This window comes from Pseudoduganella sp. jia 9 (assembly GCF_055502615.1).
Genome location: NZ_JBUPWE010000006.1, coordinates 109310 through 166980 on the forward strand (window position 1 = coordinate 109310; position 57671 = coordinate 166980).

Annotated in this window: 50 protein-coding genes, 1 other RNA gene and 1 pseudogene (2 of these 52 running past the window's edge); 45 read left to right on the forward strand and 7 right to left on the reverse strand. The window is 64.2% G+C overall.

Going from position 1 to position 57671, the window contains the following annotated elements; translation table 11 throughout:
- The 21 genes from ACY34H_RS08650 to ACY34H_RS08750 all read left to right on the forward strand — a co-directional run.
- Positions 1–489: the final stretch of a terminase large subunit gene (locus tag ACY34H_RS08650; protein WP_464977088.1), read on the forward strand. 1176 nt of this gene lie to the left of the window's left edge; only the last 489 of its 1665 coding nucleotides appear in the window; its start codon lies off the left edge, out of view; its stop codon occupies positions 487–489.
- Complete coding sequence (locus tag ACY34H_RS08655; RefSeq protein WP_464977089.1) at positions 486–1721, forward strand: phage portal protein; 1236 nt, start codon at positions 486–488, stop codon at positions 1719–1721. The genes ACY34H_RS08650 and ACY34H_RS08655 overlap by 4 nt, the downstream gene beginning before the upstream one ends.
- Positions 1722–1728: 7 nt before the next feature.
- Positions 1729–2406, forward strand: a complete 678-nt coding sequence (locus ACY34H_RS08660; protein WP_464977090.1) for an HK97 family phage prohead protease — start codon at positions 1729–1731, stop codon at positions 2404–2406.
- A gap of 62 nt (positions 2407–2468) precedes the next feature.
- The gene (locus ACY34H_RS08665) at positions 2469–3779 is read left to right on the forward strand and encodes a phage major capsid protein (protein WP_464977091.1); all 1311 of its coding nucleotides are present in this window, start codon (positions 2469–2471) and stop codon (positions 3777–3779) included.
- A 39-nt stretch (positions 3780–3818) separates the two neighbouring features.
- The gene (locus tag ACY34H_RS08670) at positions 3819–4346 is read left to right on the forward strand and encodes a hypothetical protein (RefSeq protein WP_464977092.1); all 528 of its coding nucleotides are present in this window, start codon (positions 3819–3821) and stop codon (positions 4344–4346) included.
- Complete coding sequence (locus tag ACY34H_RS08675; RefSeq protein ID WP_464977093.1) at positions 4346–6046, forward strand: SGNH/GDSL hydrolase family protein; 1701 nt, start codon at positions 4346–4348, stop codon at positions 6044–6046. Before ACY34H_RS08670 ends, ACY34H_RS08675 begins: the two co-directional genes overlap by 1 nt.
- Positions 6047–6056: 10 nt before the next feature.
- Positions 6057–6617 carry a head-tail connector protein gene (locus ACY34H_RS08680; protein WP_464977094.1) on the forward strand — a complete coding sequence of 187 codons (561 nt, stop codon included), beginning with the start codon at positions 6057–6059 and terminating at the stop codon, positions 6615–6617.
- Positions 6614–6973, forward strand: a complete 360-nt coding sequence (locus tag ACY34H_RS08685; protein ID WP_464977095.1) for a phage head completion protein — start codon at positions 6614–6616, stop codon at positions 6971–6973. The genes ACY34H_RS08680 and ACY34H_RS08685 overlap by 4 nt, the downstream gene beginning before the upstream one ends.
- Positions 6970–7536: an HK97-gp10 family putative phage morphogenesis protein gene (locus tag ACY34H_RS08690; RefSeq protein WP_464977096.1), complete on the forward strand. Its 567-nt coding sequence runs from the start codon at positions 6970–6972 to the stop codon at positions 7534–7536. The genes ACY34H_RS08685 and ACY34H_RS08690 overlap by 4 nt, the downstream gene beginning before the upstream one ends.
- The gene (locus tag ACY34H_RS08695) at positions 7529–7939 is read left to right on the forward strand and encodes a hypothetical protein (protein ID WP_464977097.1); all 411 of its coding nucleotides are present in this window, start codon (positions 7529–7531) and stop codon (positions 7937–7939) included. Before ACY34H_RS08690 ends, ACY34H_RS08695 begins: the two co-directional genes overlap by 8 nt.
- A 66-nt stretch (positions 7940–8005) precedes the next feature.
- Entirely contained in the window at positions 8006–8470 is a 465-nt protein-coding gene (locus ACY34H_RS08700) for a hypothetical protein (protein ID WP_464977098.1), read from the forward strand.
- 74 nt (positions 8471–8544) lie between these two features.
- On the forward strand, positions 8545–8973 hold the full coding sequence (locus tag ACY34H_RS08705) for a hypothetical protein (protein WP_464977099.1): 429 nt from the start codon (positions 8545–8547) through the stop codon (positions 8971–8973).
- 35 nt (positions 8974–9008) lie between these two features.
- On the forward strand, positions 9009–9380 hold the full coding sequence (locus tag ACY34H_RS08710; RefSeq protein WP_464977100.1) for a phage tail assembly chaperone: 372 nt from the start codon (positions 9009–9011) through the stop codon (positions 9378–9380).
- Between the two features lie 22 nt (positions 9381–9402).
- Positions 9403–14886, forward strand: a complete 5484-nt coding sequence (locus ACY34H_RS08715; protein WP_464977101.1) for a tape measure protein — start codon at positions 9403–9405, stop codon at positions 14884–14886.
- Positions 14887–15798 (forward strand): hypothetical protein, encoded by a 912-nt coding sequence (locus tag ACY34H_RS08720; RefSeq protein ID WP_464977102.1) that lies wholly within the window; start codon positions 14887–14889, stop codon positions 15796–15798.
- On the forward strand, positions 15798–17750 hold the full coding sequence (locus tag ACY34H_RS08725; protein ID WP_464977103.1) for a hypothetical protein: 1953 nt from the start codon (positions 15798–15800) through the stop codon (positions 17748–17750). Before ACY34H_RS08720 ends, ACY34H_RS08725 begins: the two co-directional genes overlap by 1 nt.
- 9 nt (positions 17751–17759) lie before the next feature.
- On the forward strand, positions 17760–18014 hold the full coding sequence (locus tag ACY34H_RS08730) for a hypothetical protein (protein WP_464977104.1): 255 nt from the start codon (positions 17760–17762) through the stop codon (positions 18012–18014).
- Positions 18015–18062: 48 nt separating this feature from the next.
- Entirely contained in the window at positions 18063–18488 is a 426-nt protein-coding gene (locus tag ACY34H_RS08735; RefSeq protein WP_464977105.1) for a hypothetical protein, read from the forward strand.
- A complete protein-coding gene (locus ACY34H_RS08740; protein ID WP_464977106.1) occupies positions 18485–19021 on the forward strand; it encodes a glycoside hydrolase family 19 protein in 537 nt (178 codons plus the stop codon). The genes ACY34H_RS08735 and ACY34H_RS08740 overlap by 4 nt, the downstream gene beginning before the upstream one ends.
- Complete coding sequence (locus ACY34H_RS08745; protein ID WP_464977107.1) at positions 19018–19521, forward strand: hypothetical protein; 504 nt, start codon at positions 19018–19020, stop codon at positions 19519–19521. The genes ACY34H_RS08740 and ACY34H_RS08745 overlap by 4 nt, the downstream gene beginning before the upstream one ends.
- A gap of 99 nt (positions 19522–19620) precedes the next feature.
- The gene (locus ACY34H_RS08750; RefSeq protein WP_464977108.1) at positions 19621–19965 is read left to right on the forward strand and encodes a hypothetical protein; all 345 of its coding nucleotides are present in this window, start codon (positions 19621–19623) and stop codon (positions 19963–19965) included.
- 206 nt (positions 19966–20171) lie between these two features.
- Here the strand turns inward: ACY34H_RS08750 and ACY34H_RS08755 are convergent, their stop codons facing one another.
- From ACY34H_RS08755 to ompA, 6 genes are all read right to left on the reverse strand, one after another.
- The gene (locus tag ACY34H_RS08755; protein WP_464977109.1) at positions 20172–21428 is read right to left on the reverse strand and encodes a hypothetical protein; all 1257 of its coding nucleotides are present in this window, start codon (positions 21426–21428) and stop codon (positions 20172–20174) included.
- 276 nt (positions 21429–21704) lie between these two features.
- Positions 21705–22065, reverse strand: a transfer-messenger RNA (tmRNA) gene (gene ssrA / locus ACY34H_RS08760).
- A gap of 92 nt (positions 22066–22157) precedes the next feature.
- Positions 22158–23018: a hypothetical protein gene (locus ACY34H_RS08765; protein WP_464977110.1), complete on the reverse strand. Its 861-nt coding sequence runs from the start codon at positions 23016–23018 to the stop codon at positions 22158–22160.
- A 209-nt stretch (positions 23019–23227) separates the two neighbouring features.
- Complete coding sequence (locus ACY34H_RS08770; protein WP_464977111.1) at positions 23228–23917, reverse strand: HAD family hydrolase; 690 nt, start codon at positions 23915–23917, stop codon at positions 23228–23230.
- Positions 23918–23957: 40 nt separating this feature from the next.
- Positions 23958–24659, reverse strand: a complete 702-nt coding sequence (gene ubiG, locus ACY34H_RS08775; RefSeq protein ID WP_464977112.1) for a bifunctional 2-polyprenyl-6-hydroxyphenol methylase/3-demethylubiquinol 3-O-methyltransferase UbiG — start codon at positions 24657–24659, stop codon at positions 23958–23960.
- 190 nt (positions 24660–24849) lie between these two features.
- A complete protein-coding gene (gene ompA / locus ACY34H_RS08780) occupies positions 24850–25566 on the reverse strand; it encodes an outer membrane protein OmpA (protein ID WP_464977113.1) in 717 nt (238 codons plus the stop codon).
- 485 nt (positions 25567–26051) lie between these two features.
- On the opposite strand from ompA, the gene gyrA reads away from it, so the two are divergent.
- The 15 genes from gyrA (at position 26052) to ACY34H_RS08855 (ending at position 42220) form a co-directional block, all read left to right on the forward strand.
- On the forward strand, positions 26052–28754 hold the full coding sequence (gene gyrA, locus ACY34H_RS08785; RefSeq protein ID WP_464977114.1) for a DNA gyrase subunit A: 2703 nt from the start codon (positions 26052–26054) through the stop codon (positions 28752–28754).
- Positions 28755–28832: 78 nt separating this feature from the next.
- The gene (locus ACY34H_RS08790; protein ID WP_464977115.1) at positions 28833–29414 is read left to right on the forward strand and encodes a DUF2059 domain-containing protein; all 582 of its coding nucleotides are present in this window, start codon (positions 28833–28835) and stop codon (positions 29412–29414) included.
- A 10-nt stretch (positions 29415–29424) separates the two neighbouring features.
- Positions 29425–30510 (forward strand): 3-phosphoserine/phosphohydroxythreonine transaminase, encoded by a 1086-nt coding sequence (gene serC / locus ACY34H_RS08795; RefSeq protein ID WP_464977116.1) that lies wholly within the window; start codon positions 29425–29427, stop codon positions 30508–30510.
- 65 nt (positions 30511–30575) lie between these two features.
- A complete protein-coding gene (gene pheA / locus ACY34H_RS08800) occupies positions 30576–31649 on the forward strand; it encodes a prephenate dehydratase (protein ID WP_464977117.1) in 1074 nt (357 codons plus the stop codon).
- Between the two features lie 27 nt (positions 31650–31676).
- On the forward strand, positions 31677–32798 hold the full coding sequence (gene hisC / locus ACY34H_RS08805; protein ID WP_464977118.1) for a histidinol-phosphate transaminase: 1122 nt from the start codon (positions 31677–31679) through the stop codon (positions 32796–32798).
- Positions 32788–33699 carry a prephenate dehydrogenase gene (locus tag ACY34H_RS08810; RefSeq protein WP_464977119.1) on the forward strand — a complete coding sequence of 304 codons (912 nt, stop codon included), beginning with the start codon at positions 32788–32790 and terminating at the stop codon, positions 33697–33699. The genes hisC and ACY34H_RS08810 overlap by 11 nt, the downstream gene beginning before the upstream one ends.
- A gap of 13 nt (positions 33700–33712) precedes the next feature.
- Entirely contained in the window at positions 33713–35065 is a 1353-nt protein-coding gene (aroA, locus tag ACY34H_RS08815; RefSeq protein ID WP_464977120.1) for a 3-phosphoshikimate 1-carboxyvinyltransferase, read from the forward strand.
- Between the two features lie 85 nt (positions 35066–35150).
- A complete protein-coding gene (cmk, locus tag ACY34H_RS08820) occupies positions 35151–35819 on the forward strand; it encodes a (d)CMP kinase (protein WP_464977121.1) in 669 nt (222 codons plus the stop codon).
- Positions 35820–35931: 112 nt separating this feature from the next.
- Positions 35932–37608: a 30S ribosomal protein S1 gene (rpsA, locus tag ACY34H_RS08825; RefSeq protein ID WP_137316570.1), complete on the forward strand. Its 1677-nt coding sequence runs from the start codon at positions 35932–35934 to the stop codon at positions 37606–37608.
- A 30-nt stretch (positions 37609–37638) separates the two neighbouring features.
- Positions 37639–37944 carry an integration host factor subunit beta gene (locus ACY34H_RS08830; protein ID WP_130185742.1) on the forward strand — a complete coding sequence of 102 codons (306 nt, stop codon included), beginning with the start codon at positions 37639–37641 and terminating at the stop codon, positions 37942–37944.
- A 110-nt stretch (positions 37945–38054) separates the two neighbouring features.
- The gene (locus ACY34H_RS08835; protein ID WP_464977122.1) at positions 38055–38354 is read left to right on the forward strand and encodes a lipopolysaccharide assembly protein LapA domain-containing protein; all 300 of its coding nucleotides are present in this window, start codon (positions 38055–38057) and stop codon (positions 38352–38354) included.
- A gap of 41 nt (positions 38355–38395) precedes the next feature.
- Complete coding sequence (gene lapB, locus ACY34H_RS08840; protein ID WP_464977123.1) at positions 38396–39571, forward strand: lipopolysaccharide assembly protein LapB; 1176 nt, start codon at positions 38396–38398, stop codon at positions 39569–39571.
- Between the two features lie 89 nt (positions 39572–39660).
- A complete protein-coding gene (gene rfaE1, locus ACY34H_RS08845) occupies positions 39661–40602 on the forward strand; it encodes a D-glycero-beta-D-manno-heptose-7-phosphate kinase (protein WP_464977124.1) in 942 nt (313 codons plus the stop codon).
- A gap of 182 nt (positions 40603–40784) precedes the next feature.
- On the forward strand, positions 40785–41090 hold the full coding sequence (locus ACY34H_RS08850) for a ComEA family DNA-binding protein (RefSeq protein WP_464977125.1): 306 nt from the start codon (positions 40785–40787) through the stop codon (positions 41088–41090).
- Positions 41091–41242: 152 nt separating this feature from the next.
- Positions 41243–42220 (forward strand): questin oxidase family protein, encoded by a 978-nt coding sequence (locus ACY34H_RS08855; protein WP_464977126.1) that lies wholly within the window; start codon positions 41243–41245, stop codon positions 42218–42220.
- Between the two features lies 1 nt (position 42221).
- On the opposite strand, the gene ACY34H_RS08860 is transcribed toward ACY34H_RS08855, so the two are convergent.
- A complete protein-coding gene (locus ACY34H_RS08860) occupies positions 42222–43979 on the reverse strand; it encodes an FAD-dependent oxidoreductase (RefSeq protein WP_464977282.1) in 1758 nt (585 codons plus the stop codon).
- A 276-nt stretch (positions 43980–44255) separates the two neighbouring features.
- Here ACY34H_RS08860 and ACY34H_RS08865 point away from each other — a divergent pair, with 276 nt between their 5' ends.
- From ACY34H_RS08865 to ACY34H_RS08905, 9 genes and pseudogenes are all read left to right on the forward strand, one after another.
- Positions 44256–45296, forward strand: a complete 1041-nt coding sequence (locus ACY34H_RS08865; RefSeq protein ID WP_464977127.1) for a LacI family DNA-binding transcriptional regulator — start codon at positions 44256–44258, stop codon at positions 45294–45296.
- Between the two features lie 2 nt (positions 45297–45298).
- Positions 45299–48157, forward strand: a complete 2859-nt coding sequence (locus ACY34H_RS08870) for a TonB-dependent receptor (protein ID WP_464977128.1) — start codon at positions 45299–45301, stop codon at positions 48155–48157.
- A 9-nt stretch (positions 48158–48166) separates the two neighbouring features.
- Positions 48167–49576, forward strand: coding sequence for a glucoamylase family protein (locus ACY34H_RS08875; RefSeq protein WP_464977129.1), 1410 nt, complete (start codon positions 48167–48169; stop codon positions 49574–49576).
- Between the two features lie 161 nt (positions 49577–49737).
- Positions 49738–50901: pseudogene (locus tag ACY34H_RS08880) on the forward strand (extracellular solute-binding protein).
- A complete protein-coding gene (locus ACY34H_RS08885) occupies positions 50898–51773 on the forward strand; it encodes a carbohydrate ABC transporter permease (protein WP_464977130.1) in 876 nt (291 codons plus the stop codon). Before ACY34H_RS08880 ends, ACY34H_RS08885 begins: the two are co-directional and overlap by 4 nt.
- Positions 51770–52579 carry a carbohydrate ABC transporter permease gene (locus ACY34H_RS08890; RefSeq protein ID WP_464977131.1) on the forward strand — a complete coding sequence of 270 codons (810 nt, stop codon included), beginning with the start codon at positions 51770–51772 and terminating at the stop codon, positions 52577–52579. Before ACY34H_RS08885 ends, ACY34H_RS08890 begins: the two co-directional genes overlap by 4 nt.
- 35 nt (positions 52580–52614) lie before the next feature.
- The gene (locus ACY34H_RS08895) at positions 52615–55794 is read left to right on the forward strand and encodes a discoidin domain-containing protein (protein WP_464977132.1); all 3180 of its coding nucleotides are present in this window, start codon (positions 52615–52617) and stop codon (positions 55792–55794) included.
- Between the two features lie 44 nt (positions 55795–55838).
- A complete protein-coding gene (locus tag ACY34H_RS08900; protein WP_464977133.1) occupies positions 55839–56018 on the forward strand; it encodes a hypothetical protein in 180 nt (59 codons plus the stop codon).
- A 7-nt stretch (positions 56019–56025) separates the two neighbouring features.
- Positions 56026–57671, forward strand: partial view of a GH36-type glycosyl hydrolase domain-containing protein gene (locus tag ACY34H_RS08905; protein WP_464977134.1) — the beginning only. It continues 2380 nt past the right edge of the window; the window shows 1646 of its 4026 coding nt (coding positions 1–1646); its start codon is at positions 56026–56028; its stop codon lies off the right edge, out of view.

Below are 57671 nucleotides of genomic sequence, written 5' to 3' on the forward strand. Positions count from 1 at the left end.
GATGACGCGGCGCCGTACGAGGCTTGGCGCACGGCAGGCTGGCTGACAGCGACCGAGGGCAACGTGACGGACTACGGTCCAGTGAAGGAAACCATCCTGCGGTCGCTGCAGGATTACGACGTCGCCGAGATCGGCTTCGATCGGTGGAACGCGCTACAGCTGGCGAACGAGCTGCTCGACCAGGGCGTGCCGCTGGTCGAGGTGCCGCAGAACACGGCCGGCATGTACCCGGGCAGCAAGGCGCTCGAGCAGCTGGTTTACGGTAAGGCTTTCCAGCATGGCGGCAACCCGGTGCTGCGCTGGTGCGCGGCGAACACGGCGCTGCTGTTCGATTCGAACGGCAACTTCCGGCCGGACAAAAAGAAGTCGAACGCCAACGGGCGGATCGACTGCCTGGTGGCGACCGTGATGGCTCTCAGCCGCGCAGTGTCCACCGACGAGCTGCAGGGCAGTCTCGATGACTTCCTCAATGGAGTGATCAGTACATGAAGCTTTTTTCATCCATGCGCAGCTGGTTCGGCGGCGTGCTCGGCGAAAGCCCGGGCGTGCAGGACAGCCGGCCTGGCAGCGCACTGGTCAGCGGCACACGCGGCGTCACCGTCGACGGCGCATTGCAGATCAGCACTGTCTGGGCGTGCGTCGACAGGCGCGCCGCGGCGGTGGCAAGCATGCCGTGCTTCGTGTATCGGCAGCAGCCGAACGGCGAGAAGACGCTGGCGCGCACCGATCGGCTGTACCAGCTGCTGCATACGCAGCCGAACAACCGCATGACGCCGTTCGAGTTCTGGCGCGCGATGATGCTGAACTACGATCTGCGCGGGAATGCATATGCGCGGATCGATCGCGATGCCAACGGGGAGGCGCTGGCGTTGTGGCCCATGCCGGCCGACCAGGTCGAGCAGAAGATCCTCGACGACGGCTCCGTCGTGTACGCATACCGGATCGGCAACAACGTCGCTGTGCTGGCAGCGGTGAACGTACTGCACCTGAAGAACCTTGGCAACGGCACCATCGGCCTGTCGAAGCTCGAGTTCATGCGCGCTACGATGGACGAACAGGCGAAAGCCCAGCACGACGCGACAAAGATCTTCGGTGCCGGCGGCCGGCCTTCCGGCATCCTGATGGTCGACAAGGTGTTGAACGATACGCAGCGCGCCAAGGCGAAGGCTACGTTCCATGACATGGCCATGACGGCTCTGGAGAATAAGCTGTATCTGCTGGAAGCGGACATGAAATTCCAGCAGCTGACGATGACGCCGGCGGAGCAGCAACTGCTGGAGACGCGTCATTACGGCGTGGAAGAGATTTGCCGCTGGTTCGACGTGCCGCCAGTGCTGGTGCACCACGCGAACGTCACCAGCTGGGGCAGCGGTATCGCGGAGATCCGCGAGGGCTGGTGCATCTTCTCGATCGGTCCGCTAATGGTCAACATCGCGCAGGCCATTTGCCGCTGCGTGCTGTCACCGCGGCAGCGCGCCACAATGACCGTGGAATTCTCGCTCGACGCACTGCTGCGGGCCAGCCCGACGGCCCGGGCGGATATCTACGCCAAGCAGGTGCAAAACGGACTGAAGACGCGGGCCGAAGTCCGACAGCTGGAGGGCGATCCCTTCATCCCTGGCACGGACGTACTTACCGCACAATCGAACCTCGTGCCGCTGCACATGCTCGGCCGGATGAAGCCTGCCTCCGGCGGCGACGGCTCCAACATCGCACAGTAAGGAAATCATGCACCGCATTCTCAAGACTTTGAAACTGGACGACGTGTCGCTCAAGTTCGACGGCGACACCGGCGTGTTCTCCGGCTATGCCTCCGTGTTCGGTGGCGTGGACTCGTACGGCGACACGATCATCAAGGGCGCCTTCGAGGCCACGCTGCGCAACGGCAAGCCGAAGATGTTCTTTAACCACGACTGGGGCAGCCTGCCGATCGGGAAGTGGACGAAGGCCAAGGAAGACGACAAGGGCCTGTTCGTGGAAGGCGAGCTGACGCCGGGCCTGGGCCGCGCGATGGATGTGCGCGCCGCGATGAAGCACGGCACGCTGGATGGCCTGTCGATCGGCGGCTGGGTCAAGAAGGGCGACTACGAGGAGGTCGAACAAGGCCGCATCATCCGCAAGTGGAGCAACCTGGTCGAGGTATCGCCGGTTGTGTTCCCTGCTGATAGCGCGGCGCGCGTCGACCTTGCCAGCGTGAAGCACATGGATCTGGACGCGCTCCTGCCGGAGTGCGAGACAGAACGGGATCTGGAACGGCTGCTGCGGGATGCAGGGCTGGGCCGGCGCGAGAGCATGGCACTGCTCTCCAAGGCGAAGGCGATCTTCATCGGGCGAGATGCTCCGAAAGACGTCGACGCCAAGACAACGGCCGAGATCGTCGAGCGCCTGCAGCGTCTCGCGAAATAAAGCAGCAACACTTCACCAACGGCCGCCGCAAGGCGGCTTTTTCTTTTCCGGAAAGGTAGCAAATGAAACGACTCTTCAATATCCCGACCCGCGGCTGGGCTCTCCTGGCGCTCGCGATGGTCGCCGGCATCGCGCAGGCCTTCGGCTTTGACGTGAACCCTGGCGCCGCTGCCGGCCTAGCCGGCGCGGTGCTGGTCACCGGCGAGATCGATGGCGCTGCCATCATGAAGGCGCTTGACGGCGTTGAGGCGAAGATGTCCACCATCGCCGATAAGGCGACGGAAGACATTAAGAATATCGGCAAGGTCACGACCGATACGAAAGCCGCAATCGATGCGCTCGGTACCGAACAGCGCGTGCTGGCCGATCGCCTGCTGCAGATCGAGCAGAAGGGCACGCAGCAGCAGGACGCGCCGCCGGTCGACGAGACGCTTGGCGCGCAGTTCATCAAGAGCGCGACCTTCGACAACTTCCTGAAGGCAGACGGCCGCATCAAGGTCCGTGTCGAGCTGAAAAACACGGTGACCAATGCCATCGCGAACACGTTCTCGGAGCGGCGTCCGGACATCGTCCAGGGCGCCTTCCGCGTGTTCACGCTGGAAGACTTGATGACCGTCATACCGACCTCGGCACCGGCGATCGAGTGGACGCGCGAGAACGTGTTCACGAACGCCGCGGCCGAAGTGGCTGAGGGTGCCCCGCGGCCGCAAAGCTCGCTCACCTTTACGCCGGGCACCATGCCGGTCAGCACGGTCGGTCACATCATCAAGATCAGTCGCCAGCTGGCGATGGACAACGCCGCAATGGCCGCGTACATCAATCTGCGGATGGAGTACGGCGTCAACCTGAAGTTCGAGAACCAGCTGGTGATCGGCAACGGCGTCAATCCAAATATTAAGGGCCTGGCCCACGCCGACAACTACGTCGCGCACGGCTACACGGCGGCCAGCCTGGCGGGCCTGCAGCTGGCGAACAACCGCTTCGACGTGATCGGCAAGACGATCGGCGACTGCGCCGCAACGGACATGCCGGCCGACGTGATCATCCTGAACACGGTCGACTGGTGGACGATGCGCCTGGCGAAAGATGGCAACGGTAACTACATCCTGGGCCACCCGGGCGCGAATGTCGTGCCGATGCTGTTCGGCCTGCCGGTAGTGGCCAGCAACGCGATGCCGGTCGGGAAGTTCTGGACTGGTCCGCTGCGCGTTGCCGCAACGCTGTGGCGACGCGAAGGCGTGGCGATCGATTTGTCCGATAGCGACGGCGACAACTTCTCCAACGGTCTGGTCACCGTGCGCGCTGAGCGCCGCGGCGCGCTGACCGTCGAGAAGCCGTACGCCTGCCGCTACGGCGACCTGGTGCCAGCCTAACCCTGATGCCGGGCCAGCGCGGCCCGGCAAGGAGATCTCATGGAAGTACAGATTGAAATTCTGGTGCAGGCGATCACGGCGCAGTGCGGAACGCTAAACCCGGGCGATGTGCTGCGCACGGATGCCAAGTTCGCGGCTCACCTCGTTGACGACTGCCGCGCGGCGCGTTACATGCCGGCGCCTGTATCGGCGGTGGTGGAAGTGCTGCAAGCGCCGCAGCAAGCCGAGGTTTTGTTCGATGTGCAGACGTCTGAACAAGGCGATTCTTACGCACATCTCGGAACCCTGATCGCTGCAGTGCCAGGTGCGGTGCAGGATATCGACGGCGCGTCGAGTGCCGATGATGGCGCCGCAAGCAACGCTGTGCAGACGTCTGCACAAACCGATGCAGCAACGGAGCAGGCTGCACCACGCCAGGTGCGCGGCCGGCGAAAGACTGCGGATGCCGAAGCCGCGCAGCCCGATGCGGCAGCTGTCGGGGATGCAGGCGTGCAGACGTCTGCACAGGCCGAGGGCAATGTGGACGGCGATAAGGCCGCAGCAGATCTGGCCAGCACGGAGGGCTGATGACACAGAACCCAATCGTGGAAATCGATCAGTGGTCTGTTGCGGTAACGGATGGGCCGGGCGGAGAAGGCATTGCCATCGACTCCGTAATCGACACGGGTGGCATCAATCTGGCGAATTCGCACCAGTTCATTGTCGTGGAATACAAGGTGAACAGCGGCGCCTGGCAGCGTCTGGACGGCGGCTGCTGTACGACGCTGCCCTGCGACCTGGCCATCGACATAGTGAAGTTGCGCCGTACGACGTGGGAGGGCGGTGCGGTCAATGTTGTCGTTACTGCGCATGCCCCCGACGAACTGGCGGCGCTCCCATTCGGGCTCGACATGCTGGGGAGCGTCGTCCTCCTGGGCGACTCGTCGACGAAAAACGGTCACAGGGAAGTGTGGCTCAATGGCGTGCTGACGCCCCGTTCGATCACGAATCGCGCCATCGTGGATACTGCCAATGCGATGAGCGGGTTGAAAATGAACATCGTGCACCGCGCCGGTAAGGGCGGCGATCGCCTCGATCAGATGTTCGCACGCTATGGTTCTGATGTGGCGCCCCACAAGCCCACGCTGCTGGTTGTCATGGGCGGTCCAAATGACCTGGACCAATTCCGCTCCGCAAAACAGGCGTTCGCGTGGCTGATGCGGATTTATAAGCGCGCTCGCAAGGCCCGTTGTGCGGTGCTTTATTTGGGTTCGACTGGCCGTGCCCGCGGCAACACAAATACCACGCCATCGCCGGTTGACGGCAAGGTGTACAAGCAAAGCCACGAATACGCAGCTTTATACAATCTGGCGCGTAAGGCTGCACAGAAGTTTGACGCATTCCGATTCTTCGACCTGTCGAAGGGAACCCGGGATTACGCCAGGTCGATTTCGGCCACTGATGCTTCTATGGGCAAAACGCGTGCCGGGGCATTCGCGCCACTTACCGATGGCACAGTGGATCCATCGCACGTTGGTCCGTTTGGGACCATCCTCAGCGCAGTACCGTTGGCGCGGTATCTCGTTGAGCTATTCGGCCATGCCCCGCCAGACCGGTCGACGCTGAACGGCTATGGGGGATATGGTGATCAGTCGGCAGTCGGTATTGGCAACACGCTGATGATGGGCGCGACGAACCTCTACATCGCCGCGCCGAACACGGGTTTCGGCCCATCCGACATTGTCATCAAAACCGGCAGTGGGACGATCGAGGCGATTTGCGACACCGTAGAACGCATTGACGACGGACCTGGGCGCGCGTTGGAATTGAAGATCTCGGGCGCTACTGCAACGACCGACTACATCGAGATCGCCGGGAGTAAAGCTTACACGGGCGACGTCGACATCGATGCGTGGATGCAGGGCGGCCTGAACGTCATCGCCGCAGCAGCGGGTGGCATTCATAACTTCTTCGGCGATCTGGAATTCCGTGGCGCAGGAAGTGTCATCCTGCATACGATCTCGTTTGGCGAGTCGTATACCGGCGACAGGGTTCCAGCGAACGAGGGCTTTTCCGGTTCCGTGAACGGAACTGCTTTCGGTCTGTCTGGTCCGTTCAACTTCGGCTCGCCGCGTTCGCCGCGTTGCCCCATTCCAGCAGGGACAGTGTCGCTGTTGTATCGGGGCCGAATTCAAACGACGCCAGGCGCACAGCTGACCGTGCACGTCACCGAGTTCGGACCGCACGTCGATCTCGAAACGGCGGAAGTCGACAAGTACCTATCGTAAGGGGAGGGCCATGGCATTCATTCGAACAGCTGGCCCGGTGGCATTACCGGTCGTCCTCCGTGAAGCTGCTGGCAACCTGGGCATCGAAGACGAGGAGTCCGACGTCCATATCGAGCGCTGGCTCAAGGGCATCGTGCGAACCCTGGAGCTGCGCATCGGTCAATGCCTGATGCGACAGACCTGGACCGGCACGCTGCCGGCGTTCGCGCCCGCAATCAAGCTGCCGCATCCGGTGCTGCAGGTGGTCGCGATCGACTACGTCGATCAGGCCGGCGTGGAGCAATCGCTGCCGCTGTCCGCGGTGCGCGTGGTGGTGCAGGACGAATACACCACGCTGCTCAAGCCCTCGCGCGGCCAGGCCTGGCCAGCCACGCTGCAGGACGACGAAGCGGTATCCATCACCGTCGAGTGCGGCTATGGCGACAGCCCGGCTGATACGCCGGACGACCTGAAGCTGTACATCCTGGCCAAGCTGGTCGAGCAGTACGATCCGGCCGCCGGCGGCGAGAAGGAAACCGTGCAGACCAGCTATCTGGAAAACATGCTGGATCACTACAGGAGGTATGAATGACTATTCCGCTGGCAAAGCGGCTGCGGCACCGCGTCCGCTTCGAGCGGTTCGGCCCGCCTGCAGGCGACCCCACTGATCCGCGATATGACCCCGGCGCGCAGGAATGGGTACCGGTATTCGAGGTCAAGGCAGAAGTGCTCGACGTGGTGCCCAGCCGGTCGGAGGCCGTCAAGAGCGGCGTCAGGTTGGCGAAAGACAGCGCGCGGATCCGCCTGCGCTATCGGAAGGACATCACGGCGGAGATGCGCATCGTCGAGTTGTACGGGGCGCGTCGCACGTTGTCGATCGCCGGCGGACCTGCCGTCGTCGAGGCCGGTCGTGTGATCGAGGTGCTGGTGGAGGGATTTTCTTCATGAGCGACGATGTCCACATAAAAGGCGGCAGGGAGCTGATGGCTGTTCTGCAGTCGCTGCCAGGCAAGATCGAGCGCAACATCATGCGCACGGCCCTGCGCGAAGGAGCAAAGGTGCTCAAGGCTGAAGCGCAGGCCGGCGTGCCGGTCAAGCATGGAGCCCTGCGCAGAAGCGTGCGAGTAAGAGTGCGGACGAAGAAGCAGACCATCATCGCAAGGGTGATCGCGGGCGATGAGAAGGCTTGGTACTGGCGCTTCGTCGAGTACGGCACCGGGCCGCACTGGATCTCGGTGCGCGAAGGCGAACGGCCGTGGCGCAATACGCGCCGCGGGCCAAAGGCATTCAGTGTCGGCACGCTGAACAGGATGGCTCGGAACGGTAGCCTCAAGATCGGCGAGAACTTCGTCGGCAACTCTGTCTCGCACCCTGGTGCGAGAGCGCGGCCGTTCATGCGGCCCGCGCTCGATACGAAGGCGCGTGCCGCCGTCGCTGCAGCGGTGGCGACGGTTAAAAGCCGGCTGACCAACGCAGGCATCAACCTGCCCCCGGAGGCGCTCGATGAATGACGCCATCGTCATCAAGGCGCTCCTGCTTGCCGATGCTGCGTTCATTGCAGCGGTTCCTCCGGAGAAGATCTTCTTCGGCGAGATTTCGCAGGCGACCGTGCTGCCTGCCGTCGCACTGTCGAGCGTATCGACGGACGAGCCGCTGCGGCCGGTGCTGGACGAGGGCGAGAAGGTCTTCAAGGTCTCCCGCGTTCAGGTCCGGGTCGCGGCCAAGAGCTACGCGGACCAGTGCAGGATCATCGCCCTGGTCGGGGCAGCCGTCCGCGGTGGGCGCCGCCACGTGGCCGGGATCCTGGTGGCCAATATCGAGCGCGCGGGCATTGGCCCTGACGATGGCGACAGCGACGCCAGGATATTCGAACAAACCCGTGATTTCCGAATCAGCTACTTCGACACTCCCTGATCGAGGTTGGCTTGACCCACGCCCGCATAGCAACCGCATGCGGGCTTTTTTTTTGAAAGGTACTACATGAGTGGCGAGAACGTTACGACCGTCGCCGGCACCGAGCTGTGGGCTTGCACAGCCGCGCCGGCGACGCATACCAAGGCCGGTTTCGAGGCCTTGACCTGGACGAAGGTCGGTGAAGTTACCGACGTGGCGACCGTGCTTGGCCGTGAGTACAACACGTCCACCCACGCGCCTGTCGATAGCGCCCAGCAGATTGAAAAGAAGGCCAGCTACAAACTGGGCTCCTCGGAATTCAAGATGGGTTGGGACGACGAGGACGAAGGGCAGCAAATTTGCTACGCCGCCAGCCTGGGCTATTCGGCGCTGTCGTTCAAGTTGGTCAAGCAAAACCGCGCGGTGCGCTACTTCACCGCCCAGGTGTCGAAGTTCACTGAAGACCAGGGCACTGTCGACAACAACGTCGTCGGCAGCATGACGCTGCTGCGCCAGACCGACACGATCCGCGACGAATCCACGATCGTCTAACCGAAGCTTCATCCGCTGTATCCAATGCCGGCATCCGCCGGCTGAATTCATTCTCAAAATAGAAAGCAAAGACCATGTCCAATATCCGTAAATTCGCTGTTGTTGCAACCTCGATCCTGCACCTGCGCGATGCCAACGACCAGCTGATGTTCGCCGACAACGACCAGGGCGAGCCAGACAAGAATCGCCCGATGACCGTCGAACTGTACGGCCCGGGTTCCAAACAGTACAAGCGTGCCCAAGCCAACAACACGAACCGCGCGCTGGACCGCTTGAAGAAGAAGGGCAAGACCGATACCTCCGCGGACGACCAGGCACGCGAAACGGCCGAATTCCTGACCGCATGCACCAAGTGCTTCGCCAACGTGACGCTCGACGCCCTGCAGGGTGACGCGCTGGCGGCGGCCATCTACTCCGATCCGGAAATCGGCTTCATCGCCGAGCAGGTGAACAAGCACATCTCGGACTGGGCAAATTTTACGAAGGCATCGCCGGCGAACTGATCCTGTTCATCCGGCAGGATGCATGGCTGCGTGCCGTGCCTGAGTACAAGGATGGGAAAGAAGTGAGGCGCTCGGGATCGCGCCTCGCGAAGTACACAAAAGACGGGGTGACCCCAGAGCGGCCGGATCCCGGTCCGGCCGCTCACCTGCTCGATTGCTTTTGGGATATCGGCCCGACGCTGGCCGCTGGCGACCGGGATGTCGCGATCACGCAAAGCGAGATCCGCGCCTGGCAGGACAACATGGGTGTGGAGCTGGCGCCCTGGGAAGTGTCCCTTGTTCGGCGCCTGTCCCAGGAGTTCCTCATGCAGGTTCAGGCATCCACCGAGCCGAACTGCAAACCTCCCTACGGCCAGCTGTACAGAGCGCCCAACATCGATAAGAAAATCGACGCTGCTCTTGACTGAGCGGCGCAGAACTGGACGAAACATGATCGCAGGGAACATCGAAATCCAACTGATGGCCAATGTCGCGCGTCTGCAGCGCGACATGAACCAGGCCCGCAACACGGTCGAGACCACGATGACCACCATTGCCAATGCCGCCTCACGTGCGCAGGCGGCATTGGGCGGCATTGCGTCCGGTCTCGGTATTTCCCAGCTGATTGGGATGGTCGACCAGTACGGCAAATTCACCGCCCAGCTGCGTCTGGCCACCTTGTCGGCACGCGAATACGCAGCCGCATACGGCGACGTGAAGCGGATCGCTACCGATGCGCAGCAGGGGCTCCAGGAAACAGGGATGCTCTACGCGAGGATCGCAAACGGAACGCGGGAGCTGGGCCTGGCGCAAAAGCAGGTCTCCGCAATCACGGAGACCGTCAACCTGTCGTTGAAGGTCTCCGGCGCGACCGCTGACGAAGCGGCGTCTGCGCAACTGCAACTGTCTCAGGCCTTCGCCGCCGGCGCGCTGCGCGGTGAGGAATTCAACGCCGTCAACGAGGCGGCACCGCGGCTGATGCAGGCCCTTGCCGATGGTATCGGCGTGCCTGTTGGCGCCCTGAAGAAGATGGCGGAAGAGGGCGAGATCACGTCGGCGATCATGGCCGACGTGCTGCCGAACGCGCTGGCCAAGCTGCGTGAAGAAGCAAAGGAAGTACAAAGCATTTCGGGCGCCTTCACGGTCCTGAAGAACAACGTGATGGAATACGTCGGTATCCAGGCGAACGCCAGCGGTTCGGTGTCGGTGCTGACGCAGGCGATCGGCGGCCTGGCCAACAACCTCGAAACGATCGCCAATGCTGGCCTGCTGGTGGCCGCTGTATTCGGTGGCAAGCTGGTCGCGAGCATCATCGAGTCGACCAGGCAGAAGATCCAGGACATCGCCGCCAGCCGTGCTCAAGCGCTGGCGAACGAGGAAACGGCAGCCTCGGCGCTGCGCCGAGCGCAAGCAGAACGCCAGGCGGCGCTGATCGCCCAGAGCCGTGCACGTGAAACGCTCGCGGCAGTGCAGGCCGAAGTGGCCGCGGACCGGCAGCGCGTGGCCTCGGCTGCTGTAGCTGCGGAACAGGAGATTGCTGCTCGCCAGGCGCAGTACGTCGCGACGGCAGGTATCGTCCGGCAAGAGATCGCGCTCGAGCAAACGCGCCTGGCTGCGCAGATCAACGGCATTGGCCGGGCTCAGCGCGTGGCCGAGATGGCGCGTCTCGCCGGCGAGCTGGCAGCGATCGAGCGTGCCATCGCGACGCAGTCGAGCGCGTTGGCGGCACAGCGGATCGCCAATGAGCAGGCGGTGGCCAACGCCGCTGCAGTAGGAACAGCCAGGATCACCGCCGCGCGTGCTGCGGAAACCGCGGCTACGGGCGTGGCCGCTGCGGCCACGTTACAGGCCCGGGCTGCCAACGCCGCACTGACTGTAGCGATGGGCGCTACGACCGTGGCGTCGCGCGTCTTGGGCGGAGCGCTCACCCTGCTAGGCGGCCCAATCGGCGCGATCACCCTGGCTGTTACCTTGGGCATCACGGCATGGACGCTGTGGGGCAACCAGGTCGACGACGAAAGCAAGAAGGCGACTGCGGCGGTGGAAGAATCGACCGTCGAGATGATCGCCCGGCTGGACAAGCAGATCGAGAAGCTCCGTGAACGCAATCGGCTGCAAAGCGAAGAGCCGCGGGTGAAAGGGCTCGATCAGATCAGCGAAGCGGACATGGCCGGCCTGGCACGCGCCAAAACGGCGCTCGATGCGGTGCAGCGCGGCACCGGGCAGTGGGCCAACGTGTCGTCGATGGAGCGACAGCTTGCTGCTGTCGATCTGGCTCACCAGTACGAAACAGCGTTGCTGCGGGTGCGCCAAGCCCAGGATGAGGCCGCTGCAGCAGCCAACCGGACACGTGACACGCGCATCGCCGACTGGTATGCGCAAAACGGCACGAGCGCGCAAAAGCTTGCTGCCGAGCTGGATACTCTGCGCAAGCAGTTCGGCACCATTCCGCCTGAAATGGAAAAGCTGGTCCGAGCGAAGTATGCGGACAAGAGCGGTGCGGCCGCAACGAAGCAGCAGGCCGAGGCTTACGCATCGCTGGTCGACGCGATCCAGGAGCGGATTACCGAAACTGATCGCGAAGCCACCGGCTTGGCCAAGCTGACCGAAAGCCAGAAGCTGGCCATGTCGCTCGATACTGAGCTGGGCAATGGCAAACTGAAGCTGTCGGCATCCGAAGAAGCATATTACCGGGCGCTGATCGAGGTGCTGGGTGCCAGCGAGGAAACGGCGCGCGTGAATGCGGAAGTCGTGGAATCAAACAAGCGCGCAGTCAAAGGCGCCGATGACATGGCCAAGTTCCAGAAGGCGCTTGCCGATGAAACGCAAAAGGCCATCGACAAGGCAGTCGCCGAGGCCGACGAGCATGAGCGGCTTGCCGCGACGTTTGGCATGTCGAAGGCTGCGATCGAGCAGCTGGAGATCGCCAGGCTCGAGGAGCAGCTTGCGCAGCGCTCGTCGACCGGCATGACGCTGGACGAGATCGAGACGCTGGAGAAGCTGATCGCCGCTAGAAAGCGTGCGGCCGCAGCGATCGCCAACGTTGAAGACCTGGAGAAGCAACGGGATCTGTGGAAGTCCATCGAGGACACGGCGCACCAGACGTTCGTGTCAATCCTGGACGGTGGCAAGGATGCTGCGACGCGTCTGAAAGACACGCTGAAAAACGTGTTCTTCGACTGGCTGTACCAGCAGACGCTGAAGAAGTGGATCGTGCAGATCACGCCGACGGCAGCTGGCGGCAAGGGTACCTCGATCATGGATCTGTTCAGCAGCGCCGGAAGCTGGTTCAGCGGCGCCGGTAGCGCGTTCAGCAGCGGCAGTACGGCAGCGGGCGGCGGCTTCATGGGCAGCGCACAGGGGCTGGTGAGCGCTGGAAAGTATCTCTACCAGGGATTCTCGACCGGCTTCTCGTCGCTATTCGGTGGTGGCGCAGCGGCTGGTGCCGGCGGCGCAGCGGGTGGTGGCGGGCTCATGGCTGGCATCAGCAATATCCCGGTGATCGGCTGGATCCTGGCCGGCATGGGCGCAAACGATAAATTCTTCAAGGAGGGCTGGAATATCGATGGCCAGACCTCCGACATCTCGAAGATGTTTGTGCAGGCGATCCCGAAGGCGTTTGCGGCGAGCGGTGGTTTATTGAGTGGCGGCGCCGGCATGCTTGGCGCAGGCCTGATGAGTGTCGGTGCCGTCGCTACGGTCGGTATCAATGCGGCCAATAGCGCGCTGAAGAAAATCGGCCTCAACGACCGCATGGCATCGCTGCTGTCCGGTTCATCCCTGTGGACGCGGGCATTCGGGCTCCAGAAGCCTACTGTGACCGGCCAGGGGCTGAGCGGCACGTTTGACGGGACCGGCGCGCATGCGCTGAACTACGCGAACGTAATGCAGAAAGGCGGCTGGTTCCGATCGGACAAGACGTACCAGGTTGGCGAACAGGCCGATGCCGCATTCGTGCAGGGCCTGACGGATGCATACGCGGCCATGAAGCAGACCGCTGGCGATCTGGCCGGCGTGCTGGGCGTGTCGACGGCTGGTCTGTCCGACTTCTACAAAGCGTTCGATATCGCGTTTGATCCAGCAGCCGACCAGGCCGCCCGTGAAAAGCAGGTGCAGGACATGCTCGCAGGCCTGGCCGACGATTTGGCGACTTACCTGGTGCCGAACATTGCAACGTTCGCGCAATCGGGAGAGACAGCCGCGGTGACGCTTGAGCGCCTGGCGACCGAGTTTGCAAATACAAACGCGATCATGCAAGCCATCGGCGTCGACGGGAAGACTGCGTTCGGCACGGTCGGCCTGGCGTCGATCGAAGCGCGTGAGCGGCTACTGTCGCTTGCAGGCGGGGTCGATGCGCTGGCGTCGCAGACCGACTACTTCGCGCAAAACTTCCTGACCGAGGCTGAACGTATGGCTCCGGTGCAAAAGCAGGTAGCAGAGCAACTGGCAACGCTCGGCTATGCGCACATCACGAACGCTGAGCAGTACAAGGCGGTCGTGCTGGGATTGGCCTCGTCGGGTGCGCTGGCCACGGCTGAAGGTGCAAAAACGTATGCCGCGCTGCTGCAGCTCGCGCCTGCATTCAAGACGGTCACCGATTACGCCAGCTCGCTTACCGGAGCGCTGGCCGGCGAATCGTCGGCTGTCGCAGCGGATCGCCGCCGGCTGGAAATTCAGCTGATGCAGTTGGCTGGTGACGCGGCTGGCGCACTGGCTGCCCAGCGTGCCGACGAGCTGGCCGCGGCAGATGCCTCGCTGCGGCCGATCATGCAAATGATCTACGCGCGACAGGACGAGGCGGCCGCCGCGGAGGATGCTGCAGCCGCCCTGGAGAAGAACCGGGATGTATTGCGCGGCTTCGTCGACGACGCGCTGGATGCCGTAACGAAGGCTGTTGCGGCCCAGCGTAAGGAGGTGCAGGCGCAGTACGACGCGGCCATGGCTGCGCTGCAAACGCGCATCGATGGCGTTACCTCTTCGATCGCAACGCTGACCGAGCTTTCCGGTGTACTGAAGTCGGGCCTGAACGGCATGACGTTGCAAGGTGCGGAAGTGGCGACCCGCGCTGCGGCACAGGCTCAGATCGAGGCTGTGCTGGCGATCGCCCGCGCCGGCGGTGCGCTGCCGACGGCAGACGGTATTCGTGAGGCGGTCAGTGCCGCGTCAGCAACCAGCACAGACGGCTTTGCCACGTTCCTCGAATACCAGCGTGATTTCGTGCGCACGTCGTCGGCGCTGGCCGAGCTGTCTGGTCTGGCGGATGTCCAGCTGACCGACGCACAGAAGCAGCTCGCTGCTTTGAACGCGGAAAAGGCGCTGCTGCAGGACTGGTTCAACCAGGAGATGGAGCGGCTGGACCTGGTGCTGGAGAAGGCGCAGGAGCAGGTCGACAAGCTGGACGGCATCAACACCAGCGTGCTCTCCGTTGCCCAGGCGGTGGGCCTGCTGGCTGCATCGATCGCCGGCATGAACACTGGCGCCACGCCGAGCAACCCGGGCGGGACCGGCCTCACGCTCACGGATCTTTACCAACAGGTGCTTGGGCGTGATCCGGATGCAGCCGGCTCGGCCTACTGGTCCTCGATCTTCGGCGCATCGATCGACCAGGACGAGATCAGGAACTTCATCAACGGTGCCCAAGGCGAGCTTGCTGGACGCATGCCGGGCTTTGCTGCCGGTGGCGATCACGCAGGCGGCTGGCGCATCGTCGGCGAGAACGGCCCTGAGGCCGAATACACGCCGCCGTCGCGCATCCATTCGAACGGTGCCACGACGTCGATGTTTGACGGCATGGAGAAGCGCATCGAGTCGCTGGAAAGGACGATGGCCACTGGCTTGTCGCGCCTGATCGGCGAAACGAAGCGCGGCGCGGACGCGATGGAGGATGTCAGCGACAAGGGCATCAAGACCCGATCCGAAACGGAGGTTTCATAAATGACGCTGCGCGTAATCAAGCCGGCATGGAAGGACAACGATCTGGTGGCGGTGGCCGCCATGATCGTTGCCAGCAACGTTACTGAGACAGTGCCGCTATGGAATCCGTCGGAGGCGTGCACCATCGGTATGCGGCGGCGCCGCGACACCACGCACCGCATCTACGAAGCGCTGCAGGCAAATACCGGCAAGGACCCGTTACTCAACCTTGCCGGCAACACACCGATCTGGGCTGACGTCCAGGCAGCGAACGGCTTTGCCATGCTCGATGCTGTGAATAACACGAAAACCGAACAGGCCGGGTCGATCGACATGACGTTGGCGCCCGGGCCGTTCAATTCGTTGTACCTGGGCGGCCTCGAGGCATCGCGCGTGCGCGTGATTCAGACGCTGGGTTCGACTGAGACCTACAACAAAACTTTCGAACTTGTGCGGCCGGTGTACAGCTGGACGCAATGGGACAGCGAGCCGATCTATCGCGAGACGGATCTGATCCTATTTGATCTGCCGCGTCGTTCTGGCGCGCGCCTGCGCGTGATCATCGAACAGCCCACTGGCACTGCCAGGTGCGGAACGCTGGTCACGGGAATGATGCGCGAGCTGGGCAACACGCAGTGGGGGGCTGGGTTTCGGGTCAAGTCCAATTCGTCGTTTAACGAAGACAAGTTCGGAAACGTGCCACTCATCAAACGGCCTGCAGCGCGGCGCATCAATGCGACCGTGGAGGCGCCACTGGCCCTGTTCGATGAAATCAACCGCCTGATGATGGAATACGACGGAACCAATCTGCTTTGGTCGTTCTCCAGCGAATTCAAGAGCCTTAACGCCTTTGGCTTCTACGAGGATTTCGATAACACCCTCGCGACGCCAGCCGGCGCTTTTTACAATCTTCGAGTATTGGGACTGATGTAATGCCATTACCGCAAACGAACATCACCGCGTTCACGACCATGGATCCGCCGACGCGGGACGATCCTGACGATTTTGACGGCCGCGCAGAATATTCATGGAACTGCCTCAAGGTGTCGCAAATGCAGTTCAACACGCTGGCCACGCAGGTGAACAACATGGCCACGGCAGCGAACACGAGCGCCGCGAATGCGGCCGCGAGCGCCACTGCTGCAGGCACAGCCAAGACTGGCGCCGAGACCGCAAAAACCGGTGCTGAAACGGCGCGCGGTCAGGCGCAAGGACATGCGACGTCCGCCTACGAAAATGCGGTCATCGCTCTCAACGCCGCTGCGGCCCTGACCGCAACCAGTTCGACGGGCCAGACGATCGGCGCCGGCAGCAAAACGTTCATGACACAGGCGGGCAAACAGTTCGCTGGCCAGCGCCTGCGCATCATGAACCCGCTGAACAACGCGCAATGGATGTACGGGAACGTGACCAGCTACATCGGCACGTCGCTCGTTGTCGCCATCGATGACGTGAACCCGGCGACCGCCGGCGCAGTCGTAGCGAACTGGCTGATCGGCCTCGGTGGCGAGAAGGGCGCTAAGGGAGATCCGGGCGGTCTGACCGGCGGTAATCTTACCGGGCCGCTGAATGAACGGCGAACGGCTGACGTGCCGGTGGCTTCAACGTTAGACCCTTGGAGCTCGGCTGGCAATATGGTGCCGATCACAGGTAGCGGAATCGTCAACAATTTCACGACTGCGCCGCAGGCGGGTGCAAAGCGCACTTTGCTCATGGCGCAGATTGGCCAATCCATCACATTCGAGAACAACGCGAACGTGATCGTTTTCGGCGGCACGCAAACGGCCCGCGCCAACGATGAGGTGGACGTGGCCGCAATCAGCCCCAATTACTTCCGTGTAGAGGTTCGCAAAGCCGACGGCACGCCAGTAGCGCACGACCGCGGCGAGCTGCACAACCTCCGCCAGTTCGGCTCATCCGGGGTGTTCACGGCCACGAAAACTGGCTGGCACAAGATCACTGTTACTGGCAGTTCCGGCAGCGGAGGTGTGGCGTCAGCGCTCGTGGGGGGCGTGGCCGCGGCATCCGGCGCCGGCGCGGGCGGATTCGTCAGTGGCATGCGCTATCTGACGGCGGGCGTCAATTATGCAGTGGCCGTATTCTCCGGTGGTGCCGCTGTAACCGCACAGGGAACTGCTGTTGCAGGCAACCCGGGCGGTAACAACTCTTTCAGTGGCCCCGGCATCGTCACGATGACGGCGAACGGAGGCGAGGGCGGCAAGGCGTCAATCACTCCCGGTGCATCTGTCACTGGTGGCACAGGCGGCGCGGCCAGCGGTGCCTCTACTGACTTGACGGTGACTGGCGGCAGCGGCGGCTCAGCAACAGTTGGGAATGCTAGCAGCGCAGCCGCCTCGGGCGGTGGCGCGGTTGGCATCCGCGGGGGATCCTACTACGGGGGCGGTGCCATCGGCTCCGGGAGCTACGCTGCCGGTGGCGGGGCGGGCGTTGGCGGAAACGGCGGCGCGGCGTCGAATATCGCCGCGGCCGGAGGCGGGTCAGCGGGCTCGGCGAGCACGGCGACTCCCGGCATCAACTTCATTGGAGCCCCGGGCGGTGCGCAGTCATACCAGACACCTAACGAGCTTGCGAATGCGACGGGTGGCGGTGGCAGTGGAAACGCAGGGGGGAACACCCTTCCGACTGCACCCAACGGCGGCGGGTCAGGAGGCGCCATTGGTAATGGTTTTGGCTTGTCTGCTGCCCCCGCCGGCCATTTTGCCGGAGCGGGTGGTACTGCATTGATAGGGGGGTCCTCTGGCGTCGGCGGTCCTGGCGGAACCTACGGGGGCGCTGCAGGCGGTACTGCCCTCGTATCGTCGGGAGGAGCGGCGCAAGTTAATGGGGCGCCCGGATCCGCCGGGGCTGTCTGGATCGAATTCTAAGGGGTGAACATGCGCGAAATTGTATTCGGCGATTTTGAGAATGGCTTCGACAACACGGTCGACAAGCATATCGACATTTTGGATGACGACGGGATTCCGTATGAGCCGCCAATGATCGGGACAGAGTGGGTGGCCGAGCTGTTCTACGCCGGCCACTGGCAGGTCAATCCTGCCTGGCTGGAAGCATGGTTGGAGGCGCAGGAGCCGGCCGAGCCGGAGCCCGAGGAACTGCCGGCCGAGCCAACGCCACCTGAGCAGCAATAACTGCTCTCCATTACGTTCTGCAGCAAAATAACAATGAAAGTAAATACTATGTCCATCGAAACCGCAGGTAGTGCCGCGGCCATCAAATTTTTCGGCGCCGCCGTCATTGCGTCAGCGCTGGGAGCAGCGCTCGGCTTCATCTTCATGTGGCCGCGCACGATCCGTGAGGGCGTCACGCGGTTCGCGTGTTCGATAACCTGCTCGTTCGCTTTCGGCCCGTTTGTGGCCATGGGGGCGCATTCGTTCTGGCCTGGCCTCTTCGAGTCTGCTCGTGTGCTGGGGCGCCAGTATGCGGGCAGTGAGCTGGCCGGTTTGCTTTGGGCAGGGGCGCCGTTCCTCGTGCTGGCCGCACTTGTGGCCTGGTGGGTCTTGGGCGCCCTCGTGCTGTGGCTTGAGCGTCGGCGCGGCAAAGACTTTGGCGAGCTGGCCCACGATGTTGCCGATGTGATCCGCGACGTGCGAGGTGCCCTGTGAAACTTACGCTCGATCAGCTGCTGACGATCATGCCGCTGGCCGGCCGCGAACGCGCTGCAGCGTTCCTGGTACCGCTGAACCGTTGGATGCCGGAATACGGCATTACCACGCCGGCGCGCGTCGCATCGTTCCAGGCGCAGGTTGCGCACGAAACGGCCCAGTTGCGCTACCTGCGCGAGCTGTGGGGGCCGACCGCGCAGCAGAAGCGCTACGAAGGCCGTAAGGACTTGGGCAACACGCAACCAGGTGACGGCCGGCGGTTCCTCGGCCGCGGCCTCATCCAGACGACCGGCCGGGCGAACTATGCCGAGTGTGGCAAGGCGCTCGGCGTCGACCTGCTGGCTCACCCCGAGCTGCTTGAGACGCCCGAGTATGCGGTCCGGTCGGCGTGCATGTTCTGGCTGTCGCATGGACTCAACACGCTGGCTGATGCCGGCGACCAGGTCGCGGTAACGCGGCGCGTGAACGGCGGCACGAACGGCCTGGCCGAGCGGCTGGCGTTCTTCACAGTTGCATCGAAGGTGCTGTCGTGAGCGCACTGGCTTTGCCGTGGTGGGCGCGCTGGCTGCTCTTCGCAGGTGCCGGCGGAGCGATGTTCGTCCTGGGCATGTTGCATGGCGAGCGGCTAGCTGGCCAGGCGCACATCGATTACGTCACCGCGCAGTCTGCTCGCACCGTGGCGATCGTGAAGGCGCAGCAAAAGGTGGTCGTTCAGACCGAAATCAAATACCGCGACCGGATCAAGACGGTCTACGTGAAGGGAGAAGAAATTGAGAAGCTGGTGCCTGTCTATGTCACGCGCGCTGATGATGATCGTTACGGTGTCAATGCTGGCTTCGTGCGCAGCTACAACGCAGCCTGGGCAGGTAAGCCTGCCGGACCTTCCGTCGAGTCTGACCGGGACGCCGCCGGCATTCCGCTATCTGAAGTCGCAGCGGTCGACGCCCACAACGCCACAGCCTGCCACGCCTGGCGCGAGCTTGCCGTCGGCCTCCGCGAGCACTATGAAAACCTGAAGGCCGTGACGAAATAACGCTGTGCAGACGTCTGTACAAGAAGCCGGGGCGTGTGCGCTATACTGTGTTTATATACAGTAATTTGCAGGCCAGCTATGCGCGTAAGGATGATACGGATGAGAGAGAAGGGCGTGGAGTTGCCGCGCCGTGTGCTGCACGACCGCTATGCCGTCAAGCACTGGGGATGCCTTACGATTGAGGATGTCGCTGTCCCGGCACTTCGGCGCCAGGTGAAGATTGCGCGCTTGGTTCTGGACACGGGCGACCGGGTGCTCGAGCTGCTCGACTCGCAGATCAGCTGGGTCAACGAGCAAAATTTCGAGCTGAAGGGTTTTGAATTGCGCGACGTCGACGGCGAGCTTGTCCATTACGCGCAGGGGTGGCTTTGCACGGTTGAGCTGGACAACGATGATGCCGGGGCGTCTGGCAAGCGTGAGGCAAAGCGGGCCGCGCGGCACTAGGTAGAGACGAAAAAAAACGGCCGCCGCGGCGACCGTTCATTGGAAAATTTCCGAAACCGTTGGAACTTCCATATCGTGGAATAAGCGAGCTTTGATAAGTGCTTGTTTCACATTGAATTCTTGGGGTGGCTGATGGGGCTCGAACCCACGACAACAGGAATCACAATCCTGGCTGCTACTTCTTTTGAAAGCACCAACCGAAGGACCTAGTCCGCTGGTCGATTCCATCGGATATAAAAGAGCAAATAAGGATCACGAACGTCCAAAGTGTCCTCGCTGGTATCCCAATCGATTATTGCTCGTGGCTGGCCATCGTTCGCCAATTGAGCAATGTGCAGGCATGCCCCTGTCACGCTAGATCCGGATGGAGTTTGATCTTCACACACCATCTTGATTCGCTCTAACAGGTCTGAATACCTGAAGTGTAGGTTCGGTGGATCGAGGGCGATACATTGGAGGAGAATTGTGTATACATCCCCCACTGCGCCGCTTCGCAAGCGATACTGAATTCGCTCTGTGCCGCGAGTTTTCGGACCCTCTTCAAGCCTTTCCAATGTGCTCGAGTAATCAGCTGTTACTGCTGTTCGGACACACATATTGGTATAAAAATCACTATCAGAAGGCAATGTAAACTGCGTAGACTCACGCTGCCGAACATTTGCTTCTAGGCACGCATTCAAACATAACGACTGCATAAGCTGAGGGGAGCCCGCTACCTCAGATATCAGCGAATCGAGTGTCGTACCTGACACCTTGATGTTCAGTGCCGCGAACCCTTTTTCCGGAATCTGCTTGAGCGATGCTGTAGGCCAGTAGTCAAAGTCGATGTTTACAATCCGTCCGCGAAGATCAGCGTTCGCACGCAGTACGTCTTCCGAATGGTGTGGAACAGAAGCACATGCTATGCGCACTCCTTTATCGATAGCTTCTTTGATTTGTCTGGCAACCTCCTCTTGAGTATCGCGAGAAATGTAATGAAAATCATCAATGAAGACGACAAAATCAGTATTGGCTAGTTCTTTGATTAACAGCTGCAAATAATCGACAGCCGTTTTTTTTGTGCTCGCTTGCTTGGTAAGCATAGAAGCTGACCCGTTTATACTGGCTTCGGCCTTGGCCACTAAGACAGACCCGGCGGCTTTAGCGGATCCTCCAAAGCCAACTGTCGTGCCTTGCTCTTCCTGTTCCGTTATCTCAACAGGAGTACCAACAAGATGGAACACGCGAAGCCAGAGCTCTCGCGCCGCTTGAACTCCTGCGCCAGAAACAGATAGCAGATTCTCGTTCCCTACAATTTGTTTGACGAAAACCGTTTTACCGGATTTGGACGGACCGGAAATATTGATGAGCATTCCGCCTTGAGCGAGCGCATCTTCAAACACTTGTTTCTTGACAATCAAGTGATCATTGACGAGTGTGACGGTTGGGGTCTTTCCGGGCGTAAATACGTCAAAGGCTTTCATGTGTGCTCCTGTGGTCAACACCATAATCATGCACCGAAGATGATTTGCCTACAAGCAAAGAAAGCATGGCGGTGAGGATTCTGGTGAGAGTTTGCTGAGATGTGCAAATAAGCAATATCAAGAGCAATCTAGGCTCTTTAGGTCGAGCGGGCCTCCCTGCTCAGTCGGCCAAAAAAAAGCTGTCATTCTGCTGGCATTCCGGTGCTCAACTAGCCCCAAAATACCCCACAGAATGACAGCCTCTTACTGCTAACTACTTGATTCTAAAGTGTTCGGTGGTGGAGACGGCGGGAATCGAACCCGCGTCCGCAAGCACTCCACAGACAGTTCTACATACTTAGCACTATCAATTAATTTAACCGGACCAACGGGGACGTGCACCCTTTGGCCAAGCGAGTTACCTTAAATTTCGGAAGCAACCAAGTAACCCGGTTGAGTCCTAGCCTCTGTAAATGACTCCACAGCTTTTAACGGCCCACCCCAGAGGCGAGGTGTTGTGGAGCTAACAGCGATTAAGCTGCCAGTGCGTACGAGTTATCGTTTGCAGTTAGTTTGTTTCTGGATGTATTTACGAGGTGACCAGCCCTCGGTATGCCCTGCTCTGCTTTGCAACCCACGTCGAAGCCAGGTCGTCCCCACAGAAGGAAAGAGGATTGTACTCCAATCCGGCGCGCCGTGCATGCGAATGCAGCGCGGCTGTGCCGTATTAAGCACGGTTTAAGGCCGGCGTCAGGCACGCAGGGAGGGCAGGGGGCGGGCGTTCTCGGGCAGGCGCCGGATGGCTGGGGCGCCGGCGTGGAAGGAGCAGTCGAACAGGTGGCGGCGCGAGCGGCCTGCTTGCGGCGACTCGAGATCGTGGAAGCTGTCGGCGCCCTCGAAGCCGAGGTCGACGGTCAGCACTTGCAGGAAATAGGTCGCTTGCAGGTCAGCCAGGTGATCGCGGCGGTTGCCCCGTTCGATTTCACTGCGGAGCCGCGAATCCTCGCTCTCGAAATAACCGATCAGCGCACCTTCGAGCATGTCGACGTGGGTGCGCGTCGATGCTTCTTCCGAAAGGTCGGTCGCGGTCGTATCCACTTTCACGTCGAAGCGCTGGACCAGCAGGAAGACGTCGCTTTCCAGCATGACCGCGTTGCGTGCCCGGTTCACCGGCCCATGCTGGCCTTTGGCAAGCGTGCCGGCCGGATCGTGCGTCTGGCCCACGTACAGCACGGTACCTGGAAACGCCAGTCCCGTATCGAAGCGCTGGATCAGGTCGTGAATGCTGAATGTTTCCGTCAGCGCGCCCCAGTTCAGCAGCAGGAATTTGTCCTGCAGCTGGACCAGCGGCTTCTTGTAGGTGGCCTCGAAAGGGACGTCGAGCTCAATCGTGATCGTGCCTTTGCGTTCTTCCGCGCCGATCAGCACGGGAATGGTCAGCTTCAGCGAAAAAAAGCCCCAGCTGACGCTGCGCTGCAGGTCGAACCGCACGCGCGGGCGTGCGACGAGGAAATACAACAGGCGCTTTTCCATCGTGCCGTCGATGGCGAATTGCATGCGCCGCAGGTAGCGGCCGACCGGGTCGCGAAAGTCCGGCAGCGGGCCCTCCACCAGCAGGTCGTACCAATAAAATTTTGTTTCTGCTACCGTTGCTGTCCAGAATTGCGGCGCACTGCTGCGCGGCATGAGAGGCGGTTCGGTCGCGTTTTCGCCAGGCATTGCTGCCTCCCCGGTGAAAGTTGCTGGTTGATTATCGTGTATGACCTCTATGGTACGCTGTTTTATTAACGTACGGCAATGTCATCATGCCGATTTGTGGATCAGGCCGCCAGCGTTACGCCGCCGGTGGATGCCAGCACCAGTGCCAGCAGCGTTTCCGGCGTATCGACCAGATGGTCGGCCTCCCAGCTGGCCGGTTCGGTCGCGCCGCAGTATCCCCACTGGCAGGCGACGGTCGTCATGCCTGCCGCGCGGCCACCCTGGATGTCGCGCAGGTCGTCGCCCACATACCAGCACTGTTCGGGCGCCACGCCAAGGCGGCGTGCCGCTTCCAGCAGTGGCGCGGGATGCGGTTTCGAATGCGGTGTCGTATCGCCCGAAATCACGCAGCCGGCGTGATCGAGGCCGATCATCGGCACCAGCGGGTCGGTGAAGCGGGCCGACTTGTTGGTGACGATGCCCCATGCCAGGCCCGCGTCGGCGATGCCGGCAAGCAGGGCGCCGATGCCGGGGAACAGCGAGCTGTGCACCATCATCGCGTTCTCGTAATAACTGAAGAATCCATCGCGCAGCGCCACGAAGCCGTCATCGTCCGGCGTCAGTCCGAAAGCTGCGCCGATCATGCCGCGTGCCCCGTGCGATGCCGTCGGGCGCAGGATGTCGTACGGCGTGGGCGCCAGGCCGCGATCGGTGCGCAGCCGGTTGACGGCGGCCGCCAGGTCGGGGGCGGTATCGGCAAGCGTGCCGTCGAGGTCGAAAAGGATGGCGCGCGGGGCGTTCGTGAAGCTCATGGCTGGAGTCGTCAAAGAAGGGCGGCAAGGCCGCCCAGGGTCATTCCGGGCGGATGCACGACATCATGTAGTTCACACTGGTGTCGTTGTTCAGGGAGTAAAACTTGGTCAGCGGGTTATAGCCCAGGCCCTTCAGGCTTTCCACTTGCAGCCCGGCGCTGCGCACGTATTGCGACAGCTCGGCCGGCGTAATGAATTTTTCATAGGTATGCGTGCCCTTCGGCAGCATGCGCAACACGTATTCGGCGCCGATCACGGCGAACAGGTAGGACTTCGGATTGCGGTTCAGCGTCGAGAAGAACAGGTGGCCGCCCGGCTTGACCAGCGCGGCGGCGGCGCGCACGATCGCGGCCGGATCCGGCACGTGCTCGAGCATTTCCATGCAGGTCACCACGTCGTACTGGCCCGGCTCGGCGGCTGCCATCTCTTCGGCGGCGATCAGCTTGTAGCGCACCGGCACGCCCGATTCCAGGCTGTGCAGGTCGGCGACCTTCAGGGCCCGCTTCGACAGGTCGATGCCGGTCACCGTGGCGCCTTTCCTGGCCATGGATTCGGAAAGAATACCGCCGCCGCAACCGATGTCGATCACGTTCTTGCCCGCCAGCGGGGCACGCGCGTTGATCCATTCCAGGCGCAGCGGATTGATGTCGTGCAGGGGACGGAATTCAGACGTCGGGTCCCACCAGCGGTGGGCCAGCTCGCTGAATTTTTGCAATTCAAGTGGGTCGGCGTTTGCGTTCATGACGCGAATCATAACGGTTATTTGCTGGCAGCCAAAGCACAGCTGAAAAATGTGTTCCCGGAAATGTTGTCAAAATTCGGGGACAGTCCCCATGTTGTTTTGCGACCAGCGAGCGCGGCGGTGAGCGCAGCATGGCCAGGGCGAAAAAAAATCCCGCCGAAGCGGGATTTCCTGGTGGCGCAAGCCGGAATTACTTGTTGCGGGTACCGACGACTTCGATTTCCACGCGGCGGTTCTTCGCGCGGCCTTCGGCGGTCTTGTTGTCGGCGACCGGCTGCTTCTCGCCCTTGCCTTCGGTGTACACGCGGTTCGAATCCAGGCCTTTCGACAGCAGGTAGGCTTTCACGGATTCGGCACGGCGCACGGCCAGTTTTTCATTGTAGGCATCGGTGCCCACCGAGTCGGTGTGGCCGACGGCGATCACGACTTCCACGTTGATGCCGCCCAGCTTGCCCGACAGTTCGTCCAGCGCCTGCTTGCCTTCCGGCTTCAGCACGGCCTTGTCGAAGTCGAAGAACGCGTCGGCGTTGTAGCTGACTTTCTCGGACGTCGGCACTGGTGCAGCGACGACTGGTGCCGGTGCCGGAGCAGGTGCCGGTGCCGGTGCGGCCGGTGGCGGCGGCGCGACGCACTTGCCGTTTTCCAGGCGCTCGGGTTCCACGCAGATCGGCAGGTCGCAGCCTGGCACCGCGTCGGCCGGGGTCCAGTAGCCGGTGCGCCAGCACAGGCCGGTCGCATTGCGGACGATCACGCCGCGCTGGTCCTGCACGTAGGCGCTTTTCGGCTTCGCTGCCGGGATATCCTGGGTCACGGGCGCGAAAGGCGGCGCGGTCGGCTTGTCCTGCGCGGCCACGGAGCCGGCAAGCACGGCGGACACTGCGAAGATGCTGGAGATGAGTTTTTTCATGTTTTTGTTTCCTTTCGGTGTGATATCGGCAGCCTGCGCCGCGGACATATTGCGCACGGTGAGTGCGCATGTTGCACATGTTGCCAAAGCGAGCGGCGCGAATACTAACATGTGGCTCGATAAGTGTTCTCGTGCCCGATGCAGCACGAGTGGTCACTGCCGATTTGCGATTCAGCCAAGTTTGTATTTCCGTCATTCTGCCATACGCGGCAACATCGCACGAATCGTGCTCGGACCCGGGCGGCTGCCGCATTCGACCAAAATGTTGTGATGTTGCAACGCCTGTGCCGTCGAGCGGCGATGATAAGGCGTAAATGTGTCTGCACGATTACATGGCGATTCTGCACCGCCCCGGCAGGACGTGGCGCGCAGTGGCCGAGGGGAAAAATGCGGATCGGCCGGGGTACATGGCCGCATGGTAAAATCGTACGATTGTCTGCGGTCCCAAGCAGCCTGAACCAACGTCAGAGAAGATCGACCCGCCAATGGATCAATTCGCAAAAGAAACAATCCCTATTTCCCTCGAAGAAGAGATGCGCAAGAGCTACCTCGATTACGCCATGAGCGTGATCGTGGGCCGGGCCTTGCCGGATGCACGCGATGGCCTGAAGCCGGTACACCGTCGTGTGCTGTTCTCCATGCACGAAAGTAATTACCACTACAACCGGCCCTATGTGAAGTGCGCCCGCGTGGTGGGTGACACGATGGGTAAATACCACCCGCACGGCGATGCATCGATCTACGACACGCTGGTGCGCATGGCGCAGGACTTCTCGCTGCGTTATACGCTGGTGGACGGCCAGGGCAACTTCGGCTCGATCGACGGCGATGCCGCGGCGGCCATGCGTTACACCGAGTGCCGCCTCGACAAGATCGCCGGCGAACTGCTGGCCGACATCGACAAGGAAACCGTCGACTTCCAGCCGAACTATGACGGTAAAGAGAAAGAGCCGACGGTACTGCCGACGCGCGTGCCGAACCTGCTGATCAACGGTTCGTCCGGCATCGCGGTGGGCATGGCCACGAACATCCCGCCGCACAACCTGGGCGAAGTGATCAGCGGCGCACTGCACGTGCTGGCCAATCCGGATTGCACGGTGGACGAGCTGATCGAACTGATCCCGGCGCCGGACTTCCCGACCGGCGGCACGATCTACGGCGTGTCCGGTGTGCGCGACGGCTACCGCACGGGCCGCGGCCGCGTCGTCATGCGCGCCAAGACCCACTTCGAGGAATACGGCAAGGATGGCGGCCGCATGGCCATCATCGTCGACGAGCTGCCGTACCAGGTCAACAAGAAGTCGCTGCTCGAGCGTATCGCCGAGAACGTGCGCGACAAGAAGCTCGAAGGCATTTCCGACATCCGCGACGAGTCCGACAAGTCGGGCATGCGCGTGGTGATCGAGCTGAAACGGGGCGAAGTGCCGGAAGTGGTGCTGAACAACCTGTACAAGCAGACCCAGTTGCAGGACACGTTCGGCATGAACATGGTGGCGCTGGTGGACAACCAGCCCAAGCTGATGAACCTGAAGGACCTGTTGTCGGTGTTCCTGTCGCACCGCCGTGAAGTGGTCACGCGCCGCACCGTGTTCGAGCTGCGCAAGGCGCGCGAGCGCGGCCACGTGCTGGAAGGCCTGGCCGTGGCGCTGGCCAACATCGACGACTTCATCGCCATCATCAAGGCGGCGCCAACGCCGCCGCTGGCGAAGTCGGAACTGATGGCGCGCGCCTGGGATTCGTCCCTGGTGCGCGAGATGCTGGCCCGCACCGGCGACGGCGGCATCGTGGACATCAATGCGTTCCGCCCCGAGCACCTGCCGAAGCATTACGGCATGCAGGCCGATGGCCTGTACAAGCTGTCCGACGACCAGGCGCAGGAAATCCTGCAGATGCGCCTGCAGCGCCTGACCGGCCTGGAACAGGACAAGATCGTCAACGAATACAAGGACGTGATGGCGCAGATCGCCGATCTGCTCGACATCCTGGCCAAGCCGGCGCGCGTGACGGCGATCATCAGCGACGAACTGACCGCCGCCGTCACCGAATACGGCGCGAAGGACGTGCGCCGTTCGACGATCGAGCACAACGCCACCGACCTGGAAACCGAAGACCTGATCACGCCGCAGGACATGGTGGTCACGCTGTCGCACATGGGCTACATGAAGGCGCAGCCGATTTCCGAATACCGCGCCCAGAAGCGCGGTGGCCGCGGCAAGCAGGCCATGGCCACCAAGGACGAGGACTGGATCGACCAGCTGTTCATCGCCAACACGCACGACTACATCCTGTGCTTCAGCAACCGCGGCCGGATGTACTGGCTGAAGGTGTGGGAAGTGCCGCAGGGCTCGCGCAATTCGCGCGGCAAGCCGATCGTCAACATGTTCCCGCTGCAGGACAACGAAAAGATCACCGTGGTGCTGCCGCTGTCCGGCGAGAACCGCACCTTCCCGGAAGATCACTACGTGTTCATGTCCACCAGCCTGGGCACCGTGAAGAAGACGCCGCTGAAGGATTTCAGCAACCCGCGCAAGGCCGGCATCATCGCCGTGGACCTGGACGAGGGCGACTTCCTGATCGGCGCCGCGCTGACCGACGGCAAGCACGACGTGATGCTGTTCTCCGATGCCGGCAAGGCGGTGCGCTTCGACGAGAACGACGTGCGCCCGATGGGCCGCACGGCGCGCGGCGTGCGCGGCATGAACCTGGACGAAGGCCAGAACGTGATCGCGCTGCTGGTGGCCGAGAACGAGCAGCAGACCGTGCTGACCGCCACCGAGAACGGCTACGGCAAGCGCACCCCGATCACCGAGTACACGCGCCATGGCCGCGGCACCAAGGGCATGATCGCGATCCAGACCACCGAGCGTAACGGCAAGGTGGTGGCCGCCACGCTGGTCGATCCGAGCGACGAGATCATGCTGATCACGACCGGCGGCGTGCTGATCCGTACCCGCGTTTCCGAGATCCGCGAGATGGGCCGCGCCACCCAGGGCGTCACGCTGATCGCCGTGGAGGATGGCACGCACCTGTCGGGTCTGCAGCGTATCGTCGAGGCCGATGCCGACGAGGTGGATACCTTGGCGGAAGGCTCGGCGGACAATGCCGCCGAGGCGCCGGCCGACGATGTGCCGGCCGACGATTTGCCGGCAGCCGGCGATTCGCCAGCCGACGATTCGCCAGCCGAGTAAGTACAGCCCGCGGGCCCCGTCCGAACCCCTCGGACCGGGGCCCGCGGTTTTTTGTCTCACTGAACGGATGCCCTGACCATGAAGAAAATCGCTGCAACCCTGCTCGTATCGCTGGCCAGTGCCGGCACCTTCGCCCAGACCGCTACAGCACCGCTCACCACGCAGGCGCCGGCCCCGGACCCGAAGGCGGCCGCCGCCGCACGCGATCTGCTCGACGCGATGAATTACCGGGCCACCACGACCGCCGCCATGAAGCAGATGACGGCCAATATGCCGGCCGCGATGCGCAATGGCGCGGAAGCGTCGATCCGCAACAATCCCAAGCTGTCGGAAAAGGAAAAGGCCGCCAAGCTGGCCGAGGTCGACAAGATGGTGCCGCAGGCCGTGGCGGCCGTCACCAAGGTGCTGGAAGATCCGAAGCTGACCGACGAGATGATGGCCGAAGTGGTGCCGCTGTATGCCCGCTATTTCTCGCCGGACGAGATGAAGCAGCTGGCCACGTTCTACCGCACGCCGATCGGCAGGAAATCGCTGCAGGTCATGCCGCAGCTGATGGGCGAGGGCATGCAGTTGGGCCAGCGCGTCATCGCTCCCCGCATCAACAAGCTGATGCAGGAACTCAACCAGCAGCAGCTCAATCAACAGCAGTCGAAGAAATAAGGAGTCCCGCGTGACGACCATCTACAACTTCTCTGCCGGCCCGGCCGTACTGCCGAAAGAGGTGCTGCAGCAGGCCGCCGCCGAAATGCTGGACTGGCATGGCAGCGGCATGTCCGTGATGGAGATGAGCCACCGCGGCCCTGAATTCATCTCGATCTACCGCGCCGCCGAAAGCGACCTGCGCGAGCTGCTGGCCGTGCCGGACAATTACCGCATCCTGTTCATGCAGGGAGGCGGCCTGTCGCAGAACGCCGTGATTCCGATGAATCTGGTCGGCCGGAAGAGCGATCCCGTCATCGACTTCGTGCATACCGGCTCGTGGTCCGGCAAGTCGATCAAGGAAGCGGCGCGCTACGCGAAAGTCAACGTGGCGGCGTCCGCCGAGGCAAGCCGCTACACGGCCGTGCCGCCGCAGTCGGAATGGAAGCTGACGCCCGACGCGGCTTACCTGCACCTGTGCACCAACGAGACGATCGACGGCGTCGAGATCGACTTCGTTCCCGACGTGCCGGCCGGCGTGCCGATCGTGGCCGACATGTCGTCGCACATCCTGTCGCGTCAGGTCGACGTATCGAAATACGGCCTGATCTTCGGCGGCGCGCAAAAGAACATCGGCCCGGCCGGCGTCACCGTCGTCATCGTGCGTGACGACCTGATCGGGCATGCGCTGCCCGTATGCCCGTCCGCGTTCGATTTCAAGAACGTGGCCGGCAACGAATCCATGTACAACACGCCGCCCACGTACGGCATCTACATCGCCGGCCTGGTGTTCCAATGGCTGAAGAAGAACGGCGGCGTGGCGGCGATGGAACAACGCAATATCGAAAAAGCCAGGCTGCTGTACGCGGCACTGGATGCAGACGACTTCTACCAGAATCGCGTCGCCCCCCAATACCGTTCGCGGATGAACGTACCGTTCTACCTGCGCGACGAATCGCAGTATGAAGCTTTCCTGGCCGGCGCGAAGGCGCGCGGGCTGCTGCAGCTGAAGGGCCACAAGTCCGTCGGTGGATTGCGCGCATCGATCTACAACGCGATGCCGATCGAAGGCGTCCAGGCGCTGGTCGATTACCTGAACGAGTTTGCGAAGCGGTAGCAATCCGCTGCCCGGCACCCGCCGCCATGAGCCGGGTGCGTTTCGCTCCAGATCACAAGCAAACCATGACAGACAAACTGAAACCGCTGCGCGACCAGATCGATGCGATCGACGCGCAGATCCTGTCCCTGCTGAACCAGCGCGCCAAGGTCGCGCAGGAAGTAGGGCATGTAAAAGCCGAAACCAACGCGCCGGTATTCCGCCCCGAGCGCGAAGCGCAGGTGCTGCGCGGCGTGGCCGAACGCAACCCTGGCCCGATCGGCGATAGCGAGGCGCAGACGATCTTCCGCGAGATCATGTCGGCCTGCAGGGCATTGGAAAAACGCGTCACCGTCGCCTATCTCGGCCCGGCCGGCACGTTCAGCGAACAGGCCGTCTACCAGCAGTTCGGCCATGCCGTCGAAGGCATGCCGTGCGCGTCCATCGATGAAGTGTTCCGCGCCACCGAAGCCGGCACGGCCGAATTCGGCGTGGTGCCGGTGGAGAACTCGTCGGAGGGCGCCATCAACCGCACCCTCGACCTGCTGCTGCAGACGCCGCTGATCATCAGCGGCGAAGTGGCGATCGCCGTGCACCATAGCCTGATGAGCAAGACGGGCACGATGGGCGGCGTGACGGCGATCTGCGCGCATTCGCAGGCACTGGCGCAGTGCCAGGTATGGCTCAACGAACACTATCCCCACGTGGAGCGGCGCGCCGTCGCATCGAACGCCGAGGCGGCGCGGCTGGCCAGCCTCGATCCTTCGGTGGCCGCGATCGCCAGCGAGATCGCCGGCACGCAATACAACCTGGGCGTTGTCAACAGCCACATCCAGGACGATCCGCACAACCGTACCCGCTTCGTCATCGTCGGCCAGCTGCAGCCGGGGCCGTCCGGCAGCGACCGCACGTCGCTGGTGCTGGCCGTGCCGAACAAGGCCGGCGCCGTCTACCAGCTGCTCGCGCCGCTGGCGAAGCACGGCGTGTCGATGACGCGCTTCGAATCCCGTCCCGCGCGCGTGGGCACGTGGGAGTACTATTTTTATGTCGACATCGAAGGCCACGTCCAGAACCCGGCCGTGACGCAGGCGCTCGCCGAACTGAAGGGGAACGCCGCCTTTTTCAAGGTGCTGGGCTCCTACCCGACCAGCCTGAACTGACGCAGTTGAACCCGAGAGAGAGAATTTATGTCCAAGCAGTTCGGTCCAGAATACGTCCGTGCCATCGCTCCCTACCAGGCGGGCAAGCCCATCTCGGAAGTGGCACGCGAGTTCGGCCTCGACGAGGCCGGCATCGTCAAGCTGGCCTCCAATGAAAACCCGTTCGGCGTGCCCGAATCCGCCAAACAGGCGATGGCCCGCGCCGCCGCCGAGCTGGGCCGCTATCCCGATGCCAATGGCTTCGAACTGAAGCAGGCCCTGTCGCAGCGCTACGACGTACCGCCGGAGTGGATCACGCTCGGCAACGGTTCCAACGACATCCTGGAAATCGCCGCCCACGCCTTCGTGGAAAAGGGCCAGTCGATCGTCTACGCGCAGTATTCGTTCGCCGTGTACGCGCTGGCTACCCAGGGCGTCGGCGCGCGGCACATCGTCGTGCCGGCGAAGGATCACGGCCACGACCTGGACGCCATGCTCGACGCGATCGAGGAAGACACGCGCCTGGTCTTCATCGCCAACCCCAACAACCCGACCGGCACGTTCGTGCCGGGCGCCGAGATCGAAGCCTTCCTGCAGAAGGTGCCGCCGAACGTCGTGGTGGTGCTGGACGAGGCCTACAACGAATTCCTGGCCGCGGAAAACCAGTACGAATCGGCCGCCTGGGTGCGCCAGTACCCCAACTTGCTGGTGTCGCGCACGTTCTCGAAGGCCTACGGCCTGGCCGGGCTGCGCGTCGGCTTCGCGCTGGCGCAGCCGCAGCTGACGGACCTGATGAACCGCATCCGCCAGCCGTTCAACGTCAACTCGCTGGCGCAGGCCGCCGCGATCGCGGCGCTGAACGATGCCGAATTCCTGGAAAAGAGCGCGCGCAACAATGCCGCCGGCTACCGTCAGTTCGTCGAGGCATTCGAGGCGATGGGCCTGCAGTACGTGCCTTCCTTCGGCAACTTCGTGCTGGTCAAGGTCGGCGACGACCTGGCTGCCGGCGCGCGCGTCAACCTGGCGTTGCTGAAGCAGGGCGTCATCGTGCGCCCGGTGGGCAACTATGGCCTGCCCCAATGGCTGCGCATTTCCATCGGCCTGCCCCAGGAAAACGCGGTGCTGATCGCTGCCTTGCAGAAGGCGCTGGGTGAAGGCCTTGCTCAATAAGCTCGTCATCTATGGCGTCGGGCTGATCGGCGGCTCGTTCGCGCGCGCCCTGAAGTCGGCCGGCGCGGTGCGGCACGTGGTCGGCATCGACCGCTCGGAAGCATCGGTGCTGCGCGCACTGGAACTGGGCATCGTCGACGCGGCAGCCATCGGGCCGGAAGCGGAAGCGGCGGCGATCCGCGGTGCCGATCTGGTCGTGCTGGCCACGCCGGTGGCGCAGACCGGCCGCATCCTGCAAGGGCTGCTGCCGCACCTGGATACGCACACCATCGTCACCGATTGCGGCAGCACCAAGGCCGACGTCGTGGCGGCGGCGCGCGCCGTGCTGGGCGGGCGCATCGGCCAGTTCGTGCCGGGCCACCCGATCGCCGGGCGCGAAACCAACGGGCCGGATGCGGCGATTCCCGACCTTTACATCGGCAAGAAATTCGTCGTTACCGCGCTGGCGGAGAATGCCCCGGAAGCGGTCGACCGCGTGACCGGCGCATGGCGCTCCTGCGGGGCGATCATCCGTCGCCTGTCGCCGGAGGAGCACGACAAGGTGTTCGCTTCCGTCAGCCATTTGCCGCACCTGCTGGCCTATGCGCTGGTCGACGACATCGCCGGCAAGCCGCACGCCGACCTGCTGTTCCAGTACGCCGCCAGCGGCTTCCGCGATTTCACGCGCATCGCCGGTTCGTCGCCCGAGATGTGGCGCGACATCAGCCTGGCCAACCAGGCCGCGCTGCTGGCCGAACTGGATGCCTACATGGCGCAACTGGCGCACCTGCGCGAACGCCTGGCGGCAGGCGACGGCACCACCCTCGAAGCCGTGTACGGCAATGCGCAGCGCGCGCGCCGGCAATGGATCGAGGCGATCGAGGCGGCCGAAGCGCCGCCCCCAACAGACACTGCAGAATAAAAGGACAGACATCATGGCAGAACTGAATCACCCGCCGTTCATCGACCTGAAGCCGGTGATGCACGTGGAAGGCGTCGTTCGCCTGCCGGGCTCCAAAAGCATCTCCAACAGGATCCTGCTGCTGGCCGCGCTGGCCGAAGGCGAAACCAAGATCGTCGACCTGCTCGATTCCGACGACACGCAGGTAATGCTGGCCGCGCTGCGCGCGCTGGGCGTGGAATGGAAGGAAGAACCACAGGAAGCCGTCAACGGCACTGCGCGCACGATCCACCGCGTGCAGGGCGCCAACGGCAGTTTCCCGAACCGCCAGGCCGAGCTGTTCATGGGCAATGCCGGCACCGCGATCCGCCCGCTGACGGCGGCGCTGGCCGTGATCGGCGGCGACTACAAGGTGAGCGGCGTGCCGCGCATGCACGAGCGTCCGATCGGCGACCTGGTCGATGCGCTGAACGCCGTCGGCGCCAATATCGAATACACCGGCAATGCCGGCTTCCCGCCGCTGCACATCCGCGACGGCCAGTTCAACACGAACAAGCTGTCGGTGCGCGGCAACGTGTCGAGCCAGTTCCTCACCGCGCTGCTGATGGTGGCGCCGCTGATGGCGCATTCGCATGCCGTGACGATCGAGGTCGAGGGCGAGCTGATCTCGAAGCCCTACATCGAGATCACGCTGAACCTGATGCGCCGCTTCGGCGTCACGGTGGAGCAGGACGAATGGCAGTCGTTCACCGTCTCCTCCGGCCAGCGCTACCAGAGCCCCGGCAACATCCACGTGGAAGGCGATGCATCGTCGGCCTCGTACTTCATGGCCGCCGGCGCGATTGCCGGCGGGCCGGTGCGGGTCGAAGGCGTGGGCCGCGATTCGATCCAGGGCGACGTGCGCTTCGTGCACGCGCTGCAGGAAATGGGCGCGCAGATCACGATGGGCGACAACTGGATCGAAGCCAAGTCCAGCGGCCCGCTGAAAGCGATCGACGCCGACTTCAATCACATCCCCGACGCCGCGATGACGATCGCGATCGCCGCGCTGTATGCCGAAGGCACCAGCACGCTGCGCAACATCGCCAGCTGGCGCGTGAAGGAAACCGACCGCATCGCCGCCATGGCCGCCGAGCTGCGCAAGCTGGGCGCCGAGGTGGAAGAGGGCGCCGATTACCTGAAGGTGACGCCGCCGAAGGTGCTGTCCGCCGCCACGATCGATACCTACGACGACCACCGGATGGCGATGTGCTTCTCGCTGGCATCGCTCGACGGCGCCGCCCGCCGCGGCGCCGACGTGCGCATCAACGACCCGAAGTGCGTGGCGAAAACCTTCCCCGACTACTTCACCGCGTTCGCCGGCATCGCCCACGACGCCAAGTACTAAAAATTAGGGACGGACCCTGTTTATAGGGAAATTTCCTTAAAAACAGGGTCCGTCCCTGATTTGCAGGCGGGTTAAAATCCGCCTCATGCCTACCTCCCACATTCCCGTCATCACGATCGACGGCCCCACCGCTTCCGGCAAGGGGACCGTTGCCCACAAAGTCGCCGATCACCTCGGTTTCCACCTGCTCGATTCCGGTGCGCTGTACCGCCTGACGGCGCTGCAGGCCCTGCGCCGGGGTACGCTGCTGACCGATGAACATGCTCTTGCAAAGCTGGCCGAGCATCTTCATATCCACTTTTCGGGCGACGCGATCTTCCTGTCGAACGAGAACGTCAGCGATGCGATCCGCGCGGAAGAAGTCGGCAATACGGCATCGAAGATCGCCGCGCTGCCGGCGGTGCGCCATGCCTTGTACGGCCTGCAGCTGGGCTTTCGCAAGGCGCCGGGCCTGGTGGCCGATGGCCGCGACATGGGCACGGTAATCTTTCCACATGCGCAATTAAAAGTATTCCTCACCGCAAGTGTGGAAGCGCGCGCGGATCGCCGCCATAAGCAATTGATCGGCAAAGGAATTTCTGCTAATATGGACGACCTCCTGATGGATTTGAAAGCGCGCGACGACCGGGATACGCACCGGGCCATCGCACCTCTCGTCCCTGCAGAGGGGGCGCATGTGCTCGATACCTCGAACATGACGGTGGAAGCCGCCGTAGAACAGGTGCTGGGATGGTATGCGGCCGTCGGGAAATAGGTGTTGCAGAGCTGCTGTGTCGATGCTCTGTCGAATCTGCAACGTGTTCTAACCCTTAACCCAGTTGAAGTCGCGTCCTGCGAGCCTTACTGGATAACCTGGAATTAATTAAATGGAAAGTTTCGCAGCCCTCTTCGAAGAGTCCCTGTCGCGTCAAGACATGCGCTCTGGCGAAGTGATCTCCGCTGAAGTCGTGCGTCTGGATCACAACTTCGTGATCGTTAACGCCGGCCTGAAATCGGAAGCTTTCATCCCCGTTGAAGAATTCAAGAATGACCAGGGCGAACTGGAAGTCAAAGTAGGCGACTTCGTTTCCGTGGCCATCGAATCGCTGGAAAATGGTTTCGGCGATACCATCCTGTCGCGCGACAAGGCCAAGCGCCTGGCATCGTGGCTGGCACTGGAAAAAGCCATGGAATCGGGCGAGATCGTCACCGGTACCGTCAATGGCAAAGTCAAGGGCGGCCTGACCGTTCTGACCAACGGCATCCGTGCCTTCCTGCCGGGTTCGCTGGTCGACACCCGTCCGGTCAAGGACACCACCCCGTTCGAAGGCAAGACCCTGGAATTCAAGGTCATCAAGCTGGACCGCAAGCGTAACAACGTCGTTCTGTCCCGCCGCGCCGTCATCGAAGCATCGATGGGCGAAGAGCGCCAGAAGCTGATGGAAACGCTGAAAGAAGGCACGGTCGTGACCGGCGTCGTGAAGAACATCACCGACTACGGCGCGTTCGTGGACCTGGGCGGCATCGACGGCCTGCTGCACATCACCGACCTGGCATGGCGCCGCGTGCGTCACCCGTCGGAAGTGCTGACGGTTGGCCAGGAAATCACCGCCAAAGTGCTGAAGTACGACCAGGAAAAGAACCGCGTTTCGCTGGGCGTGAAGCAGCTGGGCGACGATCCTTGGACCGGCCTGTCGCGTCGTTACCCGCAAGGCACCCGCCTGTTCGGTAAAGTCACGAACCTGACCGACTACGGCGCGTTCGTGGAAGTGGAACAGGGCATCGAAGGCCTGGTTCACGTTTCCGAAATGGACTGGACCAACAAGAACGTGGCCCCGAACAAGGTCGTGCAGCTGGGCGACGAAGTCGAAGTCATGGTTCTGGAGATCGACGAAGAGCGTCGCCGTATCTCGCTGGGCATGAAGCAGTGCAAGGCCAATCCTTGGGACGACTTCGGCGTCACCCACAAGAAGGGCGACAAAGTGCGCGGCGCGATCAAGTCGATCACCGACTTCGGCGTGTTCATCGGCCTGGCTGGCAACATCGACGGCCTGGTGCACCTGTCCGACCTGTCCTGGACCGAGTCCGGCGAAGAAGCCGTACGCAAGTTCAAGAAGGGCGACGAACTGGAAGCCGTGGTTCTGGCAATCGACGTCGAGCGCGAGCGCGTCTCCCTGGGCGTGAAGCAGCTGGAAGGCGACCCGTTCAACAACTTCGCAGCCCTGAACGACAAGGGTTCGCTGGTTACCGGCACCGTGAAATCGGTGGAGCCGAAAGGCGCCGTGATCCAGCTGAACGAAGAAGTCGAAGGCTACCTGCGCGCTTCCGAAATCTCCCGCGATCGCGTGGAAGATGCCGGCACGCACATGAAGGTGGGCGACAAGGTCGAAGCACTGGTCATCAACATCGACCGCAAGGCACGCAGCATCCAGCTGTCCATCAAGGCCAAGGACAATGCTGATACCGCCGAGCAGATGCAGAAGATCGCTTCCGACAGCAACGCCGCATCGGGCACCACCAGCCTCGGCGCACTGCTGAAGGCCAAGTTCGATAACAAGAACTAATTTGTAACGCTGACTTTTTCTGGAACGCAGATGACCAAGTCCGAACTGATCAACCGCCTGGCTGAGCGTTATTCGCAGCTGGTGGCCAAGGATGCGGAGTATGCCGTGAAGACCATTCTCGACGCGATGACCGGTGCCCTGTCGGCCGGCCAGCGCATCGAGATCCGGGGCTTCGGCAGCTTTGCCCTGAACAGCCGGCCACCACGCATCGGCCGCAACCCGAAGTCCGGCGACAAGGTGATGGTGCCCGAAAAGCGGGTGCCTCACTTCAAGCCAGGCAAGCAGTTGCGCGAGCGGGTGGACGCGATGGTCGGGCAACCGATCATCGAGGATTGAAGTCTCTGCGAACAAGAGGGTCAAAAAAGGGGTGGGCGCAAGCCCGCCCTTTTTTTTTACGCTGAAAAGTTGTAATGTCCGGCATGAGTGAAAAACGGGAACGCTAGAGCATGAAAATCATTTCCACCATCGTCGGCATCGTGCTGTTCATCCTGTTCTTCGGCTTTGCCCTGAAAAACACGCAGGAAGTGGACCTGCACCTGTTCCTCAACTACGAATTGCGCGGCCCCCTGGTGCTGCTGCTGCTGGCCTTCTTCGCGGCCGGCGCCGCCCTCGGCGTGCTGGCGCTGACCCCGTCGATCGTTCGCCAGCGCCGCGAAGCGACGCGGCAGAAGACCACGATCCTCACGCTGCAAAGCGCCGCGCTGCAGGTCAACCGCGCGCCGGACAACGTCAACGCGCAGCAGTAACGCCTCCCACGGCCCATTTCAATAAGAACAAATACGCACACATGGAATTCGAACTCTGGTGGTTACTGGGTATCCCGGCATTCTTCGGCCTGGGCTGGATTGCCGCGCGCGTCGACATCCGGCAACTGGTGTCGGAATCGCGCACGCTGCCGCGCGGCTACTTCAAGGGCCTGAATTACCTGCTGAACGACCAGCCGGACAAGGCGGTCGATTCCTTCATCGACATCGTCAAGCAGGATCCCGAATCGACCGAGCTGCACTTCGCGCTCGGCAACCTGTTCCGCCGCCGCGGCGAGACGGAGCGGGCGATCCGCATCCACCAGAATCTGCTGTCCCGCCCCGACATGCCCGCCGACGAGCGCGCGCACGCGGAGTATGAGCTGGGCCAGGATTACCTGAAGGCCGGCCTGCTGGACCGCGCCGAGGAAACCTACACGCGCCTGCTGGACACGTCGTACGCCGTGCAGGGCCGCCGCGCGCTGCTGGAGATCTACCAGCGCGAGAAGGAATGGCATCGCGCCATCGAAGCAGCGATCGCGCTGCAGGAAGCCGGCGCCGGCTCGCGCCAGAAGGCGATCGCCCAGTTCTACTGCGAGCTGGCGCAGGATGCGCTGGTGCACATGCACCCTGACGACGCGATGCCGCTGCTCGAGAAGGCGCTGCATGCGGACCGCAACAGCGTGCGCGCCACCATCCTGTGCGGCGACGTGCACATGGCGAAGGGCGATGCCGAAGGCGCGCTGGCCATGTGGCGGCGCGTGGAACAGCAAAGCGTGCCGCACGTGGCACTGGTGGCCCAGCGCATCATGGACGGCTACCGGAAAGTGGGCCGGCCGGAGGAAGGGCTGTCGCTGCTGAAATCCTATCTGCAGCAGGCATCGTCGATCGACCTGCTCGAAGTAGTGTTCAAGGCCGTGCTCGACCTGGAAGGCGTGGAGGCGGCGCGCAACCTCGTCGCCGACGAACTGCGCCGCACGCCCACCTTGCTGGGCCTCGACAAATTCCTCGAAGCGCGCATGCTCGACGCCTCGCCGGCCGTGCTGGCCGAGCTGTCGCTGGTGCAGAACCTGGTGCACGGCTACACGCAGAAGCTGGCGCGCTACCAGTGCAGCCACTGCGGCTTCAAGGCACGGCAGTTCTACTGGCATTGCCCTGGCTGCAGCCGGTGGGAAACCTACCCGCCGCGCCGCACCGAAGAACTGAATGTGATGAACTAACACCGAAGTCCGGGACTGCGGATCAGTTGGGGTCTGTCCGTGCATGGGGACTGACCCCGGTTTGCAGCCTGGCGCCGAAAGAAACTACTGTGACCCTTACTCCCTACACCACTCCCGCCCTCGACAAGGTCCGCCTGCTCGTCGTCGGCGACGTCATGCTCGACCGCTACTGGTTCGGCGAAGTCGCCCGCATCTCGCCGGAAGCCCCGGTGCCGATCGTGCGCGTCGAAAAGCGCGAGGCGCGGCTGGGCGGCGCGGCCAACGTGGCGCGCAATGCCGCTGCGCTGGGTGCACGCGCCGGCCTGCTGGGCGTCGTCGGTGCCGACGAAGCGGGCACCGAGGTCGAACAGCTGCTGGCCGGCGGCGGCATCCACAGCTACCTGAAGCGCGATGACGCGATCTCCACGATCATCAAGCTGCGCGTCATCGGCCGCCAGCAGCAGATGCTGCGCATCGATTTCGAAGAGCCGCCCAGCGACGTGGTCCTGCGCGACAAGCTGCTCCAATACCGCGCGCTGCTGCCGGATCACGAGGTGATCGTGCTGTCCGATTACGCCAAGGGCAGCCTGGTGAACGTGACGGACATGATCATGGCGGCCCGTGCCGCCGACAAGATCGTGATGGTCGACCCGAAGGGCGACGATTTCACGCGCTACACCGGCGCCACCGTGCTGACGCCGAACAAGGGCGAACTGAAACGCATCGTCGGCAGCTGGAACAGCGAGGAACAGCTGACCGAGAAGGCCCAGAACCTGCGCGAATCGCTGCTGCTGGAAGCGCTGCTGCTGACCCGCTCGGAAGAGGGCATGACGCTGTACACGAAAGACCAGCGCTTCCACATCCCGGCCGATGCGCGCGAAGTGTTCGATGTGTCCGGCGCCGGCGACACGGTGATCGCCACCATGGCCGCCATGCTGGGCGCAGGGGCCGGCTGGCAGGAGGCGGTGCAGACGGCCAACCGCGCCGGCGGCATCGTCGTCGGCAAGCTGGGCACCGCCACCGTCACGCGCGAAGAACTGTTCGGCACCTGACGCGGCCGGCGCGCTCGTCGCGCCGGCGCAGGCGGCAAGGCGGTCGGCGCGAAGTTCCCGGCATCGCCGAGCCCGCTGACCGGCCGCAACGGCGTGCGGTATCGCCCTTTGCTTATTACTTCAGCCCGCTAACCTGTGTCGGGACGCAGCCGCGTCGCCGCAACTCTCAGGGAGGACACACCATGCTGAAGAAACTACTGCTCGCCATTGCCACTGTCGTCGCCACGATGGGCATCGCGTTTGCCCAGGTCGACGTCAACAAGGCCGACCAGGCCGCGCTCGATTCGGTGAAGGGCATCGGTCCGGCCAAGTCGAAAGCTATTCTGGACGAGCGGGCAAAAGGGGAGTTCAAGGACTGGGCCGACTTCGAACAGCGGGTGAAGGGCGTCGGGGAGAAGAATGCGATGAAGCTTTCCGAGGCCGGATTGCAGATCAACGGCAAATCGCGCGATGGCGCAGCGGTCAAGGTGGCCGAGGCGAAGAAATAATGTCGTGAGCTTCACGGCATCGCAGCAGCCCGGGCCCGGTGCCCGGGCTTTTTCTTGCGCGTACGATTGAGGACATCTGCCAATAAATAAACAAATAAGTTTATTTATGGTCGCCATGGGCGTATAGTAAGTGCATCTTCAAGGAGACCACGATGCCCGCTGCCGACGCTGTTTCGTCCATCTCTGCCACCTGCTCGGCCCTGCTGGCCGACGCCCGAAGCCATGGCCCGCTGTACGGCCCCGGCTTCTCCAATCACCTGCCGATGGCGCTGATCGCGCTGGACCGGATGCAGGCGCCGCCCGCGGTGCTCGAACGGTTCGCCGCCGAACACCGCAAGCGGCTGCAGCCTGCCGGCGGTGCCGAACCCGTCGCCGATCCGTTGGCCTGGCTGGGACGGCGCGCCAACTACGCCGGACTGGAACGCTATTTCAACGATGCGGTCGCCGCCGATGGCGAAGATGCCGTGCTGCGCCGCTGGCTGCCGGTGCTGATGCCAGGCCTGGCCGCGGCCGGCTTCCATGCCATGATCCGGCTGGCCTACGCGCTGGAAGCACGCGATCGCGGCGAGGTGGGTGCCGCGCTGGCGTTCTGGGTGCTGGCGTACAAGCCGGTGCCGGTGCCAGCCGGCCGCAGTGCCGAATCCGTCGATGCCATCGCGGCACGCATCGTCGCGGCAACCGGCGACGGCAGTGGGGCGGGGCCGACCATCGGCGCGCGCATGGCCGCCGTCGAGCGGAACCCGGCACTGGCTGGCGCGCAGCCGGCAGCGCTGGCATTGCGTGACGTGGCCGCGTTCGCGCTGGGCGCGTTCCACGCCAGCGCCGATTTCATGCTGCTGCATACGGTCACGGCCTGCCATGCCTTCCGCGCCGTCGCCCCGTATGTGGACGACCGGGAAGGCGCGCTGCGCCAGCTGTGGCAGGCGGTACTGGTGGCATGGCTGGCGGCGGAGCGCCGGGGCCGCCGCGCGGTGCCGACCGGGGCCGGCTGGGATGAAATCGAAGCGAGCGCCATGCAGTCGGCGGACGACCACGTGATCAAGGTGTGCCACACGGCGCGCGCCGAACACGCCGAGTACGGCGACGCCCGCTACGTGGAGATCGCCGCCCGCGCCGTGGAGCCCTGGTGAGCTAGACGGCCAGCGGCAGGTTGGCCAGGAAAGCGTGGATCTGCGACACCACCTGCGCGCCTTCGCCGACACCCGCCGCCACGCGCTTGGTGGACCCGGCGCGTACGTCGCCGATCGCGAACACCCCGGGCACGCTGGTTTCCAGCGGCGCCCGCTGCGGCTGGTCCTTCGGGTAGACGCCCTGGTCGAAGTTGGCGCGGCACTGCGCTTTCGTCACGTCGTGGCCGGTGCGGATGAAGCCTTGCGCGTCGACGTCCACGCCGCAATCGCCCAGCCAGTCGGTGTTCGGGTCGGCGCCGATGAACAGGAAGACGCGGCACATGTCCGAATCGTGCTCTTCGCCGGTGCGGTTGTTGCGCAGCCGGACGCCTTTCAGGCCCTCGTCGTCGCCTTCCAGCCGGACGATCTCGGTGTGCGGGTGCAGTTCGATATTGGCCGTGGCATGGATCCGCTCGATCAGGTAAGTCGACATCGTTGCCTTCAGGCCGTCGCCGCGGATCACCATGTGCACCCGCTTCGCGTGGCCGGACAGGAACACTGCCGCCTGGCCCGCCGAATTGCCGCCGCCAACGAGGATCACTTCCTCGCTCTGGCACAGGTTGGCCTCGATGCGCGATGCCCAGTAGTAGATGCCGCGGCCTTCGAACTGGGCGATATTGTCCAGCGCCGGGCGGCGGTAGCGCGCCCCGCACGACAGCACCACCGTGCGGCCCTTCATCCGCTTGCCCTCGGCAAGCTGCACCTCGAGCGGATAGGTATCGCAGATCAGCCGCGTCGAAGGCGCCGGGATGGCCAGCTCTACGCCGAATTTCTGCGCCTGCACGAACGCGCGGCCGGCCAGCGCGCTGCCCGAGATCCCGGTCGGGAAGCCCAGGTAATTCTCGATGCGGGCACTGGCCGCCGCCTGGCCGCCATACGCGCGCTGCTCCAGCGCCAGTACTGACAGGCCTTCCGAACCGGCATACACGGCCGTTGCCAGCCCGGCCGGGCCGGCACCGACGACGATCACGTCCCACACCTTGTCCTCGTCCAGGTCGGGCAGCAGGCCGAGGCAGCGGCCCATGTCGGCATTGCTCGGGTTTTTCTTCACGCTGCCGTCCGGGCACACCACCAGCGGCCAGTCGTCCGGGCCCGGCTGGTAGTACTCGCACAGGCTGCGCGCCTGCTCGTCTTCCTTCGGGTCGAGCACCGTGTGCGGATACGCATTGCTGGCCAGGAAGCTGCGCAGCTGGTGCAGCCGCCCGTGGCCGGCCGGCGCCACCAGCACCGGGCCGCCCGAATTCGCTTCCAGCAGGCCCACGCGGCGCAGGATCAGCGCGCGCACGATGCGTTCGCCCAGTTCGGCCTCGGCGATCACCAGCGCCCGCAGGCTTTCCGGCGGGATTACCAGCGCTTCCACGTCGCCCACGGCGTAGGCATTGACGAGGGTAGGGCGCCCGGCCAGCTGCGATACCTCGCCGGTGAACTCGCCGCGGCCGTGTTCCGTGATCGGCCAGGAATTGCCCAGGCCATCGTAGCGGCTGATGGCGATATGGCCGGCCAGCGTGACGATCAGGCCGAACGTGGTGTGGCCCGCTTCCAGGATGCGCACGCCGTTGTGGTAGGTGCGCACGGTGCCAAAGCGCTGCAGCTTTTTCATTTCCGCTTCGGACAGCGTGGGGAACATCTGGTAGCGCCGCGATTCGAGATTTTGCGATACCGGCGGTACCGCCTCGTCGCGGTGGGCCTCGGGCACGAATTGGTTCGGGGTCAGCTGCATGTTCGCCATGGCGGGTTCCTGGTTGCGGTAGGGTGGCTGGCGGCCAGTGTAGCCGATCATCGGCCGCTAAAGGGCCACCAGGGCGCCCGGTATCCCGTTCGGCAGATGTCGCGTCCCCCCGACAACACTCGCGCACAACAAATAAACTCTTTGCATGCCGAAATGTAAACGGTTACATTCTTGCAAGCGAACCCGGCCCTGCAATGCCTGCACGGCCGCTTTTTTTGGCAGGCGATGTAACCGGTTACATCAGGCAAGAAAGGAGATCAGGCGGCAATGGCGGTGACGATCAAGGACGTGGCGCAGGCGGCAAACGTGTCGGTGGCATCCGTGTCGCGCGTGCTCAACGGCCACGCCACGGTGACCGACGAAACCCGCGCCCACATCCTGGCGGTGATGAAGCAGCTGCGCTATGTGCCGCACGTGGGCGCGCGCAGCCTGTCCACCAGTCTTACCAACACGGTCGGCCTGCTGTTGCCGGACCTGTACGGCGAGTACTTTTCCGAGATGATCCGCGGCATCGACGGCGCCGCGCGCAGCCGCGGCCTGCACCTGCTGGTGGCCAGCCTGCATGGCGGCGCCGACGAAGCGGCCACCGCGATCCGCACGATGCGCGGCCGCGTCGACGGCCTGCTGGTGATGTCGCCGCACGCCGATGCCGCCTTCCTGTCCGATAACCTGCCCGAACACTTGCCGATCGTGCTGCTGAACAGCGGCACCGGCGGCGCCTATGCTTCCGTCTCGATCGACAACTACAGTGCGGCGTATGCGATGGTCGAACACCTGGTCGCCAGCGGCCACCGCAGCATCGGCTTCATCACTGGGCCGGCCGGCAATTTCGAGGCGCAGGAACGGCTGCGCGGCTACCGCGCGGCGCTTGCCGCGCTGTTGCCGGGCGCGCGCGAGGACGTGCATGAAGGCGACTTCAGCGAGGAGGCCGGCACCCGGGTAGGCGCTGCGCTGGCCGCCGGCAAGCGGCGGCCGCAAGCCCTGTTCGCCGCCAACGACATGATGGCGATCGGTGCCCAGCTTGCGCTGCAGGCCGCCGGCGTGCAGGTGCCGCGCGATATCGCGCTGGCCGGCTTCGACGACATTCCCGTGGCCCGCTACGTCACCCCGGCGCTGACCACCGTGCGCGTACCCATCGCCGGCATGGGCGCGCAGGCGCTCGACCGGCTGGCCGGCCTGATTGCCGGCGGCACGGGCAACGGCATCGGCAGCGCCGCCGAAACGCTGGACGCCCAACTCGTGGTGCGCGCCTCCAGCGGCCATCCCCCATCGAATGCAACGCACAGGATTCCAATAAAAGGAGACTGACAATGAAGAGCACTTCCCTCCACCCGCTGCGCCTGTCGGCAATGGCCGCCGCGCTGGCATCGGCCCTGCTGGCGACCGCGCCCGCCACGGCGCAACTGTCCTCCGCCACCCTGCGCGGCCAGGTCACCGCTGCCGGCACGGCAAGCCCTGCCGGCACGGCCGTCACGGCGACCAACCAGGCCAACGGCTACACCTACCGCACCGCCACGCGGGGCGACGGCAGCTATGTGCTGACCGGATTGCCACCGGGCTCGTACCAGATCCAGGTGGGCGGCCAGGCCACCGAAACGGTCACGCTGGCTGTCGGCCAGACCAGCACGCTGGACCTGAACACGGCGGCGGCCACGGGCGCCCAGCCGCAGCGCATCGTCATCACCGGTTCGGCGGCGCGGCGCGACGTCGTCACGTCCGAAGTGGGCACGTCGGTCTCGCGCGAGCAGATCGAGCGGCTGCCGCAGGTGACCCGCAACTTCCTGTCGTTCGCCGACCTGGCGCCCGGCGTGCGCTTCGACGTCGACCAGTCCGGCAACGTCACGCTGCGCAGCGGCGCGCAGAACCAGGACAACGTCAACGTGTTCATCGACGGCGTCAGCCAGAAGAACAACATCCTGCGCGGCGGCGTGTCGGGCCTCGACTCGAGCCGCGGCAACCCGTTCCCGCAATCGGCCATCGCCGAGTACAAGGTGATCTCGCAGAACTACAAGGCCGAGTTCGACCAGGTGTCGAGCGCCGCGATCACCGCCGTCACCAAGTCCGGCACCAACGAGCTGCATGGCGACGTGTTCTGGGACCACACCGGCACCAAGGTAACGGCGATGGATCCGTTCCAGAAGAAGGCGGAACGGCAGGGCATCGGCCGGCCCGACTCGAAGCAGGACCAGTTCGGCATGACGCTGGGCGGCCCGATCAGGAAGGATGTCGCGCACTTCTTCCTCGCGTATGAAGGCAAGAAGATCGACGACCCGCGCCAGATCCTGCTGCAGAACCAGAACCTGCTGCCGAACGCCGGCGTGGTGCCGTCGCTGCTGGCGCTGCAGGGCGCCACCACGTCGAAGTTCGACGAAGACCTGTTCCTCGGCAAATTCAATGCGCGGATCTCGGACGAGCACGAGCTGGAAGCCACCGTGCGCGTGCGGCGCGAAACCGACCTGGTACCGGAAGACAAGCTGCTCAGCCTGCCCGGCAACGAAGTCGCGCGCGACAACAACGAAGACCGCTTTGACGTGAAGCACACCTGGACCACCGACAATTTCGTCAACGAAGCCCGCATCGGCTACGAGAAATACACGTGGAATCCCCATTCGTCGGCCACCGAGCCGTACATCAAATACCTGATCTCGCCGACCAACACGCCGAACAACGTGGTCAACGTGGCGATCGCCGGCGGTTCGCCGAACGCCCAGTTCCGCGAGCAGAAAGGCATGCTGCTACAGGACGACCTGACCTACACGGGCCTCGACAGGCATACGATCAAGGGCGGCTTCAAGGTCAAGTGGATGGAATACGACCTGTCCGGCACGGCGCGCGCCGTGGACATGTTCGAGCAGCTGATCGACAACACGACGGGCGTGCCGCGCGTGACGAAGACCGACCTGGCGATCCCGCCGATCGGCGTAAACTTCAAGAACACCCAATACGGCATCTACCTGCAGGACGACTGGCAGGCCACGCCGCAGCTGGAGCTGAACCTGGGCCTGCGCTACGACTACGAGAACAATATGCTGAACGACGGCTACGCGACCCCGGCGGACCGCGTGGCGATCTTCGGCCAGCAGGATCCCCGCACCGGCGCGCCGGCCGGCCAGACCTATGCGCAATCGCTGGCCAAGGGTGGCGTGAACATCGCCGACTACATCAGCAACGGCAGCAGCCGCAAGGCGTTCAAGGATGCGTGGCAGCCGCGCGTGGGCTTTTCGTACGACCTGAAGGGCGACCGCAGTTCCGTGCTCTTCGGCGGCTGGGGCCGTGCCTACGACCGCGCCGTGGCGAACTACGCGCTCGACGAACTGCAGAAGAACGCCCAGCGCAACGGCGAGATCTGGATGATCCGCAACGACCACAAGGCGCCGTACACCGACCAGTTCAGCTTCGGCATACGCCAGGCACTGGGCATCTGGAACGGCGAGGCGGGCTACACGAACTCGCGCAGCCGCAACCAGTTCAACTGGTTCGGTGGCAACCGCGACCCGCAGGGCGGCTGGGGGAACCAGAGCCCGATCGATCCGCTGTGGGGTTCGGTCGACCCGTACGGCACGCTGATCCTGGGCGACTTCATCAGCCAGGCGCGCACCGAGACCCTGTATTTCAAGCTGGACAAGCCGTATTCGCGCGCCTCGCGCTGGAGCCTGTCGGCCACCTACACATACAGCGACGCGCAGACCACGAACAAGGAGTGGAAGAACGACATCTTCAACTGGACCTACGGCCGCTACCCGGGCCAGTGGAATCCGTCGGCGGACGTGGAAAAGCACCGCTTCGTCGTGGCCGGCACATCCGGCGACCTGCTGCCATGGGGCCTGCTGTTGTCGGGCAAGGCCACCCTCGGCTCGGGCCTGCCGTACCGGATGACCGACTGCCACCTGGGCCCCAACAACTGCGTATCGATCCAGGGCGCGCACGACAACTTCAAGCAGGTCGACATCGGCCTCGCCAAGGACATCGCCTTCCGCTTCGGTGCGCTGACCTTGCGGGCCGATGTGATCAACCTGTTCAATAGCATCAACTATGGCGGCTACGACGGCTGGGTAGGCCAGGGCGGCACGGCCAATCGCTACGGCGGCGACAATCCGAACGTGACGCTGGCCAATGCGATGGGCGGACCGATGCGCACGCTCAAGCTGTCGGCGCGCTACGCGTTCTGAGGAGCGAGCATGCGCCGCACTTTCGCAGCGCTGGCGCTGGCCAGCGTCATGGCCGCGCCCGCCATGGCGGGCAACGCCTTGCCGCCGATGTTCGACGACCTGCAGGAGCGCACCTTCCGCTTCTTCTGGGAGACCACCAATCCGGCCAACGGCCTGGTGCCGGACCGCCATCCCACGCCATCGTTTTCCAGCGTGGCGGCGGTCGGCTTCGGGCTGACGGCGTATCCGATCGGCGTGGAGCGGGGCTATGTCACGCGGGCCCAGGCGCGCGAACGCACGCTGGCCACGCTGCGCTTCTTCCGCAACGCGCCGCAGGGTGACGCGAGGACGGGCATGGCCGGCCACAAGGGCTTCTTCTACCACTTCCTCGACATGAAGACGGGCCAGCGCTACGGCAACGTGGAACTGTCGACGATCGACACGGCGCTGTTCCTGGCCGGCGCGCTGTTCGCGCAATCGTACTTCGACCGCGAAGAGGCGGAGGAAGTGGAGATCCGGCGCCTGGCCGCCGAGATCTACGCCCGGGTCGACTGGAAATGGGCCGCGGCCAATGCTCCCGCCGTGTCGCTCGGCTGGCGCCCGGAACAGGGCTTTATCCCGTACGACTGGAAGGGCTATAACGAAGCGATGCTGCTGTACGTGCTGGCGCTGGGCTCGCCGAATCCCGAGCATGCGCTGGGGCCGGAAGCGTGGAAGGCGTGGACCAGCACCTATGAACGCAGCTGGGCCGCGCCTTACGATCGGCCGCATCTGATGTTCCCATCGCTGTTCGTGCACCAGTACAGCCACGTGTGGATCGACTTCCGCGGCATCCGCGACGAATACATGCGCAAGGTGAACGAACAATACAAGGGCTTCGACTACTTTGAAAACAGCCGCCGCGCCACGTATGCGCAGCGCGACTATGCGATCGCCAATCCGCTGAAGTGCAAGGGCTATGGCGCCGACGTGTGGGGCCTGACGGCCAGCGACGGTCCGGTCGACAACACCTTCCCATGGCAGGGGCAGCAGATCCCGTTCCGCAGCTACGCGGCGCGCGGTATGGGCGGCCTGCAGCATTACGACGACTGCACGCTGGCACCGACCGCCGTGGCGGGCGCGCTGCCGTTCGCGCCGGAGATCACCATTCCCGCCGTGGTGGCGATGAAGGAGCGCTACGGCGATGTCATCTACGGCCGCTACGGCTTCCTCGATGCGTTCAATCCCAGCTTCGAATTCAAGACCAGGCTCCAGCATGGCAAGGTGGTGCCGGGCAAGGGCTGGGTGGCCGGCGACTATCTGGGCATCGACCAGGGCCCGATCCTGGCGATGACGGAAAATTACCGCAACGATTTCGTCTGGCGCGTGATGCGCACCAACCCCGCCATTCGCACGGGCCTGATCCGAGCCGGCTTCACCGGAGGGTGGCTGAGCAAGTGATAGGACCAGTGAAAGGACCAGTGAAAGGACCAGTGAATGGACCGGTGAACGATGGCCGCCGCAGCGCGTTGCGCGGCCTGCTTGCCGCCGGCATGGCCGCCGGGCTGCCGGCATGCACGCGCACGGCCGGCGATGGCGCGACCGTACTGAAATTCTGGGCCATGGGGCGCGAGGGCGAAGTGGTGACCGCGCTGATCCCGGAATTCGAGCGCCTGCATCCGGGCGTGAAAGTCGCGGTGCAGCAGCTGCCGTGGACCGCCGCGCATGAGAAGCTGCTGACGGCGTTTGCCGGCGAGGCCATGCCGGACCTGTTCCAGCTCGGGAATACCTGGGTGGCCGAACTGGCGGCGCTGAAGGCCATCGAGCCGCTCGATGCGCGGGTGGCCGCGTCGCCCACGCTCGACCCTCGGGACTACTTCGCGGGCATCTGGAAGACCAACGTGATCGATGGCCGGCTGTACGGCGTGCCCTGATACGTCGATACACGCGTGATGTTCTACAACCGTGAGCTGCTGGAGCGCGCCGGCTACGCACGGATGCCCGCCACGTGGGAGGGCTGGATGGCGGCGATGCGCGCCGTGAAGAAGATCGTCGGGCCGGACAAGTACGCGATCCTGCTGCCGCACGAGGAATTCGCGCCGCTGCTGCTGCTGGCCCTGCAGCAGCCGGAAGAACTGCTGCGCGACGGCGGCCGCTACGGCAATTTCCGCAGTGCCTCGTTCCGCCGCGCGCTGCAACTGTATGCGGACATGTTTCGCGAGAGATTGGCGCCGATGGAGCGGGTATCGAACATCTACCACGAGTTCAGCACCGAATACGTGTCGTTCTATATTTCCGGGCCGTGGAACATCGGCGAATTCCGCCGGCGCGTGGCGCCGGAGCGGCAGCATACCTGGGCGACCGCGCTGATGCCGGGGCCGCACGGCCACGCCGCATCGCTGGCCGGCGGGTCCAGCCTGGCGGTGGCCAGCAGCTCGCGCCACAAGGAGGCGGCATGGCAGCTGGTCGAATACCTGTCGCAGGTGGATACCGCCGCGACCTTCAATGCGCTGACCGGCAACCTGCCGCCGCGCCGCGCCAACTGGAGCGACCCGCGCCTTGCCGGCGATCAGCCCGCGCAGGCGTTCCGGGCGCAGCTGGAAAACGTGCGCCCGGAGCCGCGCGTACCGGAATGGGAAAGCATCCTGGCCGAGCTGCGCGTGATGGGCGAGCGGGTGGCGCATGGCGACATCGGCGTGGATGCCGCTGCCGCCGCGCTGGACGCCAGGACCGACCGCATCCTGGAGAAACGGCGCTGGATGCTGGACCGGGAGGCGCGGCGATGAAGGCCGGCAAAGCGGCATGGTGCTTCGTCGCGCCGGCGCTGCTGGCGATCGGCGTGTTTTTCTTTCTGCCGGTCGCCGCCGCGCTGGCCATGAGCCTGACCGACTTCGACATCTACGCGCTGGCCGATATCGGCAACCTGCGCTTCGTCGGCCTGCGCAACTACATCGAACTGCTGCAAACGCCGCTGTTCTGGCGCGCACTGGGCAATACGTTCTACTTTGTGATCGTCGGCGTGCCGCTGTCGATCGCCGCCTCGCTGGGCGCGGCGCTATTGCTGAACTCGCGCGTCACGGTGCTGAAAGGCCTGTTCCGCACCGTGTATTTCGCGCCGGTGGTGACTTCGCTGGTGGCGGTTGCCGTCATCTGGCGCTACGTGCTGCACACCCGCTACGGCATGCTGAACTACGCGCTGTCGTGGTTCAACATCGGGCCGGTCGACTGGCTGGGCGACCCCGACTGGGCGATGCCGGCCATCATCCTGTTCGCCGTCTGGAAGAATTTCGGCTACAACATGATCATCCTGCTGGCCGGCCTGCAGAGCATTCCGCACGACCTGTACGAGGCGGCCGAACTGGATGGCGCCGGCGCGTGGGCGAAATTCCGCTGGGTGACGTGGCCCATGCTGGGCCCCACGCTGCTGATGGTCAGCATCCTGTCGATGTCCGGCTACTTCCAGCTGTTTGCCGAGCCCTATGTGATGACGCAGGGCGGCCCCGTGCAAAGCACCGTCAGCGTGCTGTACTTCATGTACGAGCAGGGCTTCAAGTGGTGGAACCTGGGCGTGGCGTCGGCGGTGGCCTTCGTGCTGTTCGCGATCATGTTTACGATCACGCTGTTGCAGTTGCGCGTGGCCAGGGGGATCGACGCATGAAGAGACTCCTGCTCAACGGCGCGATGGCGCTGGCCGGGCTGCTGGCCGTGTTCCCGCTGGTGTGGATGGTGTCGGTGTCGCTGATGCGGCCCGGCGAAGCCAGCGCCTTCCCGCCACCGCTGCTGCCGGCCGAGGCCACGCTGGCGAATTACCGGGAACTGTTCGCCCATGCCGGCATCGGGCGCTACCTGTTCAACAGCCTGCTGCTGTCCAGCGGCGCGACGCTGCTGTCGCTGATGTTCAACGTCAGCGCCGGCTATGCGTTCGCCAAGCTGCGCTTCACGGGGCGCGAGCGCATCTTCCGCACGCTGCTCGGCGCCCTGGTCATTCCCGCCCAGGTGGCGATGCTGCCGCTCTTCCTGCTGTTGAAACAGCTGGGTCTCGTCAACACGTACGGCGCCGTGCTCGTGCCGGCGCTGGCTTCCGTATTCGGCATCTTCCTCGTGCGCCAGTATGCGCTGACGATTCCCGATGCGCTGCTGGAAGCGGCGCGCATGGATGGCGCGGGCGAGTGGCGCATCTTCCGCTCGATCGTGCTGCCGCTGCTGAAGCCGATCCTGGTGACGCTGGCGATCTTCACGTTCCTCGGCACCTGGAACGACTTCATGTGGCCGCTGATCGTGTTGACCGACAAGGATCTGTACACGCTGCCGGTGGCACTCGCCTCGCTGTCGCGCGAGCATGTGCAGGACAATGAACTGATGATGGCCGGTTCCGTGCTGACCATCGTGCCGGTGCTGCTGCTGTTCCTGGGCCTGCAGCGCTACTACATCCAGGGTCTGCTGGTAGGGAGCGTGAAAGGATGAAGACGTCGTTTGCGGCAAAGAAGTTGGCAAGTGCGTTGTCAAGCGCGTTGGCCAGCGCGCTGGCAACCGCGCTGGTGACCGTGCTGTTGCCGGCGCAGGCCGGCGCGCAGCAGCTTCTCGACGGCTTCGAGACGCTGGCGCCATGGCAGGCGCAGGCCTCCGACGGTGTGAGCGCGCATGCGTCCGCGGTGCCGGGCTTCAAGGGCCAGGCGCTGCGGCTCGACTTCGACTTTGCCGGCAAGGGCGGTTATGCCTTCGCGCGCCGCGCGCTGCCGCTGGACCTGCCCGACAACTACGAGATCTCGTTCATGGTCAAGGCCGATGCGCCGGCTAACCACTTCGAGTTCAAGCTGACCGATGCTTCCGGCGACAACGTGTGGTGGTACCGGCTGCCCGATTATGTCTTTCCCGGCGATTGGAAGCAGGTGCGCTTCAAGAAGCGGCAGGTGGCGTTTGCCTGGGGGCCAACGAAGGACCGCACGCTGCGGCGCGCCGACAGGATCGAATTCGTCGTCAGCGCCGGCAGCGGCGGCAAGGGCGCCATCCATATCGACGAGCTTGCGCTGCGGGCCCTGCCGCCGCCACCCGCGAGCTGGCCAGCCTTGCGGGCCGATGCGAGTGCTTCCACGGCGCCCGCTGCGCTGGCGGTGGATGGCAAGCGCGACACGGCCTGGATCGGCAGTGCGGGGCGCCAGCAACTGACGCTGGACCTGGGTGCGGTGCGCGAGTTCGGCGGCCTGGTGCTGCACTGGCTGCCGGGGCGGCATGCCAGCCGCTACGATGTCGCGCTGTCGGTGGACGGGCATGCGTGGCAGGCCGTCAGGAGCGTGCGGGGCGGCAATGGCGGCAGCGATGCGTTGCTGCTGACGGAATCGGAAGCGCGCTACGTCCGCCTGCTGCTGCAGGAAGGCCCGGCGGAAAGTTATGCGCTTGCGGAAGCGGAACTGAAGGACCTGGCATTCGGCGCCACGCCGAACGACTTCATCGAAGCGCTGGCGGCTGGCATGCCGAAGGGCCGGTATCCGCGCGGTTTCTCCGGCCAGCAGCCGTACTGGACGCTGGTGGGCGTCGACGGCGGCGCGCGCCACAGCGCCTTGCTGTCCGAGGACGGCGCCATCGAACCGGCACGCGGCAGCCCGTCGCTGGAGCCGTTCGTGCTGGCCGGGGGCAGCTTGCACGGCTGGGCCGACGCCGAGGTAACGCAATCGCTGCAGGACGGCTACCTGCCGATCCCGTCGGTGCACTGGCGCACGGCCGGCTGGACCCTGACCACTACCGCGGCGGCGGCCGGCACGCCCGAGGCGTCGCAACTGCTGGCCCGCTACGAGTTGCGCAACCTGAAGGACGTACCGCAGGCACTGGAGCTGGTACTGGCCGCGCGGCCGTTCCAAGTCAACGCGCCGCGCCAGTTCCTGAACACGCCCGGCGGCTTCGCGCCAATCCGCGCCATCGCGTGGGACGGCGGCACGCTGGCGGCCGGCGCCCACTGCTTCATCCCGCTGCGCACGCCCGATGCGGTGGAGCTGTCGTCGTTCGATGCCGGCCTGCTGCCATATGAAGCTCAGCGCGATGAAGCTCAGCGCGACGGCGCCGCCGTGCAGGCCGTGCGCGACGATACCGGCATGGCCTCGGGCGCGCTGCGCTGGAAAGTGCAACTGCCGGCGCGCGGCAGCGCGGTGATCGGCGTGCTCGCACCGCTGTCGAGCCCGTGTCCGGGTGCCAGGCAGCGGGGCACAAGCTCGGACATGGATATGGCCTGGCTGGAGCGCTCGATGGCCGAGGTGGCCGGCGCGTGGCGCGCACGCCTGAACCAGGTGGAGCTGCAGGTGCCGCCGGCCGGGCAGCACATGGCGAACACGCTGCGCTCGTCGCTGGCGCATATCCTGATGACGCGCGACGGCGCCGCGATCCAGCCCGGCACGCGTTCCTACCTGCGCTCGTGGATCCGCGACGGCGCCATGATGTCCGAGGCGCTGCTGCGCATGGGACTGCCGCAGATCGCCGCCGACTACCTGCGCTGGTATGCGCCGTACCAGTTCGACAACGGCAAGGTGCCGTGCTGCGTCGACCATCGCGGCGCCGACCCGGTGCCGGAGAACGATAGCCACGGCGAGCTGATCTTCCTGGCTGCGGAGCTGTACCGCTACACGCGCGACAAGGCGGCGCTGCGCGCCGTATGGCCGCGGGTAGATGCCGCGGCGCGCTACATGGAAACGCTGCGCCAGTCGGAGCGTACCGCCGCGCAACGGGGCACGCCGCTGTACGGGCTGATGCCGGCCTCGATCAGCCACGAAGGCTATGCCGAGAAGCCGATGCATTCGTACTGGGACGATTTCTGGGCGCTGCGCGGCTACAAGGATGCCGTGGCGATCGCCGAAGCGCTGGGCCGGCGGGCCGACGCGCGCCGGCTGGCGCGGCATCGCGATGAATTCCGCCGCGACCTGTACGCCTCGCTGGATGCCGCCACGCGGCAGCACGGCATCGATTACCTCCCCGGCGCGGCCGAACTGGGCGACTTCGATCCGACCTCGACGACGATCGGCCTGACACCCGGCGGCGAACAGCAGCGCATGCCGCGCGTCCTGCTCGAGAACACGTATCGCAGGTACTGGGAATTCTTCACCGCGCGGCGTGCCGGCAGCAAGCCCTGGGAAGACTACACACCCTATGAACTGCGCAACGTCAGCGCCTTCGTGCGGCTGGGCTGGCGCGACAGGGCGCATGAACTGCTGGACTATTTCTATGCCGACCAGCGCCCGCGCGCCTGGAACCAGTGGGCCGAAGTCGTCGGCCGCGAGCCGCGCAAGCCGCGCTTCCTGGGCGACATGCCGCATGGCTGGATCTCGTCCGATTTCATGCGTGCCGCGCTCGATGCGTTTGCCTATGAACGCGAACCGGAACACGCGCTGCTGCTGGCCGAAGGCATCCCGCCCGCCTGGCTCAATGGCGACGGCATCGCGATCCGCGGCCTGCGCACCCCGTACGGCCCGCTCGGCTACCGGCTGCGCCGCACCGGCAGCGAGCTGGCGCTGGACGTCGACGCGGGCATGGCGATTCCGCCCGGCGGCATCGTGCTGCGCTGGCCGTTTGCCGGCCGGCCCGCCACGGCGCGGCTGGACGGCAGGCGCGTGCCGCTCACGGATGGCGCCGTGACGATCCGCAAGCTGCCGGCCACCCTTACCATTCAACTTCCAGACGAGGCTTTGACGCAATGAGCGAGACCCTGAACATGACGATGAGCACAGCGATGAGCACAACGATGAGCAAACCCTCCCGTTCCACCGCCAGCCGCTCGCACGGTGCCGTCGCCGCCGTCCGCGGCGTCGGGCATGGGTCGCCGGCCGAGCGGGGCGTCGATGCGCGTGGCGACATGGTAAGGTCGCAGCGGTATGCGAACATGGCTGCCACCCATGGCGCCGGCCTGAACGACAAGGAGTGAGAACACCATGGCAAACGCTACCCAGACTGCCGCGCAGACCGGAACCCACCCGAACGCGGCGCACCCGTCGCCCACGCACGCGCAGCCGACGCATCTGCAGCCTGCGCATTTGCCGCCTGCGCATTTCCAGCCCAATTCCCGGCTGCTGTCGAATGGCCGGCTGACCACGCTGATCACCGAATCCGGCAGCGGTTTCACGCGCGCCGGCGACATTGCGCTGACACGCTGGAACGGTGACCGCGTGGCCGATGCCGAAGGCTGGTTCTTCTACCTGCGCGACGCCGAAACGCACGACCTGTTCTCGATCGGCGCGCAGCCGTGCGCGGCCGGACATGATCCGGACCTGCAGCGCGCCGCCGGCGCCGGCCTTGCCAGCATGTGGCTGGAAGTGTCTGCCCACGGCATCCTCGCCCACATGGAGGTGGCGATCCACCCCGACAAGGACGTGGAACTGCGCAGCATCGTCGTCACCAACCTGTCCGGCCGCTCGCGGCTGATCGAGCTGACCGGCTACCTGGAGGTGGTGCTGGCCCGGCAGGCCGACGAGGCGGCGCACCCGGCGTTTTCCAAGCTGTTCGTGCAGACCGAGCACGATCCCGCCACCGGCGCCTTGCTGGCGCACCGCCGCCCGCGCGGTGCCAACGAACCGGGGCTGTGGATGGTCAATGCCGCGCTGGGCGGCAGCGAGCCGCAGTTCGACACCGACCGGGCCAGCTTCCTGGGCCGTGGCCGAAGCGCCTGGCATCCGCAGGGCATCGACCGGGAAACGCTGGCCGGTACCGCCGGCAACGTGCTCGATCCGGCGATGGCCCTGCGCCGCACACTGGCACTGGGCGTCGGCGAGCAGGCCAGGTTGGTATTCATGCTGGGTACCGCGCCCACCCGTGCCGAGGCGCTGGCGCTGGCCGCCGCGCTGCCGGACATGAACATGCCCGCCATCCTGGGCGATGCCCAGCTGCGCGAAACCGTGCTGCTCGGCCAGGTCGGCCTGCCGGCCGCGCAAGCCGATTATTACCATCAGCTGGCCGCCGCCGTGCTGTATGGCCAGTCGGCGGTGCGCGCCGGCGCGGCGGCAGCCTCAGCCGAACCTTCAGCGGAACCTTCAGCCGAACCTTCAGCCGAATCTTCAGCCGAACCTTCAGCCGAACCTTCAGCCGAACCTGCGGCAGGCACGCAGGCGCCCGCCGATCCGGGGCAGTATGGACTGCCGGCCGGCCAGCTGGCCGTCGTGCATACCGCCGGGCCGGACGACCTGATGCTGCAGGCGCTGCTGTCGGCGCGGCGCTTCTGGCAGGCCAAGGGATTGAACCTGAATATGCTGGTACTGGACCAGCACGGCAACGGCACCGCCGTCGAGCAGGGTTTGCTGGTGCGCCAGACGGCCGATTTCGCGGCCGGCCACCTCGCACAGTTCGAGCGCACCGCCAATCTCGTGGTACGCGGCAAGCTGCCGGCCTTGTCGCGGCCCGACGGCCATGCCGCCGCGCCGCCGCCGCGCCACTCGCCTGCACCGGTTGCGCATGCCGTGCCGCCGGGCCGGCGCGAGGATCTGCAGTTCTTCAACGGCTATGGCGGCTTCAACGCGCGCGGCGACGAATACGTGATCCGCATGGACTGGGACCGCCATGCGCACCAGCTGCACCGCCCGCCGCT

Excerpts from the sequence above, each read along its gene's own strand:
- ACY34H_RS08900 (WP_464977133.1), top strand. The coding sequence starts at position 55,839 with ATGAGCAAACCCTCCCGTTCCACCGCCAGCCGCTCGCACGGTGCCGTC.
- ompA (WP_464977113.1), bottom strand. The coding sequence starts at position 25,566 with ATGAAAAAACTCATCTCCAGCATCTTCGCAGTGTCCGCCGTGCTTGCC.
- ACY34H_RS08730 (WP_464977104.1), top strand. The coding sequence starts at position 17,760 with ATGCGCGAAATTGTATTCGGCGATTTTGAGAATGGCTTCGACAACACG.
- pheA (WP_464977117.1), top strand. The coding sequence starts at position 30,576 with ATGACAGACAAACTGAAACCGCTGCGCGACCAGATCGATGCGATCGAC.
- aroA (WP_464977120.1), top strand. The coding sequence starts at position 33,713 with ATGGCAGAACTGAATCACCCGCCGTTCATCGACCTGAAGCCGGTGATG.
- ACY34H_RS08690 (WP_464977096.1), top strand. The coding sequence starts at position 6,970 with ATGAGCGACGATGTCCACATAAAAGGCGGCAGGGAGCTGATGGCTGTT.
- rpsA (WP_137316570.1), top strand. The coding sequence starts at position 35,932 with ATGGAAAGTTTCGCAGCCCTCTTCGAAGAGTCCCTGTCGCGTCAAGAC.
- ACY34H_RS08865 (WP_464977127.1), top strand. The coding sequence starts at position 44,256 with ATGGCGGTGACGATCAAGGACGTGGCGCAGGCGGCAAACGTGTCGGTG.
- ACY34H_RS08860 (WP_464977282.1), bottom strand. The coding sequence starts at position 43,979 with ATGCAGCTGACCCCGAACCAATTCGTGCCCGAGGCCCACCGCGACGAG.
- ACY34H_RS08855 (WP_464977126.1), top strand. The coding sequence starts at position 41,243 with ATGCCCGCTGCCGACGCTGTTTCGTCCATCTCTGCCACCTGCTCGGCC.
- ACY34H_RS08890 (WP_464977131.1), top strand. The coding sequence starts at position 51,770 with ATGAAGAGACTCCTGCTCAACGGCGCGATGGCGCTGGCCGGGCTGCTG.
- ACY34H_RS08720 (WP_464977102.1), top strand. The coding sequence starts at position 14,887 with ATGACGCTGCGCGTAATCAAGCCGGCATGGAAGGACAACGATCTGGTG.
- ubiG (WP_464977112.1), bottom strand. The coding sequence starts at position 24,659 with ATGAACGCAAACGCCGACCCACTTGAATTGCAAAAATTCAGCGAGCTG.
- ACY34H_RS08875 (WP_464977129.1), top strand. The coding sequence starts at position 48,167 with ATGCGCCGCACTTTCGCAGCGCTGGCGCTGGCCAGCGTCATGGCCGCG.
- ACY34H_RS08735 (WP_464977105.1), top strand. The coding sequence starts at position 18,063 with ATGTCCATCGAAACCGCAGGTAGTGCCGCGGCCATCAAATTTTTCGGC.
- gyrA (WP_464977114.1), top strand. The coding sequence starts at position 26,052 with ATGGATCAATTCGCAAAAGAAACAATCCCTATTTCCCTCGAAGAAGAG.
- ACY34H_RS08850 (WP_464977125.1), top strand. The coding sequence starts at position 40,785 with ATGCTGAAGAAACTACTGCTCGCCATTGCCACTGTCGTCGCCACGATG.
- ACY34H_RS08685 (WP_464977095.1), top strand. The coding sequence starts at position 6,614 with ATGACTATTCCGCTGGCAAAGCGGCTGCGGCACCGCGTCCGCTTCGAG.
- ACY34H_RS08700 (WP_464977098.1), top strand. The coding sequence starts at position 8,006 with ATGAGTGGCGAGAACGTTACGACCGTCGCCGGCACCGAGCTGTGGGCT.
- ACY34H_RS08755 (WP_464977109.1), bottom strand. The coding sequence starts at position 21,428 with ATGAAAGCCTTTGACGTATTTACGCCCGGAAAGACCCCAACCGTCACA.
- ACY34H_RS08665 (WP_464977091.1), top strand. The coding sequence starts at position 2,469 with ATGAAACGACTCTTCAATATCCCGACCCGCGGCTGGGCTCTCCTGGCG.
- ACY34H_RS08830 (WP_130185742.1), top strand. The coding sequence starts at position 37,639 with ATGACCAAGTCCGAACTGATCAACCGCCTGGCTGAGCGTTATTCGCAG.
- ACY34H_RS08680 (WP_464977094.1), top strand. The coding sequence starts at position 6,057 with ATGGCATTCATTCGAACAGCTGGCCCGGTGGCATTACCGGTCGTCCTC.
- lapB (WP_464977123.1), top strand. The coding sequence starts at position 38,396 with ATGGAATTCGAACTCTGGTGGTTACTGGGTATCCCGGCATTCTTCGGC.
- ACY34H_RS08675 (WP_464977093.1), top strand. The coding sequence starts at position 4,346 with ATGACACAGAACCCAATCGTGGAAATCGATCAGTGGTCTGTTGCGGTA.
- ACY34H_RS08790 (WP_464977115.1), top strand. The coding sequence starts at position 28,833 with ATGAAGAAAATCGCTGCAACCCTGCTCGTATCGCTGGCCAGTGCCGGC.
- ACY34H_RS08695 (WP_464977097.1), top strand. The coding sequence starts at position 7,529 with ATGAATGACGCCATCGTCATCAAGGCGCTCCTGCTTGCCGATGCTGCG.
- ACY34H_RS08835 (WP_464977122.1), top strand. The coding sequence starts at position 38,055 with ATGAAAATCATTTCCACCATCGTCGGCATCGTGCTGTTCATCCTGTTC.
- ACY34H_RS08660 (WP_464977090.1), top strand. The coding sequence starts at position 1,729 with ATGCACCGCATTCTCAAGACTTTGAAACTGGACGACGTGTCGCTCAAG.
- ACY34H_RS08870 (WP_464977128.1), top strand. The coding sequence starts at position 45,299 with ATGAAGAGCACTTCCCTCCACCCGCTGCGCCTGTCGGCAATGGCCGCC.
- ACY34H_RS08715 (WP_464977101.1), top strand. The coding sequence starts at position 9,403 with ATGATCGCAGGGAACATCGAAATCCAACTGATGGCCAATGTCGCGCGT.
- ACY34H_RS08750 (WP_464977108.1), top strand. The coding sequence starts at position 19,621 with ATGAGAGAGAAGGGCGTGGAGTTGCCGCGCCGTGTGCTGCACGACCGC.
- ACY34H_RS08705 (WP_464977099.1), top strand. The coding sequence starts at position 8,545 with ATGTCCAATATCCGTAAATTCGCTGTTGTTGCAACCTCGATCCTGCAC.
- hisC (WP_464977118.1), top strand. The coding sequence starts at position 31,677 with ATGTCCAAGCAGTTCGGTCCAGAATACGTCCGTGCCATCGCTCCCTAC.
- ACY34H_RS08725 (WP_464977103.1), top strand. The coding sequence starts at position 15,798 with ATGCCATTACCGCAAACGAACATCACCGCGTTCACGACCATGGATCCG.
- ACY34H_RS08770 (WP_464977111.1), bottom strand. The coding sequence starts at position 23,917 with ATGAGCTTCACGAACGCCCCGCGCGCCATCCTTTTCGACCTCGACGGC.
- cmk (WP_464977121.1), top strand. The coding sequence starts at position 35,151 with ATGCCTACCTCCCACATTCCCGTCATCACGATCGACGGCCCCACCGCT.
- ACY34H_RS08655 (WP_464977089.1), top strand. The coding sequence starts at position 486 with ATGAAGCTTTTTTCATCCATGCGCAGCTGGTTCGGCGGCGTGCTCGGC.
- ACY34H_RS08670 (WP_464977092.1), top strand. The coding sequence starts at position 3,819 with ATGGAAGTACAGATTGAAATTCTGGTGCAGGCGATCACGGCGCAGTGC.
- ACY34H_RS08885 (WP_464977130.1), top strand. The coding sequence starts at position 50,898 with ATGAAGGCCGGCAAAGCGGCATGGTGCTTCGTCGCGCCGGCGCTGCTG.